This window comes from Jatrophihabitans sp. YIM 134969 (genome assembly GCF_054456675.1).
Map to the genome: position 1 here is coordinate 1 of NZ_JBTJEQ010000043.1, position 41,766 is coordinate 41,766.

The window sequence follows — 41,766 nt, forward strand, 5'->3', positions numbered from 1 at the left end:
AACACCGGCACCCTCACCTGGGACACCGGCTGCGGCTACTGGGGCTTCTACGGCGGCGGCCGCTTCACCAACGCCACCGGCGGCACCTGGACCATCACCGGCACCGGCACCGGCACCAACGGCATCACCGACTTCGGCGGCCCCGGCACCAACGCCGTCGTCAACGCCGGCACCACCACCGTCACCCTCGCCACCACCGGCACCACCGTCACGTTCGGCGTGACGACCACCAACAGTGGGACGCTCACCGTCACGAGGGGTACGGCGTCGCTGCCGATCGTCACCAACCTCGTCACCGGGACCCTGACCGGCGGCACCTGGAACGCCGTGACCGGGTCGATCACGCTGCCCGACACCGTGACCACGAACGCCGCCACGGTCGCGATCGGCGCGAGCGGCCAGGTCACCGCGGCGTCGACCGGCACGGCAGCGTTCATCCCGCTCGCGGTCAACTCCGGCTCGTTCAGCTCGGGCCGGTCCCTGACGTTGACCAGCTCCGGCCTGACCAACTCCGGCACGCTCGCGGTGACCGGCGGGTCCCTGGTCACCGCGTCGCTCACGCAGTCGGGCGGCACCACGACCGTGACCGCCGGCGCGACCCTCAACGCCGGTACCGCGCAGGTGCGGATCAACGGCGGCACGCTCACGGGATCCGGCACCGTGCGCGGTGCGGTGTCGGGTGCGGGAACCGTTGCACCTGACACCGGCGGCACCGGGACGCTGACCGTGACCGGGACGGTGAACACCACGGCGGGCACGACGCTCGCCGTCACCGAGGCCGCCACCACCGGCACGCGGGTGTCGGCGTCCGGCGCGGTGAACGCGGGTGCGCTGAAGCTCGCGGTGACCACCACCGGCGTGCCTGCGATCGGCGACGTGCGCACGGTGCTCTCAGGCAGCAGCCGCACGGGCACGGTCGCATCCGTGACGGGCGTCGACGTGCCCGCGGCCGGCGGGTACTGGGTGGTCGGGTACACGGCCACCGCGGTGACGCTCACGCTGACCGCGTACCCGGCCGTCTCGGTCGCGGGCGGTGCAGTGGTCACGGAGCGCAGCAGCGGTACGACGCCCGCCACGTTCACGGTGACCCTCGCGAGCGCCTCGCCCGTGCAGGCGGTCGTCGACTACGCGACGACGGCAGGCACCGCGACCTCCGGTGTCGACTACGCGGGCCAGACCGGCACGGTGACCTTCCTGCCGGGCGAGACGACCAAGACGGTCCAGGTCTCGGTCGTCGGTGACACCCTGCACGAGAACGACGAGACGTTCGGTCTGGTGCTGTCCAACCCCCGTGGCAGCTCGCTCGGCACCAGCACGGCGACCGCGACGATCGACGACGACGACGCCCCGCCGGCGTTCTCCGTCAACGACGCCGAGGGCGCCACGAGCGCCGCGGGCGGCGGCACGGTCACCTTCACCGTGTCGCTCGACGTGCCGTCGGGCCTGCCGGCGAGTGTGCAGTATGCAACGGTCAACGGAACGGCGGTGGCGGGCACGGACTACACCGCGACGAGCGGCACGCTGACGCTCCCAGCCGGTCAGACCACCGCCACGGTGAACGTGCAGCTCGCCACGGTGAGCACCTACGCCCCGCCGAAGTCGTTCACGCTGGTCCTGTCGAACCCGGTCGAGGCGACCGTGGCCGACGGCAGCGGGACCGGCACCGTGGTCAACGGCAACCCGAACGGACCCACCGTCGCGGGCGTCGTGCCGGGCTCCGGTGCGCAGGGCACCACCGTGCCGGTCACGATCAGCGGCACCGGTTACGCGGCCGGCGCCACCGTGGCCGTGACGGGCGGCAGCGGGGTCACCGTGAACGGGGTGACGGTGGTGGACCCGACCACGATCACCGCCAGCTTCGTGGTGTCCGGCTCGGCGGCCGCCGGGCCGCGCTCGGTGACCATCACGGTGTCCGGTCAGTCGAACACCTGCACCGGGTGCTTCGCGGTCGTGGCCCGCCCGACCGTCACGGGCACCGACCGGCCGAACCTCGCGGTGGGCGCGACCGACGTCATCATGAACCTCAGCGGGACGCAGTTCCAGCCGGGCGCCGACGTGAAGCTCGTGCGCGGCAGCACCGTGGTCGCGGCCACCAGCACGACGGTGTCGTCCACCACCTCGGCCACCGCGCTGGTGACGCTGGCGTCCTCGACGCCGACCGGCGCCTGGAACGTCGTCGTCGTCAACCCCGACGGCGGCAAGGGCACGTGCACGAACTGCGTGACGGTCTGGCCCGCGCCGAAGATCACGTCGATCACGCCGGCGACCCTCGCGCGCGGCACCACCTCGACGGTGACCATCTCCGGCAGCAAGTTCGTGGCGGGTCTCGTGGTCTCGATCCCCGGGGCGCAGCTGAGCGACGTGACGGTGGTGGACGCGACGACCATCACCGTGACGGTGCGGGTGCCCGCCACGGCGACCACGGGGTCGCGCACGGTGAAGGTGTTCAACCCCGCCTCGGTCGGCGGGGGTACCGGCAGCCTGAAGGGCATCTCGTTCACGTGAGCATGACCGTTGCTGGGCGCAACGATTGACCTGACGCGACGGACGACGACGGCCCCGGCCCTCCACGAGGAGGAACCGGGGCCGTCGGGGTGGGTGCGGCGCGGAGCCGCAGCCGGTTCAGTGCGAGTGGCCGTGCCCGCCGTGCGAGTGACCGTGGCCGGCGTCGGCCGCCGGCTCCTCCGGCTTGTCGACGACGGCGCTCTCGACCGTGAGGACGATCGCTGCGACCGAGGCGGCGTTCGCCAGCGCGGCTTTGGTGACCTTGACCGGGTCGACGACACCGTCGGCGGCGAGGTCGCCGAACTCGCCGGTGGCGGCGTTCCAGCCCTGGCCGACCGGCAGGTTCTTCACCTTGTCGACGATGACGAAGCCGTTCGTCCCGGCGTTCTGGGCGATCCAGCGCAGGGGCTCGGACACCGCGCGACGCACGATCTCCACGCCGGTGGCCTCGTCGCCGGTGAGGCCGAGGTCGGTCTCCAGCGCCGCCGCGGCGGCCTGCACGAGGGCCGCGCCGCCACCGATGACGATGCCCTCCTCGACCGCCGCACGGGTGGCCGAGATGGCGTCCTCGACGCGGTGCTTGCGCTCCTTGAGCTCGACCTCGGTGGCCCCGCCGACCTTGATGACGCCGACGCCGCCCGCGAGCTTCGCCAGCCGCTCCTGGAGCTTCTCGCGGTCCCAGTCGGAGTCGGTGGTCTCGATCTCGCCCTTGATCTGCTGGACGCGGCCCGCGATGTCGGCGGTGTCGCCAGTGCCGTGCGTGACGGTGGTGGTGTCCTTGCTGACCGTGACGCGGCCGGCGGTGCCGAGCACGTCGAGCCCGACGGAGTCGAGCGCGAGCCCGACCTCGGGGGCGACGACCTGCGCGCCGGTGACGATCGCGAGGTCCTGCAGGAACGCCTTGCGGCGGTCCCCGAAGTAGGGAGCCTTGACCGCGACGACCGACAGCGTCTTGCGGATCGCGTTGACGACCAGGGTCGACAGCGCCTCGCCGTCGACGTCCTCGGCGATGATCACCAGCGGCTTGCCGGCCTCGACGACCTTCTCCAGCAGCGGGAGCAGGTCGGCGAGCGAGGAGATCTTCTGGGTCGTGATGAGCAGGTACGGGTCGTCGAGGACGGCCTCGAGGGTGTCCTGGTCGGTGACGAAGTTCGGCGAGATGTAGCCCTTGTCGAACTGCATGCCCTCGGTGAACTCGAGCTCGGTCTGCAGACCGTTGCTCTCCTCGACCGTGATGACGCCGTCCTGGCCGACCTTGGTCATGGCCTCGCCGATGAGGGCCCCGATCGTGGCGTCCTGCGCCGAGATCGTGCCGACGTGGGCGATGGACTGCTCGTCGTCGACCGGGGTGGCGGCGTCGTCGAGCGCGGCGTTGACGGCCGCGACGGCCGCGTCGATCCCCTGCTTGAGGGCCATCGGGTTCGCGCCCGCGGCGACGTTGCGCAGACCCTGCGCGACGAGCGCCTGGATGAGGACGGTCGCGGTGGTGGTGCCGTCACCGGCGACGTCGTTGGTCTTGGTGGCGACGGACTTCGCCAGCTGGGCGCCGAGGTTCTCGTACGGGTCCTCGAGGTCGACCTCGCGGGCGATGGTGACGCCGTCGTTGGTGATGGTCGGCGGGCCGAAGCTCTTGTCGAGCACGACGTTGCGACCGCGCGGGCCGAGGGTCACCTTGACGGTGTCGGCGAGCTTGTCGATGCCGCGCTCGAGCGCGCGGCGGGCCTTCTCGTCGAAGACCAGTTGCTTGGCCATGTGGGGTTCTCTCCGAAACGGGTTGGAGCGGGCGTGCAGACCACACCGCCGGGCCCGGGAGACCCGGACCCGGCGGTGGTTCGTGCGGGAGAGGCGCTCCGCGCCTCAGCTGCGGTGCTGGCTCGACTACTTCTCGATGACGGCGAGGACGTCGCGCGCCGAGAGGACGAGGTACTCCTCGCCCGCGTACTTGACCTCGGTGCCGCCGTACTTGCTGTAGAGCACGACGTCGCCGACCGCGACGTCGAGTGGGACGCGGTTGCCCTTGTCGTCGATGCGGCCCGGGCCCACGGCGAGGACAGTGCCCTCCTGGGGCTTCTCCTGCGCGGTGTCGGGGATGACGATGCCGGACGCGGTGGTGGTCTCGGCGTCGTTCGCCTGCACCACGATGCGGTCCTCGAGCGGCTTGATGCTGACCTTGGTAGCGGTCACTGTGGATTCCTTCCAACGGGACTCGGGCGGCCACGCGCGGCGCGGCCGGGAAGTACAGGAGCGGTCTGGTCAGACGTCCGGCCGCCGTCGCGGGGATCGACCGGAGCCGTCTGATTGGCACTCTACCGCTGAGAGTGCCAGCCCCTCAACAGGGTCGTCCCGGGGGTCGGCTGTGCATGTCCCGATGGACGTGCCAGTGGGTGTCAGACCCGACCCGGCAGGGCGAGCCGGCCCCGCTCGACGATCGTCCCGCCCTGCTTCACCCGCCGCGAGACGGGGGCGACGTCGACGGCCGTCACCCCGGCCAGGCCACCGACCGCACCGGTGACCACGCCGTAGAGCTCCTCGGGTGTCCGGCACAGGACGATGACCAGCAGCGGGGCGGTGCCGGTCACCGCGCCCACGAACGCGACCTGCGGCAGCCGGGCGAGCTCCCACCCCAGGGCCTCGACCCGGCCCGGCGCCGCGGTCACCCAGAGGTAGGCGAAGGTCCGGAAGCCGAGCGCGTCGACGGACACGTCCACGTCGACGTCGACGGCGCCCGACCCCAGCAGGTCGGCGACCCGGCGGGCCACGCGCGACTCCGACCAGCCGGTCGCCGCCGCGAGGGCGCGGTGGGTGGCCCGGCCGTCACGCGCGAGCAGGTCCAGCAATGGCCCGTCGTCGGGGCGCAGGGGCAGGTCGGCGTCCGCGGTGACCTCGTTCGGGGTACGTCGCCCGCGGCCCGCGAGCAGCGCCTGCTCGGCCCCCGCCGGCAGGCCGGGGCTGAACGCCGTCCACTCGGACGTGTCGGAGTCGAACTTGCGCACCAGCATCACGGCCTGCATCGCCAGCACCGCGGAGGAACGGGGCAGCCGGTCGAGCAGCACCGCCCCGCCGTCGGCCCCGAGGTCGTCACCGTGCAGCGGCGGCCGGATCGCGCACACCACCTCCGAGCCGCCCGAGGTGATCGCGACCCAGGCCGCGTCGTCGCGGCGGGCCAGGGCCGCCGTGACCGCCTCGAGGCCGTCGGGCCGGCAGCGCAGGCGCACGAACCAGTCGGACTCGCCGGCGGCGACGGTGTTGCGGGCGACGAGGACGCGCGCGACACCCTCGTGCACCAGGCGGGCGTACCGGCGGGCCACGGTCTGCTCGGAGACCTCGAGCACCTCGGCGATCCGGGCGTACGACGCCCGTCCGTCCAGCACCAGGCAGTGGAGGATCTGCCGGTCGAGATCGTCGATCGTCACGGTCACACGTCTTCCGGGCACGGTCATGGAGGAAGTGTGCACGTTCTCCGCGGTGGGCGCCGGAAGTCAGCACCCTCGGGCAGGCTCGTCCCCATGACATCTGTGAACCCGACGTCCCCGAAGCCGACGTGGTGGCCGCTGGTCGCCGTGTGCCTCGGATCCCTGATGCTGCTGGTCGACGTCTCGATCGTGAACGTCGCCCTCCCGGCGATGGCGGTCGACCTCTCCGCGACCTTCTCCGACCTGCAGTGGGTCGTCGACGGCTACGCGCTCGTCCTCGCCGCGACGCTGCTCGCCGCCGGGACGCTCGGGGACCGGCTCGGCCACCGCCGCGTGTACCTCGTGGGCCTGGTGCTGTTCGCCGCCGCCTCGCTGGCGAGCGGTCTCGCCGGCAACGTCGCGGTGCTGGTCGCCGCGCGGGCGGCGCAGGGCATCGGCGGCGCGGCGATGTTCGCGACGACCTTCGCCCTGCTCAACTCCTCCTACCAGGGTCGCGCCCGCGGCACCGCCTACGGCATCTGGGGCGCGGTGGCCGGTGCCGCCACCGCGATCGGGCCGGTGGTCGGCGGCCTGCTCACCGAGCACGCCGGCTGGCGGTGGATCTTCTTCGTCAACCTGCCGGTCACCGTCGTCACCGTCGTGCTGGGCGTCGTGGCCCTCAGCCCGCACGACCACCGGTCGACCTCGCGGCTGGACGTCCCGGGCGTCGTCAGCTTCACGCTGTTCGCGGGTGCCCTGACCTACGGGCTCATCGAGGCGGGCTCGCGTGGCTGGGGGGACGCGCGGCCGCTCGCCAGCTTCGCCGTGGCCCTCGTGGCGCTGGCCGCGTTCGTGGTCCGCGAGCGGACGACGGCCGCCCCGATGTTCGACCTCGCCCTGCTGCGCCACCGGGTGTTCGCCGGCACGCTGCTCGCCGGGAGTGCGTCGAGCCTGGTCGCCTTCTCCTCCCTGGTGTTCGTCTCGATCTGGCTGCAGTCGGTGCTCGGGCTCTCGTCCGTCGAGGCCGGCCTCGCGGGCGGACTGCCCCTCTCGGCCGCCGCGCTGGTCGCGAGCGCGGCGGGCTCGCGGGTCCTGCACGGGCGGCCGCCCGGGCCGGTCATCGCCGGCGGGGTCCTGCTCATCGGGCTCGGGTCGCTGCTGATGGCGCTGCAACTGCGCGGGGCGGCCGACTGGCCGGCGCTGTTCGCCGGGCTGGCGGTCGCCGGTGTGGGGGTCGGGATCACGCTGCCGGTGCTCAACTCCGCCGCGATGTCGACCGTGCCGCTGCACCGCGGCGGCATGGCCGCGGGCGCGGTGAACACGGCCCGCCAACTCGGCCTCGCGCTCGGGCTCGCCGTGCTCGGCACGGTGCTGACCTCGGCGATGACCACCCGGCTGACCGACCTCGGGGTGCCCGGCGCGGACCGCGTCGCCCAGGGGCTCGCCGGTGGTGGCGCGGCCGCCCTGCGTGGCACGCCCGGTGCCGACCGGTTCGACACCGTGTTCGTCGACGGCCTGCGCGAGGTCATGCTCGTCGCCGGTGGGGTCGGGGTCGTCGCGGCCGTCGCGGTCGCGGTGCTGATGCGTCCGGGGCGGACCGCTCCGACCGTGCCCGGCCCGCACGCCGGCGACGCGCCGACCCACGGTGCCGCCACGGGTGTCCAGGCCGCCCGGTCGTCGTAGGGTCGGGCGATGGGCGCGCCCGCGCCGGTCGACGTCGACCGGTTCACCACCGCGGGCCTCCCCGCTGCGACTCGGGTCAGGCGGTGGGAGGCGTGGAACGCGGCCGCCCTCATCAGCCTGCGGGTCGGGAACGACGACCTCGACGCCGCCCAGGTCAACCACCGGCTCGGACCGCTCCGCCTCGCCCGGGTGCGTACGTCGGCCCACGAGGTGGAGAGGTCGGCGGCCGACGTCGCGAGTTCCCCCACGGCGGCGTTGACGTTCGTCCTGCCCCTCGGCGCGACCGGCCGCTTCCGGTCGGGGCCCCGCGAGCTCACCGCGGGGCGCGGCACCCTGCTGGTGTTCGACGCCGACCGGCCGTTCACCCGCACCTTCCCCGCTGGGGTCGACGAGGTCGTGCTGACCGTGCCGCGCGCGTCCGGGGTGGCCTGGCCGGAACCGGTGCACCTCGACGTCGACGGCCGCGTCGACCCGCTCGCCGCCGCCCTCGCCCGCGCCCTCACGGCGACCGACCAACCGTGGCGCCTGCACCCGCTCGCGGGGGCGCTGGTCGCACGGGTGGCGCAGCGGCCGGTCGGCCCGGTCCGTGTCGGTCTGGCCCGGGCGTACGTGGCCTGGCACCTGGCCGACCCGTCGTTGTCGGCGGCGACCATCGCCGCGGCCGTCGGCGTCAGCGAGCGACAACTGTCGCGGGAGTTCGCTGCGGCAGACGGTTCGGTGCCCCGCGAGATCCTCGAGCAGCGCCTGCAGCGGGCGCGCGGCCTGCTCGAGCGTGAGCCCGCCCTCCCGCTCGCCGCGGTGGTGGGGCGGGTGGGGCTGCGCTCGACGTCGTACTTCACGCGCCGCTTCACCGAACGGTTCGGGACGACGCCCGGACGCTGGCGCGCCGGGTGCTCGATTCCGCCAACGCCTTCCGGCTGACGCCATGACGTGCCCACACTGCGGGGGTCCGACAGCGGCGACGACGCCCTGACACCCCGGGAGGCACCGTGCCCACGTTCGACGACGGACTCACCGCGACCGCTCCGCCCGCGGCCGGCGGTGTCGTGACCACCGACGTGCTCATCGTGGGGTCCGGCCCCGCGGGTGCCTCGGCGGCCCTGTTCCTCGCCTCCCTGGGCGTCGAGACGATGGTCATCACCAAGTACCGGTGGACCGCGAACACGCCGCGCGCGCACATCACCAACCAGCGGACGATGGAGATCTTCCGCGACCTGGACGTCGAGGACCAGGTCCTCGCCGACGCCACCCCGCACGAGCTCATGGGCGACACGGTCTTCTGCACCTCGATCGCCGGCGAGGAACTCGGGCGGATCCTCACGTGGGGCACGCACCCCGCGCGGTTCGCCGACTACCGGCTGGCCTCGCCGTCGCTGCCGTGCGACATCCCGCAGACGTTCCTCGAGCCGATCCTCGTCCGCAACGCAGCCGCCCGCGGCGCGCAGGTGCGGTTCTCCGCCGAGTACCTCTCGCACGAGCAGGACGACGACGGCGTCACCGTGCAGGTCCTCGACCGCCTGACGGGCACGCCGTTCGCGGTGCGGGCGAGGTACCTCATCGGCGCCGACGGCGCGCGGTCGAAGGTGGCGGCCGACCTCGACCTGCCGGTGGAGGGGCAGATGGACGTCGCCGGGTCGATGAACATCACCTTCCGCGCCGACCTCGCCGCGCTCGTCGGGCACCGGCCGTCCGTCCTGTACTGGGTCATCCAGCCGGGCGCCGACGTCGGCGGGATCGGCGCCGGATTGGTGCGGATGGTCCGGCCGTGGGACGAGTGGCTGATCGTGTGGGGCTACGACATCAGCCGGCCGCCGCCGCAGGTCGACGACGCCGCCGCCCGCGCCATCGTCCGCAACCTGGTCGGCGACCCCGACCTCGACGTCGAGATCACCGGCTACTCGCTGTGGGGCAACAACGAGCAGTACGCGACGACCCTGCAGCGCGGCCGGGTCTTCTGTGCCGGCGACGCGGTCCACAAGCACCCGCCGAGCAACGGGCTGGGTTCCAACACCTCCATCCAGGACAGCTACAACCTCGCCTGGAAGCTCGCGGCCGTCCTGCGCGGTCAGGCGGGTCCGGCGCTGCTCGAGACGTACACCGCCGAACGCGCGCCCGTCGCCGCCCAGATCGTCACCCGCGCCAACAAGTCCAGCCGCGAGTTCGTCGGGTTGTTCGACGCGCTCGGCGTCGCCCCCGGCCAGACGGAGGCGGAGATGGTCGCGCAGATCGAGGAACGCAAGGCCGCGACGCCCGAGGGCGCCCACAAGCGCGACGCCCTGGCCAAGGCCATGGAACTGAAGAACTACGAGTTCAACGCGCACGGCGTGGAACTCGGGCAGTTCTACACCTCGGCCGCGGTGGTCGGGGACGGGTCGCCACGGCCGGAGCCCGCCCGGGACCCCGAGCTGTACTACCAGCCCTCGACCGTTCCCGGGGCCCGGTTGCCGCACGTGTGGGTCGGCGACGCCCGCCGCCGGGTGTCGACCCACGACCTCGCGCCGTACGGCCGATTCACCCTGCTCACCGGGGTGAACGGCGCCGCGGCGTGGTCGGCCGCCGCGGCGGCGGCGACCGGACGGTTCGGCGTCGAGGTGGCCTGCGTGACGATCGGTCCCGGGCAGGACCACACCGACCTCTACTTCGAGTGGGCGGCCGTCCGTGAGGTCGACGACGACGGCGTGCTGCTCGTGCGGCCGGACACGCACGTGGGCTGGCGCGCCCGGTCGCTGCCGGCCGACCCGACGACGGCCCTGGTCGAGGCGCTCGGCGCCGTGCTCGGGGTCGCGTGATGCGGTTCGTCCACGAGACCCTCGCTCAGCGGGTGCGGTTCGGGTCGGGCGGTGCGGCGGACGCCGTGAGCGCCGAACTCGACGCCCTCGGCTCGACCCGCCCGATGGTGGTCGGCACGCGGGGCGCGGCGGGGCTGGTCACCGGGCGTCCGGACGCCGTGTTCCAGACCGAGGTGACCCAGCACGTGCCGGTCGCCCTCGCCGAGGCCACCCGCGCCCGGGCGAGCGCCGAGGGGGTCGACGCGCTGGTCGCGGTCGGCGGCGGATCGGCGATCGGGCTGGCCAAGGCCGTCGCCCTGACCCACCGGCTGCCGATCGTCGCCGTGCCCACCACCTACGCGGGCAGCGAGGCGACGTCGGTGTGGGGGCTGACCGAGGACGGCGTGAAGCGCACGGGCACCGACCCGGCCGTGCTGCCGGTGGCCGTGGTCTACGACGCCACGCTCACCACGTCGCTGCCGGTGCCGCTGTCGGTGGTGTCGGGGCTCAACGCCGTGGCGCACGTGGTCGACGGCCGGTGGGCACCGCACGCCGACCCGATCAACCGGGCGCTGGGTCTCGAGGCGCTGCGAGCCCTGCGGGCGGGGCTCTCGGCCGTGGTGGCCGACCCGACCGGACTGGCCGGCCGCGAGCTGTGCCAGTACGGCTGCCACCTCGCGGGGGTCGCGTTCACCTCGGCCGGGTCGGGGCTGCACCACAAGATCTGCCACGCCCTCGGCGGCACCTTCGGCCTGCCGCACGCCGAGACCCACGCCGTGGTCATCCGCCACGTCCTGGCCTTCAACGCCCCCGCCGCGCCGGACCAGGCCGCCGCGTTGGCCGGGGCCCTCGGGGTGCCCGACGCCGTCACCGGGCTGGGCGCCTGGTGCGACGACCTCGGGGCTCCGCGCTCGCTGGCCGAGCTCGGGTTCACCGAGGCCGCCATCCCCCGCGCCGTCGAGCTCATCCTCCCGGCGGTGCCGGACTCCAACCCGCGGCCGGTCGACGCCGCCGCGCTCACCCAGTTGCTGCACGACGCCTGGTCCGGAGGACACCCGTGAACGAGCAGGACGACCGCGAACAGGCGCTGACCGACGAGGTGGTCGCGAGCTTCGCCGCGACCCCGGACCCGCGGCTGCGCGAGATCATGACCTCGCTCGTGCGGCACCTGCACGCGGTGGTGCGCGAGACCCGCCTCACCGAGGCCGAGTGGGAGCGGGCGATCGCGTTCCTCACCGCGGCCGGGCACATCACCGACGACCGGCGGCAGGAGTTCATCCTGCTGTCCGACGTGCTCGGGCTCTCGATGCAGACCATCACGGTCAACGACACCGCGGCGGGCGAGGTCACCGAGGCGACGGTCTGGGGACCGTTCTTCGTCGAGAACTCCCCGGCGATCGAGCTCGGCGGTGACATCGCAGCGGGCGCACCGGGCGAGCCGTGCTGGGTGGAGGGGACGGTGCGCTCCTCGAACGGCGAACCGTTGCCCGGTGCACTGATCGAGGTGTGGGAGGCCGACGACGACGGGCAGTACGACGTCCAGTACCCGGACGGCCGCACCTCGGCCCGCGGCCACCTGACCGCGGACGACGACGGCCGCTACCGCTTCTGGGCGCTGACCCCCACCCCGTACCCCATCCCCGACGACGGCCCGGTGGGACAGTTGCTCACTGCAACGAACCGGTCGCCGATGCGGGCGCCCCACCTGCACTTCATGGTCACGGCGCCGGACCACCGCCGGGTGGTGACCCACATCTTCGTGGGCGGCGCGAGCCTGGCGGACAGCGTGTTCGGCGTGCGGGAGTCCCTCGTGAAGGACTTCCGGCGGGAACCGGCCGGCACGCCGACCCCGGACGGCCGGGTCGTGGACGGCCCGTGGTCGCGGGTGCGGTTCGACGTCGTGCTCGCAAGCGGAACGGACGCTTCCTGATCGACGCCTAGCGTGAGCGCCATGACGCATCCCGCCGACGAGCGCGCCGACCTGCTCGACACCCTGGCCTCGCACCGGTACCTGTTCCTGCGGACGGTCGAGGGCCTGACCGACGAGCAGGCCCGCCTCACCCCGATCCCCTCGACCACGCTGTCGCTGGGCGGGCTGGTCAAGCACGTCGCCGCCACCGAGGACGGCTGGGCGCGCTTCGTGGTCGAGGGCACCTCGGCGCAGGAGGTCCCGGAGGGCGGGCCGGACTGGGCCGCCCGGGAGCGGGAGTTCACCCTGCTGCCGGACGAGACCCTCGCCGAGGTCTTGGCGTTCTACCGCGAGGTCGCCGAGCGCACGGACGCCCTGGTGCGCACCGTCGACCTCGACCTCGCGCACCCGCTGCCGGCCGCGCCGTGGTTCCGCCCCGGCGCGACCCGCTCGGCCCGGCGGGTGTTCACCCACGTGGTGGCCGAGACCGCGCAGCACGCCGGGCACGCCGACCTGCTCCGCGAGGCCCTCGACGGGCAGAAGACGATGGGCTGACGACCCGGGCGTGGATCAGGCGGCGAGGTCGCGGCGCATGAGGGAGGCGTCGACCCGGCCGTGCTCGTAGTAGCCGCGGCGGGTGCCGACCCGCTCGTAGCCGCGACCCTCGTAGAGCGCGATGGCCCCGACGTTGTCGACCCGGACCTCGAGGAAGACGGTCGTGACGCCCCGCCCCGCGGCGTGCGACTCCAGCGCGTCGAGCAGCAGGCAGGCGACGCCCTGGCGGCGACGGAACGGCACGACCCCGACGGTGAGGATCTCGGCCTCTTCGCCGAGCAGCATGATCCCGGCCCACCCGACGAGCCGGTCGTCGTCATCGGGGTCGAGCGCGACGACGTACCAGCGGTTGCGGGAGTCGGCGAGCTCCATGCGGTAGCCGTGGGCGGACCACGCCTCGGGGCCGAACAGCTCCCGCTCGAAGACCATCAGCTCGTCGATGTGCCCCGGCAGCATCGGGACGATGGTGACGGTCATCCGCTGCGCTGCACCGTGGACTTCCGGCCGGTGGGCACGACGGCGTCGGGGCGGCGCAGGTACAGCGGTTCGACCGTCTCGGTCGGTGCACCCTGCACCAGTCGGTCGCGTGCACCCTGCACCAGTCCGGCGGCCGTGGGGTGGTCGAGCCCGATGGATGTTCCGAGGACGTCGGCGTAGCGGACCACTCCCCCGCCGGTGACGGCCGCACCGGCCCGGTCGACCTCGGCCGGGACCGACACCTGCGGGCCGGTGCCGCGGCCGTCGGCCTCGTACCGCGCCCAGTAGACCTCGCGGCGACGGGCATCGGTGGCGACGACCAGCGGCCGGTCCTCGACCGAGGCCGCGATCGCGTCGAGGGAGACCACGCCGTACAGGGGAACCCGCAACAGGTCGGCGGTGACGGCCGCACTGACGATGCCGACCCGCAGACCGGTGAACGGCCCCGGTCCGGCCCCGACGACCACCGCGTCGAGGTCGGAGGTCGCGATCCCGGCGTCCTCGACCGCGCCCGCGACCAGGCCCGCGAGCAGTTCGCCGTGCCGCTTGCCGTCGTCGGCGAAGCGTTCGTGGACGGCGACGACCTCCCCCGTGCCGTCGAGGAGCGCGACGGCGGCCAGCGAGCGCTCGGTCGAGGTGTCGATCAGCAGCACGTTCACAGTCGGTCCGCCCAGGTCTCGCCGTGCGGGTGGAGGGTCACGACCCGCACGTCGTCGTCGCGGCGTTCGACGTCGACGAGCAGCCAGTCCGGGGTCAGCTGCTCGGCGACCCCCTCGCCCCACTCGACGACGGTGACCGAGTCCTCGACGTCGACGTCGAGGTCCAGGTCGTCGACCTCGGCCACTCCGCCGAGGCGGTACGCGTCGACGTGGACCATCGGGACCCGGCCGTGCGGGTGGACGCGGGCGATGACGAACGTCGGCGACGTGACGGGTTCGGTGATGCCGAGCCCGGCACCGATCCCCTTGGCCAGCACGGTCTTCCCGGCGCCGAGCGGACCCCGCAGGACCACGACGTCGCCGGGCCGGAGCGTCTCGCCGAGCTGGCGGCCGAACTCCTGGGTGTCGGCGGCGGTCGCCAGCAGCGCCGGCTGACGTCCGCCGAGTCGGGTGGTCAGCGCGGACGCGGTGTCGACCGGCAGCCGCGGCCCGCCCGGGCCGCCCCGGACCCCTCCGGCCATCAGCTCGCGACCTTCGTTGCAGACTGCAACGCTCGCTCGATGAGGCCGCCGATGACGTCGTCGACGATCTCGGGTCGGTCGAGCAACGCCATGTGCCCGGCGTTCTCGACCACCGTCAGGTGCGCGTGCGGCAGTGCCGCGGCGATCGCCTTGCTGTGCGCGAGCGGGAGCAGGACGTCGTGGTCGGCGCCGACGATCTCGACGTCGGTGTCCTCGAGGTGCCGGAGCGCGTCGGCCTTGTCGTGGTTCAGCAGCGCCGGCAGGAAGTCCGCGACGACGTCGACGCGGGTCGCCGAGATCATGTCGTTGACGAACTTGATCGTGGCGGGGTCGACGGACGGGTCGTCGAAGCTCAGGCGCCGGGTGAAGTTCCAGGCGACGTCCTTGCCCAGGCGCCGGCCGCGCTCGACGTTGTCGGTCTGCCAGCGGGCGAGGCGCACACCGACCGCGAGCACGGGCGCCTGCAGCCGGGCGAGGACGCCGGGCAGGCCGAGGGTGTTCTTCGACAGCTGCCCCGAGGACGTCGACACGAACGCGACCCCGCGCACCCGGCCCCCGGCGCCGAACAGCTCGGGATCGTGATCGGCCAGGGCCATGATCGTCATGCCCCCCATGGAGTGACCGACCAGCACGACCGGGCCGTGCGGGACCCGGTCCGCGAGGACGTCGGCGAGGTCGCGGCCCAGCTGGTCGATCGTGCTGTGGGCGGTGGTGGAACGTCCGGACCGGCCGTGGCTGCGCTGGTCGTGGAAGACCATCCGGATCTCGTCACCGAACCGACGCTGCAGGTCGCGGCGCTGGAACCACCACGACGCCATGGTCAGCGTGTAGCCGTGCACGAACACCACGGTGAGCGGGGCGTCGGCCGGGCCGACCTCCTCGTAGTACAGCGGGACGCCGTCGCCGGCCGTCACCGTGCCCGCGCGGTCGGCGGGCAGCGGGCTGAACCGTTCCGGTTCGGCCTCCGCGAGCTCGCGGAGCTTGCCGACCGACCGGCGCTGCTGCGCGGCCGCGGCGACGGCACCGGCGGCTCCGAGCGCGGCGACACCGCCGACCACACCCCCGACGACGCCCTTGCGGCTCACGCGGCACCGCCGACGTGGACGCGGGGCACGCGCGGCCCGATGCGGGTGACGATCTCGTAGTGGATGGTGTCGAGCAGGTCGGCCCACCGGGCGGCGCTCGGACCGCCGTCGCCGAACAGCACGACCTCGTCGTCCTCGTGGACCTCGAGGTCGCCGACGTCGAGCACGAACTGGTCCATGCACACCCGGCCCGCGATGGTGACCTCGTGGCCGCCGACCGTCACGGGCAGCAGGTCGGACCCGGCCCGCGGCACGCCGTCGGCGTACCCGACCGGGACCAGCACGAGGGTCGTCTCCCGGGTCGTCGTGTAGCGGTGGCCGTAACTGACCCCGCTGCCCGGCGGCACCCGCTTGACGTGGGCCACCCGGGCCCGCAGGGTCATCGCGGGCCGCAGTTCGAGGTCGGGGGTGCCACCGACCACCGGGTCGAGGCCGTAGGCCGCGATGCCGACCCGGACCAGGTCGTAGTGGGTCGCGGGCGCCGTGAGCAGCCCGGCCGAGTTCGCGAGGTGCCGGACCTCCGGGCTCAGCCCGGCCGCGGCCGCGACCGCGAGCGCCTGCTCGAACACGCGGGTCTGCTCGGCGGTGGTCGGCTCGTCCGGTTCGTCGGCGCGGGCCAGGTGGCTCCAGATCCCGACGACCTCGACCGTGCCGGCGTCCTGCCGCTCGGCCGCCGCCTCGACCAGCGCGGGCCAGTCGGCCGGGGTCGCGCCGTTGCGCGAGAGGCCGGTGTCGATCTTGAGGTGGACGCGGGCCGTCGTGCTCGACGCCGCGGCGTCGTGGACGGCGTCGAGCTGGGCCGCCGTGCTGACGCCGATGTCGACGCCCGCGGCGATCGCCTCGCGGAGGGCGTCGGTCTCGTCGAGGGTCCAGAGCCAGGCGAGCAGCGGGGCGTCGATGAGGTCGGCTCGGATCGCCAGGGCCTCGTCCAGGGTGGCCACGCCGAGCCAGTGCGCGCCGCCGGCCAACGCGGCCCGGGCCGCCGGGAGCATGCCGTGTCCGTAACCGTCGGCCTTGACCACGACCATCACCGCGGCGTCGGTGCGCGCCGCGAGGGTGCGCACGTTCGCGGCGATGGCGTCGAGGTTGATGCTCGCGACGGCGTGAGGCACGTCGCCAGTATCCCGAACCCCCGCTCCGCCCGGTCGAGTGGCGCGGCCGGGCGTCGAGTGGCGCGGCCGGGCGCGCCACTCGACGGGTCGGTGCGCCACTCGACGTCAACGGGACGGGCCGGCGGCTCTCCCGGTCAGGCGAGGGTGGCGACCGAGCGCCAGGCGGCGCGCAGCCGGGCGAGCACGTCCTCGGCGGCGGGCGGACCGTCGGCCGCGGCGAGTTGACCCGCGACGCCGTGCACGAACGCCCCGGCAGCCGCGGCGTGACCCGGTGCGAGGCCCGCGGCGAGCAGCGACCCGATGAGGCCGGACAGCACGTCGCCGCTGCCGGCGGTGCCGAGCCACGGGGTGCCGGTCGGGTTGACCCAGGCGGTGCCGTCGGGGTCGGCCACGACCGTGGCGTTGCCCTTGAGCAGCACCGTGGCCCCGATCGCCGCGGCGGCGGCGCGGGTCGAGGCGACCCGGTCGTCGTCGAGGTCGAACAGCCGGGTGAACTCGCGGTCGTGCGGGGTGAGCACGGTCGGGTGGGTCCGGGCTCGCAACGCCGCCCGGAGATCGTCGTGCTGCCCGATCAGGGTGATGGCGTCGGCGTCGACGACGACCGGCACCTCGGCCGCGAGCACGTCGGTGAGCGAATTGCGGGCGGCGTCGTCGGTGCCCAGACCCGGGCCCACGACGAAGCTCTGCACCCGCACCTCGTGCGGTGCGGTGTCGGGGTGGACGACGACCTCGGGGTAGCGCTCGACGATGCCCTGCGGGGCGCCGCCGAGGTAGCGGACCATGCCCGCCCCGCCGTGCACCGCCGACCCGGTGGCCAGCGCGCCCGCCCCGGCGTACTGCGCGCTACCGGCGACCACGCCGACGACCCCGCGGGTGTACTTGTCGCCGCTGGCGCCGGGGCTCGGCAGCCAGGCGGCGACGTCCGCGGCGGCGGGGACCGTCAGCTGCGGGTCGGGCAGGTACGGCCCGAGGCCGATGTCGACCAGGCGCACCTCCCCGGCCGCGGCCGCCCCTCCGCCGCTGACCACACCCGGCTTGAGCGCGCCGAACACCACCGTGACGTCGGCCCGGATCGATGCCTCGTGCAACAGTCCGGTGTCGGAGTCGACGCCCGAGGGGATGTCGACCGCCACGACCGGCACCCCGGCCTCACGCACGGCGGCGGCCCAGGCGTCGGCGGGCGGGCGGATCCCGCCGGCGCCGCGGATCCCGAGCAGGCCGTCGACCACGAGGTCGGCGGTGGCGACGACCTCCGGCCCGGCCACCCGTCCGCCCGCGCGGCGCAACGCGTGCAGGCCGTCGGCGTGCGCCTTGTCGGGTGCGGCCAGGACCGCCCGCACCTCTGCACCCCGCCGGGCCAGCCAGGCCCCGGCGAACAGGGCGTCACCGCCGTTGTTGCCCGACCCGACCAGCAGGACGACCCGCGCGCCGTAGACGCGCCGCAGCATCGCCGCGCACTGCACCGCGAGCCCGGTCGCGGCGCGGAGCATGACGTCGCGCTCGGGCACCTGCTCGAACAACCGCGCCTCGGCGGCCCGGACGTCACCCGCGGTGTGGACGGCCTGCACGGCGCGCCTCAGCCGTCGAGGTCGGCGTAGGAGCCGACGACCAGTTCGTCGACGAGCGTCCGGGCCCGCGGCTTCCACCCGAGGGTCTCGCGCGCGTGGTCGCCGGTCGCCTCCTGGTCGAGCACCAGGGCGTCGTACATCGCACCGAGGCGCTCACGGGCCTCGTCCTCGGGCTCGGGCGCGACCCGGCCGTCGAGACCGGCGGCGTGGCTCGCCGCCCGGGCGAGGTCCTGGACCAGCGGGTTGTCGCCACCCACCCCGAGGAAGTAGGAGCCGGCCGCGGCCTTGTCGAACGCCAGCACGTACAGGCGGGCGAGGTCGTCGACGTGGACGGTGGTCCAGTGCTGCTCCTCGCCGACGTACAGCAGCGCGCCGTCCGCCCGCGGGGCGCTCTTCACCATGTTCGGGATGCCGCCGCCGTGGCCGTAGACGATGCCGGGCGCGATGAGGACCGACCGCACACCGTCGGCGGCCGCCGCGCGCACCCGGGCGTCGAGGGGCAGCCGCCAGGTGGTCAGCTCCGGCGGCGCGAGCGGGGACTCCTCGGTGATGTGCTGCCCGTTGCCGTGGATCCACACCCCGCTGGTGTGCAGGTACGGCTTGCCGCTGCCGGCCAGGGCCGGGAGGACGGCGTCGAGCAGGGCGGCGTCGTGGTCGGCGTCGGCCGCGGTGCTGGTGGCGGCGGTGTGGACGAAGCCCTCCGAGGCCGCGGCCTCCCGGGCGAGCAGGTCGGTGTCGGTGATCTCGCCGCGCACCGGTGTACCGCCGGCACGTTCGATGGCGGCGGCGGACTCGTCACTGCGGGCGAGGGCGCGGACCTCACGGCCGCGCTCGACGAGGTGGTTCAGGATGGCGGACCCGATGTAGCCCGAGCCGCCGGTCAGGAAGATGGTCACGGCTCTGGTCCTACCCGCCCGTCGGCCGCGCGCCGTCAGCCGCCGGTCCCGACCTGCGTGATCTGCACCCCCGGCGACCCGTTCACCGCGGTGACGTTCGCGAACCCGCCCTCGTAGCGTGCCGTGCCGGTCGAGGGGACGTCGGCCACCCGGCCGTCCTCGGTGAGCACGCGGATGCCGTTGTCGTAGCCCGCCCCGGCACCGATCTGCGTCGCGCCGGCGACCGGCAGGGGCGTGCGGACGGCCGCCCCGAGCCGGCTCAGCTGCACCACGGTGCCGTCGTCACACAGCTCCCAGACGCCGTTGTAGTCGGCGTGCAGGGCAGTCGCCTTCGCACAGACCCCGGCGTACGGGGTGGGGGTCGGTCGCGCCGCGGCACCAACCGGGGCGCCCCACGACCAGGTGCCACCATCGGCGTCGACGGCGAAGGTCAGCCGGCCGTCACCGGCGATCGCGATCGGCGCGGTGAGCGCGTCGACGCGCGCGGGCACCCACGGCGTGGCCGTCGGGGTGCGGCCGAGCTGCCCGGTGTCGGCCCGGCCCCACGAGTACACCGTGCCGTCGAGACCCACCGCGTAGCCGACGCCCTGCGCCGCGTAGACCGCGGTGGCCACGACGCCGAGCGGGACGAGGGTCGGCCGCAGCGGGTAGGTGATGAAGCCGTTCGGCGCCGTCCCGAGCTCGCCGTGGGCGTTGGACTGGAAGCCGTACACCTGCCCCACCGCGGTGAGGGCGTACACCGCTGCCGTGGTCTGGGCCCCGGCGGTCGCGAGCCGGGTGACGCCGGTCAGCGATCCCACCCGTGTCGGGGGTCGCCAGAGGTCGACCGCACCGGGTTCCGACATCGGGTAGGTGGCCTGGTCGACGGTCGTGTCGGGGGCGATGGCGTAGGCCGCCGTGGGGGTGCGGGCGTTCTGGCCCGCGAACACCCCGCGGGCGAAGTACTCCGGCAGCGCGCCCGGGGCGTCCGCGAGCTGGGTGTCGGTGCGGGCCGGCGTGTCGGTGTAGTCGGGGTAGCGGGTGCTGGACCACAGCCCCGGCGCCGCCGGGGCCGGGGCCGCGCGGAACCACCCCGACAGGTCGGCCACGACCCGGCTCGCGGCCGAGGTGGTGACCAGGACCGTGCCCTCCGGTGACAGCGTCGCCGGGCCGGCGTTGGCGACCGCGCGGTTCGGGACCAGGTCGAGGTCGGATGTCGCGACCGGGCCGCCGCCCGGCCGCGCCGTGAGGTAGCCGCGGCCCGCGGGGTGGTCGCCGACGAGCGTGAGCCAGACCGCGGTGGTCGGCGCGAGGTCGTCGACCGAGGGCGCCAGCACGTTCGGGCCGCCGACGACGCTGTCGACCGTCGGCTCGACGACCGAGGAGGTCCCCGAGCGGTCGAGCACCCGGCCCGCGGCCACCGGCGTGTAGTACGAGCCGGACGGGTCCGGGGACAGGTACCCGACGACGTCGACCACCAGGTTCGTGGTGCCGCCGGCGTTGAAGAACGCGGCGTCGCCGTCGGGGTCGAGCGGGACCAACGCGCGGTTGGCGACGATGTCGCCCCGGCCGGCGTTGACGGTCGAGACACCCGGGCGCGCCTCGGCGCCGGACCAGGCCGTGACGTAGGTCGAGGCGGTGGCGCTCGCGACGGTCACGTTCGCGATCACCGCGGTGGCGTCGGCCGGGACGCCGGACAGCTCGCGCACCGCGAGGGTCTGCGTCGTGGCGCCGACGAACGGGGTGAGACCCGACCCGTTCCGGGAGTCCGCGATGCGCGTGGGCGTGGGCAGCGGGGTGAAGCTCGCGGTGGTGGCCGCGGCCGGGGTGGTGACGTAGCCCTGCACGTCGACCACGATGTCGGCGCGGGCCGACGACGTGACGGGGACCAGTCCGCTCGCCGGCAGCCGCACGAGGGCGAGCGTGGCCGAGGCCCGGTGGGCGACGTAGTTGCCGTTCGAGGTCCGGCTCGTGCTGCTGCCGACCGTCACGTAGCCCGCGCCGGTCGCGTTCACGACCGTCACGTTGAGCAGCACCGCCGCCACGCCCCCACCGGCGGGCAGGGCCGGCCGCGGGTCGACGGTGGTCTGCTGGGTCGGCCCGCCGACACTGCGGGTGTCGAGCACCCGCTGCGGGACGACCGGCACGAACGACCCGCCCGGCGGAAGGGCCGCCTGCACCTCGGGGACCGGATCCGCCGCACCGGGCGCGGCGACCGCGACCAGTCCGCCCAGCACGACGACGACCGCCCCGACCACCGCACCGATCCGCTGCACCATGCGGTCAGTGGAACACGCCCCTGCGACAGTTTCGAGTCCCGGTTCGGGAACGACGTCGGGGAACGATGTCCGCGCCACGCGCGAGGTCAGGACTCGGCGATCACGACAGCCGAGGCGATGCCGCCGTCGTGGGAGAGCGAGACGTGCCAGTGGGCGATCCCCCTGGCGGCCGCGTGCTCGGCGACCGCGCCGCTCACCGTGAGCACCGGGCGTCCGACGTCGTCGGTGTCGACCTGCACGTCGGTCCACTCCCCCACTCCGGGCCGGCCGAGCGCCTTGACCAGCGCCTCCTTGGCGGCGAAGCGGGCCGCGAGCGACTCGGCGCCCCGCGGCTCCCCGTGCGGGGTCGTGCGCTCGGCCTCCGTGAACAGCCGCGTCAGCATCGACGGGGTCCGGTGCAGCGCCAGCGCGAACCGTTCGACCGGGACGACGTCGAGCCCGACGCCGATGACCGCCACGCGGGCGCTACTCGACCGTGACGGACTTGGCGAGGTTGCGGGGCTTGTCGACGTCGAACCCGCGCGCCTGGGCGATCTCAGCGGCGAGCACCTGCAGCGGGATCGAGGTGACCATCGGCGTCAGCAGGGTCGGCACCCGTGGCACCTCGATCAGGTGCGCCGCGTGCGTGGCGGCGGCGGTGTCGCCCCGCTCGGCGATGACCACGGTCTTGGCGCCGCGTGCCCGGACCTCGGCGATGTTCGAGAGCATCTTCTGGTGCAGCAGCGGCCGACCGGTCGGCGACGGCATGATCACCACGACCGGCAGGCCGTCCTCGAGCAGCGCGATCGGCCCGTGCTTGAGCTCGCCCGCCGGGAACCCCTCGGCGTGCATGTAGGCCAGTTCCTTGAGCTTGAGCGCGCCCTCGAGCGCGACCGGGTAGCCGACGTGGCGCCCGATGAACAGCACCGCCTTGCTGCCCGCGATCTCCCGGGCGATCCCGCGGACCTGTTCGTTGGTCTCGAGCACCTCACTGATCGCGAGGGGGACCGCGGCCAGGGCGTCGTACTCACGCTGGATCTCGTCGCCGTACTTGGTGCCGCGGGCCTGCGCGAGCGCGAGGCCGACCAGCAGGGTCGCGGCGATCTGCGAGGTGTAGGTCTTGGTCGCGGCGACCCCGATCTCCGGCCCCGCGTGCGTGTAGAGGACGGCGTCGGACTCGCGCGGGATCTGGGCACCGTTGCGGTTGCAGATCGCGAGCGTGGTGGCGCGCTGGTCGCGGGCGTGACGGACGGCCTCGAGGGTGTCGGCAGTCTCGCCGGACTGGCTGATCGCGACGACGAGAGTCTGCCGGTCGAGCACCGGGTCGCGGTACCGGAACTCCGAGGCCATCTCGACCTCGACCGGGATGCGGGTCCAGTGCTCGATGGCCTGCTTGGCGATCATCCCGGAGTGGTAGGCGGTGCCGCAGGCGACGACGAACACCTTGTCGACGTCGCGCAGCGTCTGGACGTCCAGGCGGGACTCGTCGAGCACGATGTGACCGTCGACCAGGTGACCGCGGAGCGTGTCGGCGACGGCGTCGGGCTGCTCCTCGATCTCCTTGAGCATGAAGTACGGGTAGCCGCCCTTCTCGGCGGCCTCGAGGTCCCAGTCGACGGTGTAGGGACGCCCGTCGACCTCCAGGCCGTCGAACGTGGTCACCCGGTAGCCGCCCGCGGTGAGCTCGACGACCTCGTCCTGCCCGATCGCGACCGCGCGGCGGGTGAACGGGATGAAGGCCGTCTCGTCGCTGCCGAGGAACATCTCGCCGTCGCCGATGCCGAGGATCAGCGGGGAGTTGCGACGGGCCGCGACGATGACGTCGGGCTGGTCGCGGTCGAGCACCACGAGCGTGAACGCACCCTGCAGGCGTCGGCACACCGCCTGCATCGCCTCGACGAGGGTGGCGCCGGCCGCGACCGCGCGGCCCAGCAGCTGGGCGACGACCTCGGTGTCGGTCTCGCTCTCGAACTCGACGCCCGCGGCCTCGCACTCGGCCCGCAGCGGCGCGAAGTTCTCGATGATCCCGTTGTGGATCACCGCGACCCGGCCGGCGGCGTCGAGGTGCGGGTGGGCGTTGCGGTCGTTGGGCGCCCCGTGGGTGGCCCAGCGGGTGTGGCCGATGCCGACGGTCCCGGCGAGGTGCTCGGGGCCGAGTTCGGCGATGAGCTTGTCGAGGTTCTCGATCCGCCCGGCCTTCTTGGCGACCTGGATCGGGCCGCCAGCGGGGAGGCTGCCGTCGAGGTTCCACGGCAGGACCGCGACGCCGGCGGAGTCGTAGCCGCGGTACTCCATGCGGCGCAGGGCGTCGACGATGACGTCCAGCGCCGGCCTCGGTCCCAGGTACCCCACGATGCCGCACACGAGGGTCAAGGGTAGGGCGTGAGCGGGCCCACCCCGGGACGCGCGCTACGCGGTGGGCGGAGGCGGCGGTGGGGTGACGGTGGTGTTGCGGGACTTCGGGCGTCGCATCCGCGGGCGCGGGATCCGCACCGGGCGGTCGTCGATCGCCACCCCGTGCAGCGCCTTGAACGCCGTGTTGCCGACCGCGACCAACGGGACGGCGAGCAGGGCGCCCGCGACACCGTCGAGCTTGGTGCCGGCGAGCACCGCCAGCACCACCGCCAGCGGGTGCACCTCGACCGCCCGGCTCATGATGAGCGGCTGCAGGACGTGACTCTCCAACTGCACCAGCGCCACCACGATCGCCGCGATGATCACGGCGGTGAACAACCCGTGCTCGAGCAGCGTGATGATGGTGGCGAGGCTGCCCGCGATGATCATGCCGATCACCGGGATGAACGAGAAGATGAACACGAGCACGCCGAGCGGCGCCGCGAGCGGGACCCGGAACGCGAACAGCGCGATGGTGATCGTGATCGCGTGGAACAGCGCGATCGTGACCTGCCCGCGGACGTAGCCGCCGAGGGTGTGCCAGCTGCGGCTGCCCGCGAGGTCGACCCGCGGCCGGGCGGCCCGCGGCAGCATCGACAGCAGCCACTTCCAGATCTTCTCGCCGTCCTTGACGAGGAAGAACGACGTGAGGATGACCAGCAGGACGCCCGACAGCGCCTCGGCCACGCTCTTCACGGTGTCGACCAGGCCCGACGCGATCTCGGACTGGTTCTCCTGGATGGCCTTGGTGATCCGGTCGGAGAGGCTGTTGAGGTCGGACTCCTGCAGGTGGAACGGGCCGCTCACCAGCCAGTCGCGGATCTCCTCGACGCTCTGCGAGAGCTGGTCGCCGAGTTCGTTGGCGTTCGAGCTGATCTGATCGGCCACGAAGTACCCGACACCCGAGAGCACCACCAGCGCGAGCAGCACCGAGGTGAGCGCCGCGAGCGCCGGGGGGAAGCGCGCCTTGTGCATGAGGAACTCGTGCACCGGACGCAGCACCGCGGCGATGAGCACCCCGATGAGGAACGAGAACGCGACCAGGTGCACGGCCTGGTAGGCCTTGAGCACGAAGTAGAGCAGCACCCCGACGATCAGGATGCGCACCGCCCACTCGGCCGAGACCCGCAGCGACCAGGCGACCTGCTCGGAGGGCTTGCCACGCGGCGGCGGGGACGAGACCCCGGGCGGAACCGAGCCGTCGGCCGGGAGGTCCGCGCTCTCGGGTGCGACCGGCGCGTCGGCGTTCTCCGGGACCTGCGCGTCGTCGTCGGCACGGTCGCGGTCGGTCACGCAGGAACCGTACCCACCGGGTCCGACCGGAAACGTTGCACCGTCCACCAGAGCCGACCGCGGAGTGCGCTCAGACGCTCGCAACGACCTCGGCGATCGACTCGGCGACCCGGCGGGCCTGGGTGTCGGTGGGCGCCTCGACCATCACCCGGACGACCGGTTCGGTGCCGGACGGGCGGAGCAGGACCCGGCCGTCGTCACCGAGGGCGGCCTCGGCCTCGGCGACGGCCGCGCCGACGGCGGGCGAGCCCGACACCTGCTCGCGGTCGCGGACGCGCACGTTGAGCAGGACCTGCGGCAGCCGCTGCACGATGCCGGCGAGCTCGCCGAGGGGACGCCCGGCACGGGCGACGTGGGCCATGAGCCGCAGGGCGGTGAGCAGGCCGTCGCCGGTGGTGGCGGCGTCGGTGAACACGATGTGCCCGCTCTGCTCGCCACCGAGTTCCAGCCCGCGCTGCTCGAGGACCTCGAGCACGTAGCGGTCACCGACCGCGGTGGTGACGACCTCGATCCCGGCGTCACGCATGGCGTGGTGGAACCCGAGGTTGCTCATCACGGTGGCGACCACGGTGTCGTCGATCAGCCGGCCCTGGTCCTTCAGGGCGACGGCGCACAACGCGAGGATCTGGTCACCGTCGACCACCGAGCCGTCGGCCGCGACGGCGAGGCAGCGGTCGGCGTCGCCGTCGTGGGCGATGCCGAGATCCGCACCCTCGGCGACGACCCGCTGGGCGAGGTGGTCGAGGTGGGTCGAGCCGACGCCGTCGTTGATGACGCCGTCGGGGTCCGCGCCGATGACGACGACGTCCGCGCCGGCCTGGCGGTACGCCGCGGGCGCGAGGACCGATGCCGCGCCGTGCGCGCAGTCGACGACGATCCGCATCCCGGTGAGGTCGGCCCGGCCGACCTCCCGGAGGTGGGCGAGGTAGTGCTCGGCGGCCGCGGCCCGGCCGTCGGTGACGCTGCCGACCTCGGCACCGGTGACCTCGCGGCGCGGCGTGTCGAGCGCGGCCTCGATCGCACGTTCCTGGGCGTCGGTGAGCTTGCGGCCACCGGGCCCGAACAGCTTGATGCCGTTGTCGGGCATCGGGTTGTGGCTGGCCGACAGCATCACCGCGAGGTGCGCGCCGTAGAGCTGGGTGAGGTGCGCGACCGCGGGGGTCGGCAGCACGCCCAGGGTGACCACGCGCGCGCCGGACGACAGCAGTCCCGCGACCGTGGCCGCCTCGAGCATGGGCCCGCTCGGGCGGGTGTCGCGGCCGACGAGGACGAGCGGACGCTCGACCTCGGCCGCGAGGACCTCGACCGCCGCCGCGGCGACGTCGAGCGCCAAGCCGGCCGTGAGCTCACGGCCGGCGACGCCCCGGACGCCGTCGGTGCCGAAGCGCGCGAGGGGGACCCCCGTGGGGGGCACGGTGGGAACCGCCACGCCGCGCGTCAGCGCTTGGAGTACTGCGGAGCCTTGCGGGCCTTCTTCAGGCCGTACTTCTTGCGCTCCTTGACCCGCGGGTCGCGGGTGAGGAAGCCCGCCTTCTTCAGCGCGGGACGGTCGTCGGGCTCGAGGGCGATGAGCGCCCGCGAGATGCCGAGGCGCAGGGCGCCCGCCTGACCGGTGATGCCGCCGCCCTTGAGGGTGGCGATGACGTCGAAGGTGTCAGCCCGCTCGAGGGTCACGAACGGCTCCTTGATGAGCTGCTGGTGCACCTTGTTCGGGAAGTACGACTCGAGGTCGCGGCCGTTGAGCTTGAACTGGCCGGTGCCGGGCACGAGGCGGACGCGGACGACGGCCTCCTTGCGGCGGCCGACGACGGGGGCGGCGAAGCTGGTCACTGTGCTGTTCTCCTGGACTGTCTGGTCTCGGTGGCGGTCGGCGGGCGGCGTCAGCCGACCTGCGACACCGGCTGCTGGGCGATCTGGGTGATCTCGTACGACTGGGGCTGCTGCGCGGCGTGGGGGTGCTCCGGGCCGGCGTAGACCTTGAGCTTCTTCAGCTGGGCGCGACCGAGCGTGTTCTTCGGGAGCATGCCCTTGACCGCGAGCTCGACGAGCTTCTCCGGACGGGTCTCGAGCAGCTCACCGACGGTGCGCTTGGACAGCCCGCCCGGGTAGCCCGAGTGGCGGTAGCGGAACTCGCCGAGCTTGCTCGGGGAGACCGCGACCTTGTCGGCGTTGACGATGACGACGAAGTCACCGGTGTCGACGTGGGGCGCGAAGTACGGCTTGTGCTTGCCGCGCAGCAGGTGGGCCGCGTGGCTGGCCAGCCGGCCCAGCACGATCTCGTTGGCGTCGATCACGAGCCAGTGGCGCGTGATGTCCGCCGGCTTCGGCGTGGTGGTCGTCTTGGTGCTCGGCACAGCGGTGTTCCTCACGGCTTCCGGTGGACGGACTTCGGTCTGCTGACGCGCCCGGCGCGGGCCGACGGCCGTGGAGGCCGGGCAGTGCACGCAGGCTGCAGTGCCCGTCGCCGGGCACCAACGGGCCACTGTACCGGTCGGGCGCCGAGCCCGGCAAAGTCGGCCCCTCCCCGGTCCCTTCTGTCTAGTCTGCCGGACATGTCCGGTCCGCGTCGCGCCGCGTTCCCCGTCCTCGCCGCGCTCACCGTCGCGGTCGTCGCGGCGTGCGACCGGGCCACGTCGGACCCGTCGTCCTCGGCCGCGTCGACCCCACCGTCGGGCACCACACCGTCCGCCGCGACCACCGCGCCACCCCCTCCCTCACCCGCTCCGTCCACGGGGTCGTCGACGCCGGGCTCCCTGCCCGTGACCTCCGGTCCGGCCACACCCCCGGCACCACCGGGGACGTTCGCGATCGCGGTCGCCGGGGCCGGCCAGGTGACGTACCCGGTGACCGACGTGCGCTGCAGCGCCACCACGGTCACCGGGACCGCCACACCGACCGGGGGCGGCGCGCCCGGCACCCTCACGTTGGCGACGGCCACCGGCGTCGTGAGCGTCGACGGCCTGCCCCCGCTCGACGGCAGCGTGCTCGCCGGAGCGGCCGTCCCCACACCGAGAGCCGGAGGGACCGTCTCCTGGACCGGCGCGGGCAACGAATCGGCGGCGTCGTTGTCGGTCACCTGCCCCTGACCGTGCCTGCCCCGCCGGCCCCATCTGCGGTTCCGCCGGGTTGGTACGTCTTGGTCGGGTTAGGGTCGTGTTCGCGCCGTCCACCCCCCGGTTGAGACCCAGCCGTCCTCGACGCCGGTGCCCGAGGTCGTCGTGCTGTCCTCCCCCGCCCGCCGCCGCCTGCCCGCTCGCGCCCTCGTCCTCGCCGCGGCGATGCTCTCCGGGCTGCTCGTCGCGGCCCCGGCCCAGGCCGCGCCCCGCACGACCCTCGCCGCCGGTGAGACCCTGCCGACGGGCGGGTCGCTCACGGCCCCCGCCGGCCTGCACCGACTCACGGTCGGGACGGACGGCAACCTCACCCTCACCGGCCCGGGGCGGATGCTGTGGCAGACCCACACCGCGGGCACGGGCGACGGCAGCCGGCTGGTCCTGCAGCCCGAAGGCAACCTGGTCCTGCGCGACGGCACCGGACGCGCGCGGTGGAGCACGGGCAACGTGGGCGCCCGTCAGCTCGCGGTCGGCGACGACGGCGACCTGGCGTTGCGTGACGCCGCCGGACGGGTGGTCTGGCACACCGCCACGCCGGGCGCGTCCCTCGGCTCGGGCGAGTGGATGCTCGCCGGCGAGCGGTTGGTCTCGACCGACCGGCGGTACACGCTCACGTTCACGACCGCGGGCGACCTCAGCCTGACCGGGCCGGGCCGCACGCTCTGGACCGTCCGTGCCGGGGTGCCGGACGGCCGACTCGTCCAGCAGCCCGACGGCAACCTCGTGCTCCGCGCCGCCGACTCCCGGAGCGTCTGGGCGTCGGGCAGCGCCGGCCGGACCGGTGCGACCGCCCGTGTCGCCGGGGGCCGCCTGGTCGTCCTCGCCCCCGGCGGGTCCACCGTCTGGGGCACGCCGACCCCGCCCGCCGCGCTGCCCGTCGGGACCCGCCTGCTGCCGGGTGAGGCGATCGTGTCGGCCTCGCGGACCTACTCGCTCACGCTGCAGGCCGACGGCAACCTGGTGCTGCGCGGACCGGGAGGCGCCGCCTGGACGTCGGGCACCGCCGGGCGGACGCCCTCGGACCTGCAGGTCCAGACCGACGGCAACCTCGTGCTGCGGACCACCGCCGGCACGGCGAGCTGGACGTCACGCACGCCCGGCCGGACCGGCGGGAGCCTCGCGGTCCAGGACGACGGCCACCTGGTCCTGCGCGACGCGCGGGGTGCGGCCACCTGGTCGGTCTGGGCCCGCTCGGCCGGGCTCACGGCGTCGGTCGCGGCGGCCGCGGCCTTCGGCGCGGCCCAGGGCGAACGGACGGCGGTCGCGGTCCTCGACCGGACCACCGGGCTGCTCTACACCGCGGGCGACGTGAACTCCCCGTACGCCTCGGCCTCGCTGGTCAAGGTGTTCATCGCGGCCCGGCTGCTGTCGTCGGGAGCCCAGGCGGACCCCGCCACCGCGAACCTCATGACCCGCATGGTCACGCTGTCCGACGACAGCGCCGCGACCCAGCTGTGGCCGCGGGCGGGCGGAGCGGGCGTCACCGACTGGGTGCGGTCGCGGTACGGGATCACCGGCCTCGGCCACCCCAGCCAGGCCGGGTGGTGGGGCCTGACCCAGGTCACCGCGACGGCGATGGTGCGGTTCTACGCGGCCGTGAAGGCGGATCCGGCCGTCGGGCCGTGGCTGAGCAACGCGATGGCCCACGCCGCCCAGTACGCCTCCGACGGCTGGAACCAGTGGTTCGGCCTCCCCAGCGCCACGAGCGGCTGGAAGGTCAAGCAGGGCTGGATGTGCTGCCTGGAGTCGCGCAGCCGACTGCACAGCACCGGGTTCCTGCAGGGCGACCGCTACACCGCGGCGATCCTCACCGACGGCGGCACGGGCTTCTACGGCTCCCGCGGGACCGGCGTGGTCACCGGTGCCGCGATCCGCCTGCTGCCCGGCCGCAAGGTCCCCGCCTGACCGGGTGAGCCGGTCGACCCCGACTACACGTCGCCGAACTCCGGCTCGGTCGTCTCGCGCACCGTGCCGTCGCGGTCGAGCAGCAGGAACCGGTCGAACCCCCGCGCGAACCAGCGGTCGTGGGTGACGGCCACGACCGTGCCCTCGAAGCCCGCGAGACCCTCCTCCAGGGCGTCGGCGCTGCCGACGTCGAGGTTGTCGGTCGGCTCGTCGAGCAGCAGCAGGGTGGAACCCGCGAGCTCGAGCAGCAGGACCTGGAAGCGGGCCTGCTGCCCCCCGGACAGGGTCGCGAAGGTCTGGTCGCCCTGGTCGCGCAGGCCGTACCGGTTGAGGACGGCCATGGCCTTGCCCCGGTCGACGCCCCGACGCCCGTCGGCGGCACCGTCGCCGTGCCACAGCAGGTCGACCAGCGTGCGGTCGAACCACTCGGGATGGGCGTGGGTCTGGGCGAACATGCCGGGCACGACCCGCGCACCGAGCGACACCTCACCCTCGTGCGGCACGTCGTCGCCCGCGAGCAGACGGAGGATGTGGCTCTTGCCGGCGCCGTTGCCGCCCAGCAGCGCGACCCGCTCGCCGAAGAACAGCTCGAGGCTGAACGGCCGGACCGGCGGGTCGAGCTGCGGTAGGGCGAGGTTCTCGAAGCGGATCGCCCGCTTGCCGGTGCGACCACCGCGCAGCCGCATCGTCACCTTCTGCCCCTCGGGCGGGGCGGGCGGCGGGCCGGCGGCCTCGTACCGCTCCAACCGGGCCGCCTGGACCCGGTACTTCACCGCGATGACCTCGGAGATCTTGGCCTGCACCTTGAGCGTCTGGACCAGGTCGATGAGCCGCTGGTGCTCCTCCTCCCAGCGGCGCAGCAGCTCGGCCATCCGCTCGTGGCGCGCGGTGCGGGCCGCGGGGTAGCTCGCCCACCCGCCGCCGTGCGTCCAGGCCGTTCCGCCCTCGACCGTGACGACGCGGGTCGCCACCCGCGCCAGCAGCTCGCGGTCGTGGCTGACGAACAGCACGGTCTTGCCCGTCTCGACCAGGCGTTCCTCCAGCCACCGCTTGCCAGGGACGTCGAGGTAGTTGTCGGGCTCGTCGAGCAGAAGCACCTGCTCGGGTCCACGCAGCAGCAGCTCCAGGGCGAGGCGCTTCTGCTCGCCGCCGGACAGCGTGCGGATCTCGCGGTACTTGGCCGTCGTGAACGGCAGCCCGAGTGCGGCGACCGTGACGGTGTCCCACAGCACCTCGAGGTCGTAGCCGTGCGCCTCGCCCCAGGCGGTGATCGCGTGGGCGTACCGGAGCTGGGTGGGCTCGTCGTCGACCTCCATCAGCGCGAGTTCGGACGCCTGCAACTCGTCCCACGCCGCCCGGGCGGCGGGGTCGGCGAGGCTCGCGAGGAACTGCTCGACCGTCGTCTCGTCGCGCACCGACCCGATGAACTGCCGCATCACCGCGGCCCGGCCGTTGCCGCCCGACACGTGCACGCTGCCGGCGTCGGGGGCGTCGTCGCCCGCCATGATCCGCAGCAACGTCGTCTTGCCCGCGCCGTTCGCGCCGACCAACGCCGCCTTCGCGCCCTCGCCGACCCGGAACCGGACGTCGTCGAACAGCACCCGGCCGTCGGGGAGGACTCGTCGTACGCCGTTGACCTCGATGCTGCCGCCCATGGCCACGAGGTTAGGAGAGACGCCTTGCCGATCGCTTGCGTTTTCTTGCCTGTCACCGCCGGCTGGCTGAGACTCGGGGCGTGACGACCACCGCGACACCCACCGACGCCCTCGCGGAACTCCCCGCGGACATCGTGACCACCGAGGCGGCGACGCTCGAGCAGTACCGGTGGGACTGGTCGCACGACCCCGCCTGCGAGACCCCGCTCGCCGTGGTGCGGCCGCGCACGACCGCCGAGGTGTCCGCGGTGATGGCCTGGGCGTCGCGACACCGGGTGCCGGTCGTGCCGCGCGGGGCCGGGACGTCACTGTCCGGCGGCTCGCGGGGCATCGCGGGGGCGATCACGCTGTCGCTGGAGCGGATGACCGCCGTGACCGTCGACCCGGCGCTGCGGATCGCCGTCGCCCAGCCGGGCGCCCTCAACACCGACGTCAAGGCGGCCGCGGCCCACCACGGGCTCTGGTACCCGCCGGACCCGTCCTCGTTCGAGATGTGCTCGATCGGTGGCAACGTCGCCACCAACGCGGGCGGGCTGTGCTGCGTGAAGTACGGCGTCACCCGCGACTTCCTGCTGGCGTTGGAGGTCGTGCTGGTCGACGGCACGGTCGTGCGCCTGGGCGCGCCGTTGGTGAAGAACGTCGCCGGGTTGTCGCTGAAGGACCTGTTCGTCGGCAGCGAGGGCTCGCTGGGGATCGTCACCGAGGTGACGTCGCGGCTGCTGCCCGCGCCGCAGGTGCCGGCGACGCTCGTGGCCTCGTTCCCCACGACGACGGCCGCGGCCGACGCCACCGTCGCGATCATGAGCCGGCTCCGACCCTCGATGCTGGAGATGATGGACAACGTCACCATCAACGCCGTCGAGGACATGACGGCCATGGGCCTCGACCGGTCGGCGGGCGCGCTGCTGATCGCCCGGTCCGACGTCGGTGGAGCCGGTGGCGAGGCCGAGATCGCCCTCATCGCCGCGTGCTGCGAGGACGCCGACGCCGCCGAGGTCTACTCGACGACCGACGAGGTCGAGGGCGAGTCGCTCGTGGCCGCCCGGCGACTCGCGCTGGTGGCGCTGGAACGCCGCGGCGTCAACCTGCTCGAGGACACCGGCGTACCGGTGCCGAAGCTGCCCGACCTGCTGACCGGCATCGCGGCGCTGTCGACCGAGCACGACGTCGAGATCGCGGTGGTCGCGCACGCGGGCGACGGCAACACCCATCCGGTCATCGTCATCGACCGCGGCGACCCGGCGGCGGTCGAGCGCGCCCGCGTCGCCTTCGGCGCGATCATGGACCTCGCCATCTCCCTCGGCGGCACCATCACCGGCGAGCACGGCGTCGGCCACCTCAAGAAGGACTGGTTGGCGGCCCAACTCGGCCCCGAGGTCATGGCGCTGCAGCAGAAGATCAAGACCGCCCTCGACCCCGACGGCCTGCTCAACCCCGGCGTCTCCGGCTTGAGCTGAGACCCCGTCGCGAGTTGATGGCAGGGTTCACACGGCGTCGCGGAGGGCGCGGGTCTGCTCGGCGCGGGCGGCGTACTCCTCGGGCGGCGGGTAGCCGACCTCGAGGAGGGTGAGCCCCTTGGCGGGGGCGACGGTGATGTCGGGGGTGCGTTCACGCAGGTCGAGCAACGACGACGGCCATTCCACCGGACGACGCCCCTCCCCCACCGCGAGCAGCGCGCCGACCAGCGAGCGCACCATCGAGTGGCAGAAGGCGTCGGCGCGTACGTGGACCTCGACCAGGTCGCCGGATCGTTGCACCGTGCACTGCTGCAGGTCGCGGACGGTCGTGGCGCCCTCGCGCGCGCGGCAGAACGCGGCGAAGTCGTGCAGCCCGACCAGGCCGGCGGCCGCGGCGTCCATCGCGGTGTCGTCGAGGGAGCGGGGGTGGTCGGCGGTGTCCAGGCGGCGCAACGGCGAACCGCCGCCGGGGGCGTCGCACAACCGGTACCGGTAGCGCCGCCAGATCGCGCCGAAGCGGGCGTCGAAGTGCGGCGGGGCCGGGGCGACCCCCTGGATCCGCACGTCCGGCGGCAGGACGCCCGCGAGTCGACGCACCGGCGGGGTCGGGCGGGCGGTCAGCGCGGACCACGCGGGGGCCGGCACGTCGACGTGCGCCACCTGACCGGTGGCGTGCACCCCGGTGTCGGTGCGCCCGGCCACCTGCACCCGCGGCGGGGGGTCGAGCCGGAGGACCGTGCCGACCGCGCGGGTCACCTCGTCCTGGACGGTCCGCCGGCCCGGTTGCAGCGCCCAGCCGGAGAAGTTCGTGCCGTCGTAGGACAGATCGAGCCGCAGCCGGAGGTCCCCGGCGTGGGGACCTCCGCGCTGCGGCTCGGTCGGCGTGAGCGCGAAGCTCAGCTGTCAGCCTTCTTCTCGTCGCCCGAGGACAGCTCGCCCTCGTCGTCGGGGGCGTCGACCACGGCGTCGGCGTCGGCCGCGGCGTCGTCGGTGGTGTCGGTCGTCTCGTTGATCTCGACGGCCTCACCGGCGGGCGCGGTCTCCTCGGAGGCGTCCGCGTCGGCGGCGACCGCGGCGGCGGTCGGCGACTCGGCGGCGGCGTCCTCGGCGATCTCGCGCGTGCGGCCGGTGGCGGCCTTGCGCGGCGCGGACTTGGTGCCGCGGGCGCGCTCGGCCTCACGGACGGTCTTGGCGGCGTCGGACAGTTCCTCGACCAGCTCGATGACCGCCATGGGGGCGTTGTCGCCCTTGCGCGGGCCGACCTTGACGATGCGGGTGTAGCCGCCCGGGCGGGCCTCGTACTTCGGGCCGATCTCGGCGAACAGCTTGTGCACGACGTCCTTGTCCCGGATCACCGTCATCACCTGGCGACGCGCGTGCAGATCGCCCTTCTTGGCGAAGGTGATCAGACGCTCGACCAGCGGACGCATCCGCTTGGCCTTGGTCTCGGTGGTGGTGATGCGGTCGTGCGTGAACAGCGAGGTGGCGAGGTTCGCCAGCATCAGCCGCTCGTGCGCGGGGCCACCGCCGAGGCGGGCGCCCTTCGTGGGAGTGGGCATCGGATCAGTCGCTTCCGGTTCGTCGGTCGTGTGTGGGGTGGGTGACCCGCCGGCCCGGCGTGGTGCCGGGCCGGCGGGAGGAGGTCAGAGCTGCTCGGTCTCGGCGTAGTCGGTGCCGTCGTCCTCGGTCGCGGCGAACTCGCCACCCTCGAAGTCCGAGCCGTAGTTGTCGACCGACTGCGACAGCTCGAATCCGGGCGGGCTGTCCTTGAGCGCGAGGCCGAGGCCGGCGAGCTTGACCTTGACCTCGTCGATCGACTTGCTGCCGAAGTTGCGGATGTCGAGCAGGTCCGCCTCGCTGCGTCCGACGAGCTCACCCACGGTGTGGATGCCCTCGCGCTTGAGGCAGTTGTAGGAGCGGACGGTGAGGTCGAGCTCCTCGATCGGCATCGAGAACGCGGCGATGTCGGCGACCTCGGCCGGGCTCGGCCCGACGTCGATGCCCTCGGCCTCGTCGTTGAGCTCGCGGAACAGGCCGAACAGCTCGACCAGCGTGTGGCCGGCCGACGCGACGGCGTCGCGCGGGGTCAGCGAGTTCTTGGTCTCGACGTCGACGACCAGGCGGTCGAAGTCGGTGCGCTGCTCGACACGCGTCGCCTCGACGGCGTACGTGACCTTGAGGACCGGCGAGTAGATCGAGTCGATCGGGATGCGCCCGATCTCCTGACCCGGCTGCCGGTTCTGCGCGGCGGTGACGTAGCCGCGGCCGCGCTCGACGACCAGCTCGATCTCGAGCCGGCCCTTGGTGTTGATGGTCGCGATCGCGAGGTCCGGGTTGTGGATCGTGACGCCCGCGGGCGGCGCGATGTCCGCCGCGGTGACCTCGCCCGGGCCCTGCTTGCGCAGGTACATGACGACGGGCTCGTCGCTCTCGGAGCTCACGACGAGCTCCTTGAGGTTCAGGATGATGTCGGTGACGTCTTCCTTGACGCCCTCGACGGTCGTGAACTCGTGCAGCACGCCGTCGATGCGGATGCTGGTCACGGCCGCGCCGGGGATCGACGAGAGCAGGGTGCGACGCAGGGAGTTGCCGAGCGTGTAGCCGAAGCCGGGCTCGAGCGGCTCGATGACGAACTTGGACCGGTTGTCGGCCAGGACGTCCTCGGACAGGGTGGGGCGCTGGGAGATCAGCACAGGTGGTGCTCCTTCGTGGGTTCGGACGACCGCCATATGACGTCCGGGGTGAGGTGTTCAGTTGTGCGCGCCGCCGCCACGCCGCCTCAGACGAGGACGGCGCGGCGAGCGACGCGGTGGATCACTTGGAGTAGAGCTCGACGATCAGCTGCTCCTGCAGCGGGATCTCGATCTGCGCGCGCTCGGGCAACTGGTGCACGAGGATGCGCAGGCTGTTCGGCACGACCTGCAGCCACGCGGGGACCGGACGGTCACCGTAGGTGGCCTTGGCGAGCTCGAACGGCGTCGTGTCCAGGCTCTTGGGCCGGACGTCGATGACGTCGAACTGGCTCACGCGGTAGCTGGGGATGTCGACCTTCGAGCCGTTGACCAGGAAGTGGCCGTGGCTCACGAGCTGACGCGACGCGCGCCGGGTGCGGGCGAGGCCCGCGCGGTACACGACGTTGTCGAGCCGCGACTCGAGGATCTGCAGCAGGACGTCACCGGTCTTGCCCTGGCGACGCACGGCTTCCTCGTAGTAGCGCGCGAACTGCTTCTCCAGCACGCCGTAGCTGTGCTTGGCCTTCTGCTTCTCCTGCAGCTGCAGGAGGTACTCGCTCTGCTTGATGCGCGAGCGGCCGTGCTGACCGGGCGGGTACGGACGACGCTCGAAGCTCTTGTCGCCCCCCACCAGGTCGACGTTCAGACGACGCGAGACGCGCGTCGCGGGGCCGGTGTACCGGGCCATGACTGTTCCTCTTCCTCAGGTCTCGGGCGTCAGACGCGACGGCGCTTGGGCGGACGGCAGCCGTTGTGCGGCTGGGGCGTGACGTCGGAGATGATCCCGACCTCGAGGCCCGTGGCCTGCAGCGAACGGATGGCGGTCTCCCGGCCGGAGCCCGGACCCTTGACGAAGACGTCGACCTTCTTCATGCCGTGCTCCTGCGCCTTGCGCGCGGCGGACTCGGCGGCCTGCTGCGCGGCGTAGGGGGTCGACTTGCGCGAGCCCTTGAACCCGACGTGTCCGGCCGAGGCCCAGCTGATCACGTTGCCCGCGGGGTCGGTGATCGACACGATGGTGTTGTTGAAGGTGCTCTTGATGTGGGCGTGACCGTGCGCGACGTTCTTCTTCTCGCGGCGGCGGATCTTCTTGGCGCCAGCGGCGCGCTTCTGCGGAGGCATTACTTCTTACCCGCCTTCTTCTTGCCGGCGATGGTCTTCTTGGGGCCCTTGCGGGTGCGGGCGTTGGTCTTGGTGCGCTGACCGTGCACCGGCAGGCCGCGGCGGTGGCGGATGCCCTGGTAGCAGCCGATCTCGATCTTGCGACGGATGTCGGCCGCCACCTCGCGCCGCAGGTCACCCTCGACCTGGAAGTGCGCGTCGATGTACTCGCGGAGAGCGGTCGTGTCGCTCTCCGTCATGTCGCGGACCCGCAGGTCCGGGCTGACGCCCGTGGCCGCGAGGGCCTGGGCCGCGCGGGTGCGCCCCACGCCGTAGATGTAGGTGAGCGCAACTTCCAGCCGCTTGTCGCGGGGGAGGTCGACGCCGGAGAGACGTGCCATGCGTGTCGTTCTCTTCCTGACTGCTGTCGGACTCGGGCTGCCGTTCCACGGGCAGATGCCGTCATCCGCTCGAAGGTGTGGTGCGCACCGCCGTCCCGCTCGTCGAGCGGGCCCGGGCCTTCGATCCCGGGGTGGCTGGCCGGCGTGGTGCCGGCCTGGGTCGGTGCGCGTCGGGGTGTCACGTCCCGCGGGACGTGACGGCTGCGACTCAGCCCTGGCGCTGCTTGTGGCGCAGGTTCTCGCAGATGACCATCACGCGACCGTGCCGGCGGATGACCTTGCACTTGTCACAGATGGGCTTGACGCTGGGCTTGACCTTCACGGTCGAGGCCCTCCTCGTTCTTCTTCGGTGGGTGCTGAGCTGACGGGGATCTACTTGTAGCGGTAGACGATGCGGCCGCGGTTCAGGTCGTACGGCGAGAGCTCCACCACGACGCGGTCCTCCGGCAGGATGCGGATGTAGTGCTGGCGCATCTTGCCGCTGATGTGCGCGAGGACCTTGTGTCCGTTGGTCAGTTCGACGCGGAACATCGCGTTGGGCAACGGTTCGACGACCTTGCCCTCCACCTCGATGGCGCCGTCCTTCTTCGCCATGACTCTCTGACGTGCCTCCGCCCTTGCCTAGGAACTGCACACTGCTACGAGGTCGGCCCGGGGATCCGGACCGGCCGCGGCGCACACCGCCGGACCGCCCACCGGAGTGGACGGTGGCTGCACGCAACCATGGGGTCGGACGCCCGCGAGAGGAAACTCGATCCCCGGTCCCCGCGGCCACAGCGGGGCATGCGAGGACGGCAAGGCCGCAACCCGGAGGCCAGCATACGCGAGCCCCGGCGTGTCGCGCCAACGAGCCCCCGGGGGACGGGGTACCGCCCCGGGTGGCCCGGTGCCTGGGCGACGTCCACCCTCTCCGAGGCTCGACTCCGGCCGGGTGCCTGCCGACCTCGCGGAGGCCGGCGGGCGCCGGGACCGTGCGGGTCAGCCCACGCGACCCGGGAGGGCGACGCGCGGCGCGGCGGACGTCTTGCCCGCACCGGGCGTGGGCTCGGGCAGCGGCTGGCAGGTCTTGTCCGGGCCGGACCCGGCGACGCGGGTGGGCAGCGTGCCGTTCGCGAGGTACTTCGCGATCGCGTTGTCGGTGCACGCGTTGCCGAACAACGTGACCGCGTGCGAGGTGCCCCCCACGACCTTGATCAGACTCGCCTTCGGGAAGCGCTTGCGCACCTCGACGCTGCCGGCGTACGGGGTCGCGGCGTCGTACTGCTCGTCGACCATGAGGATCGGCGGGGCCGCGCTGCCGTCCACCTCGACCGGCGTGTGCGGCGCGGCGGGCCAGGTCAGGCACGGCGCGTTGTACCAGACGTTGCTCCAGGTGAGGAACGGGTTGCGGGCCGAGATCCGGAGCGCGTCGGGCTTCCAGGTGTTGGTGTAACTCGACGGCCACGAGGTGTCGGTGCACTGGGTCGCGAGGTACATCGCGAACCCGTTGTCGTCGTCGGTGGGGCCCTCGATCGAGGCGGTCACACCGGAGAAGTCGTGGTGGACGACCGCCTGCACGAAGATCTGGGCAACGCTGTTCCAGGTCAGCTGGTAGTAGCCGGCCGGGACGAATGCGTCGTTCCACTCGTCGGGTCCGACTCTGCCGCCGTTCTGCGGCTTGCGGCGCAACTGGTCCAGCACCCCGTAGTACAGCGCCTCGACCGCGCTCTCGCTGCTGCCGAGGTGGAAGAAGTCGTCGTGGGCGGCGACCCAGGCGAAGAACGCCTTCGAGGTCGTGGTGAAGGCGACGTCCTGGGAGTTGTTGGCGGCATACCAGACCTGGCGCGGGTCGACGGTGCTGTCCAGGACGGCCCGCCGCATGTGGTGCGGGAACAGGCTCATGTACACCGAGCCGAGGTACGTGCCGTAGCTGAAGCCGTAGTAGTTGATCTGCTTCTGCCCGAGCGCCAGCCGGATGCTCTCCATGTCGAGGGCGCTGTCGCGGGTGGTCACGTGGTTGAGCAGGCGCAGGTCGTTGTTCGTCGCGCACGCCTGCGAGTAGTTCGCCGCCCGGTTCAGCCAGGTGCGTTGCAGGCCGGGGGTGGTGGCGACGTAGTCGGGTCGGTCGTAGCCGAAGTAGCCCGGGTCGCAGTGGATCGACGGCACGCTGGACCCGACGCCGCGCGGGTCGAAGCCGATCCAGTCGTACTGCGAGCCGACGCCGTTCGGCACGTACCGGCCCAGCGTCGACAGCGACAGTCCGGACCCGCCGGGCCCGCCCGGGTTGACGAGCACGACGCCCTGGTAGGCGGCCGTCGTGTGCTTCACCCGCGACACCGCGAGCTTGATGGTCCCGGCCGAGCGGTCGTTGTAGTCCAGCGGCACCGTGACGAAGCCGCACTGCGCCCCCGCCGCTCCGAGGCCACCGGCACACCTCGACCAGCTGATCGCCGGAGGCGTCGGCACCGTGACGGCGGCGGGCGCGGCCGGCGCCACGGGAGCAGCGTCGGCCGCCGGCGTGACGAGCACCGCGCTGAGCAGGCCGGCCACGAGGGCGGTGGTCGCCGCGAGCGCGCTGCGCCTCGCGCGGCGGGACGGGCGGGAGGGGTGCAGGGGCATGCGGCGGGCCACGTCTTCTTCCGGGCGGACAGGTGTGAGCCGGTCGACGACCGGCTGCCGCACCCTCACACGCGCGTCGGTACAGCCGCAAGTACCCGGGATGTTCGGATGCCGTCAGGGCCGCCCGCCGCCGGGCCCACCGCGTGCTGGTCGGACCCGGACGGTGGAACTCCGAGCGAGCAGGTCAGCCGGTGGCGCCCGCCACCGCCTTGAGCGCGTTCACCAACCCGGCTCCGGTGCGCTTGACCGTGCCGTTCGCGATCGACGACGCCGTGCTGCGCAGCAGTGACGCGACCTGGGAGGGGGTGAGGGTCGGGTCGGCGTCGCGGACCAGGGCGGCGACGGCGGCGGCGTGCGGCGACGCGGCCGAGGTGCCGTAGAACCGCCAGGTCGAGCCGACCAGCTGCGCGAAGAAGGTCGTGGCCGCGCCGTCGGTGGCCGCGACGTCGGGCTTCGCGAGCTTCTGCTTGGTGGCCAGCGCCGGCGCGGGCGTCGTGCCCTTCACCGGGCCGTGGTACAGCGTCACCGGGCCCGGCGAGGAGAAGGTCTCGGGCCTCGTGGAGTCGTTGTAGGGCACCGCCGCCATGCTGACGACGTTGGGGCCGCCGTTGTGGCCGAAGATCTGCGGGCCGACGATGTCGTTGCCGGTGGGCTTGCGGTACTCGACGTCGCTGATCCGGGCACCGTTGCCGAACTCGACGGTCTTGAGCCGGGGGTTCGCGGAACCGGCCACCTTGACGATGAAGGCGAACACCGCCGTGTCGACACCGGTGGTGTTGGCCCAGCGGACGAACTCGTACGGCTGCTGGGTGGTGCGGTTGTCGTTCGTCGACGACGCGATGACGTTGCCCTGCGCGTCGGTCAGCAGGATGTCGAGGTCGGTGGTCACGCCGTACCACGGCTGGTCCCACTGCAGGTCGATCGCGACGGCGGACCCGGCCGGCACGGCGTAGCCGTAGCTGTTGTCCACAGCCGTGCCCGCGTTGAAGTCGTGGCAGCCGAGACCCGCCCCGCACGTGGTGCTCGGACGGAAGGCCGGCGCCTCGTAGGACCCGACGTCGAGCCCGTTCACCCGCGTGTTGTTGTTGGCGGCCGAGCTGAAGAAGTTCACGCCCTGGGCCTTCACGGTCGCGATCGCGGCGTCGACCGGCCCCTGCTGGAAGAACGGTTCGTTGAAGTAGGTGACGTCGTCGGAGATCACCTTCGCGCCGATGTTGGCGAGGGCCTTGATGTTGGCGGCGAACGAGGTGAGGCCGTTGAACGCGGTGGCGAACGCCAGCTGCGACCCGGGCGCGAGGTCGTGGACGTGCTGCAGCATGGCCCGGCCCTCGTCGGCACCGCCGCCGCTCGCGCTGTCGTCGAGCACGCGGACGTTCGAGGTCCGGCCGCAGGGGTTCGCCGCACCGGGCAGGTCACCGGAGGCGACGTCCTGCGCGGCCGAGCGGGTGTCGGCGGTGTCGCGGTCGTAGGAGTCCGACAGCACGCCGACCGTCACGCCGGTGCCGTCGACACCGTAGGTGCTGCGGGCGCGGGCGGCCTTGAGCTGGGTGTCGGCTTCGTCGACGACCGGGCTGCAGGCCGCGGCGGCGAGGCTCGTGTCCGTCGCGCCCGGGCCGGTCCCGGCCGGGTCGGTCGCGGTCATCGGGGTGAGCACCTCCGACGCCGACCGCACGCCCGGCGCCGCGGCGAGCGCGCGCAGCGCCGCGGGCGCGATCCAGCCGGTCACGGTGGCGAGCGAGTCGTCGCGGGC

General features: G+C 73.4%; 38 protein-coding genes. 10 read left to right on the top strand and 28 right to left on the bottom strand.

The window, feature by feature from the left end; genetic code table 11:
• Nucleotides 1–2,505, top strand: a 2,505-nt coding sequence (locus ACXR2U_RS18725; RefSeq protein WP_458826594.1) for a beta strand repeat-containing protein, incomplete at its 5' end; no start/stop codon positions are given.
• A gap of 117 nt (nt 2,506–2,622) precedes the next feature.
• Here ACXR2U_RS18725 and groL read toward each other — a convergent pair.
• The 3 genes from groL to ACXR2U_RS18740 form a co-directional block, all read right to left on the bottom strand.
• On the bottom strand, nt 2,623–4,257 hold the full coding sequence (gene groL, locus ACXR2U_RS18730) for a chaperonin GroEL (protein ID WP_458826595.1): 1,635 nt from the start codon (nt 4,255–4,257) through the stop codon (nt 2,623–2,625).
• Nucleotides 4,258–4,383: 126 nt separating this feature from the next.
• Entirely contained in the window at nt 4,384–4,689 is a 306-nt protein-coding gene (gene groES, locus ACXR2U_RS18735; protein WP_458826596.1) for a co-chaperone GroES, read from the bottom strand.
• 203 nt (nt 4,690–4,892) lie between these two features.
• Nucleotides 4,893–5,945: an Lrp/AsnC family transcriptional regulator gene (locus tag ACXR2U_RS18740; RefSeq protein ID WP_458826597.1), complete on the bottom strand. Its 1,053-nt coding sequence runs from the start codon at nt 5,943–5,945 to the stop codon at nt 4,893–4,895.
• A 66-nt stretch (nt 5,946–6,011) separates the two neighbouring features.
• Here ACXR2U_RS18740 and ACXR2U_RS18745 point away from each other — a divergent pair, with 66 nt between their 5' ends.
• The 6 genes from ACXR2U_RS18745 to ACXR2U_RS18770 all read left to right on the top strand — a co-directional run bounded on the left by ACXR2U_RS18745 (nt 6,012) and on the right by ACXR2U_RS18770 (nt 12,812).
• Entirely contained in the window at nt 6,012–7,580 is a 1,569-nt protein-coding gene (locus ACXR2U_RS18745; protein ID WP_458826598.1) for an MFS transporter, read from the top strand.
• A 9-nt stretch (nt 7,581–7,589) separates the two neighbouring features.
• Entirely contained in the window at nt 7,590–8,501 is a 912-nt protein-coding gene (locus ACXR2U_RS18750; RefSeq protein ID WP_458826599.1) for a helix-turn-helix domain-containing protein, read from the top strand.
• A 68-nt stretch (nt 8,502–8,569) separates the two neighbouring features.
• Nucleotides 8,570–10,369, top strand: a complete 1,800-nt coding sequence (locus ACXR2U_RS18755; RefSeq protein WP_458826600.1) for an FAD-dependent oxidoreductase — start codon at nt 8,570–8,572, stop codon at nt 10,367–10,369.
• On the top strand, nt 10,369–11,409 hold the full coding sequence (locus ACXR2U_RS18760; RefSeq protein ID WP_458826601.1) for a maleylacetate reductase: 1,041 nt from the start codon (nt 10,369–10,371) through the stop codon (nt 11,407–11,409). The genes ACXR2U_RS18755 and ACXR2U_RS18760 overlap by 1 nt, the downstream gene beginning before the upstream one ends.
• On the top strand, nt 11,406–12,278 hold the full coding sequence (locus ACXR2U_RS18765; RefSeq protein WP_458826602.1) for a dioxygenase family protein: 873 nt from the start codon (nt 11,406–11,408) through the stop codon (nt 12,276–12,278). Before ACXR2U_RS18760 ends, ACXR2U_RS18765 begins: the two co-directional genes overlap by 4 nt.
• Nucleotides 12,279–12,299: 21 nt before the next feature.
• On the top strand, nt 12,300–12,812 hold the full coding sequence (locus tag ACXR2U_RS18770; protein WP_458826603.1) for a DinB family protein: 513 nt from the start codon (nt 12,300–12,302) through the stop codon (nt 12,810–12,812).
• 15 nt (nt 12,813–12,827) lie between these two features.
• Here the strand turns inward: ACXR2U_RS18770 and rimI are convergent, their stop codons facing one another.
• From rimI to rplM, 14 genes are all read right to left on the bottom strand, one after another.
• Nucleotides 12,828–13,289, bottom strand: a complete 462-nt coding sequence (rimI, locus tag ACXR2U_RS18775) for a ribosomal protein S18-alanine N-acetyltransferase (RefSeq protein ID WP_458826604.1) — start codon at nt 13,287–13,289, stop codon at nt 12,828–12,830.
• Nucleotides 13,286–13,942, bottom strand: coding sequence for a tRNA (adenosine(37)-N6)-threonylcarbamoyltransferase complex dimerization subunit type 1 TsaB (tsaB, locus tag ACXR2U_RS18780; protein ID WP_458826605.1), 657 nt, complete (start codon nt 13,940–13,942; stop codon nt 13,286–13,288). Before tsaB ends, rimI begins: the two co-directional genes overlap by 4 nt.
• A 2-nt stretch (nt 13,943–13,944) precedes the next feature.
• Nucleotides 13,945–14,469: a tRNA (adenosine(37)-N6)-threonylcarbamoyltransferase complex ATPase subunit type 1 TsaE gene (gene tsaE, locus ACXR2U_RS18785; protein ID WP_458826606.1), complete on the bottom strand. Its 525-nt coding sequence runs from the start codon at nt 14,467–14,469 to the stop codon at nt 13,945–13,947.
• On the bottom strand, nt 14,469–15,554 hold the full coding sequence (locus ACXR2U_RS18790; protein ID WP_458826607.1) for an alpha/beta fold hydrolase: 1,086 nt from the start codon (nt 15,552–15,554) through the stop codon (nt 14,469–14,471). Before ACXR2U_RS18790 ends, tsaE begins: the two co-directional genes overlap by 1 nt.
• On the bottom strand, nt 15,551–16,666 hold the full coding sequence (gene alr / locus ACXR2U_RS18795) for an alanine racemase (RefSeq protein ID WP_458826608.1): 1,116 nt from the start codon (nt 16,664–16,666) through the stop codon (nt 15,551–15,553). The genes ACXR2U_RS18790 and alr overlap by 4 nt, the downstream gene beginning before the upstream one ends.
• A 134-nt stretch (nt 16,667–16,800) precedes the next feature.
• Nucleotides 16,801–18,234 carry an NAD(P)H-hydrate dehydratase gene (locus tag ACXR2U_RS18800; RefSeq protein WP_458826609.1) on the bottom strand — a complete coding sequence of 478 codons (1,434 nt, stop codon included), beginning with the start codon at nt 18,232–18,234 and terminating at the stop codon, nt 16,801–16,803.
• A gap of 8 nt (nt 18,235–18,242) precedes the next feature.
• Nucleotides 18,243–19,130, bottom strand: a complete 888-nt coding sequence (locus ACXR2U_RS18805) for an NAD-dependent epimerase/dehydratase family protein (protein WP_458826610.1) — start codon at nt 19,128–19,130, stop codon at nt 18,243–18,245.
• A gap of 35 nt (nt 19,131–19,165) precedes the next feature.
• On the bottom strand, nt 19,166–21,388 hold the full coding sequence (locus ACXR2U_RS18810) for an RCC1 domain-containing protein (protein ID WP_458826611.1): 2,223 nt from the start codon (nt 21,386–21,388) through the stop codon (nt 19,166–19,168).
• A gap of 86 nt (nt 21,389–21,474) precedes the next feature.
• On the bottom strand, nt 21,475–21,846 hold the full coding sequence (locus ACXR2U_RS18815; protein ID WP_458826612.1) for a holo-ACP synthase: 372 nt from the start codon (nt 21,844–21,846) through the stop codon (nt 21,475–21,477).
• 7 nt (nt 21,847–21,853) lie between these two features.
• Nucleotides 21,854–23,731, bottom strand: coding sequence for a glutamine--fructose-6-phosphate transaminase (isomerizing) (glmS, locus tag ACXR2U_RS18820; RefSeq protein WP_458826613.1), 1,878 nt, complete (start codon nt 23,729–23,731; stop codon nt 21,854–21,856).
• Nucleotides 23,732–23,776: 45 nt separating this feature from the next.
• Nucleotides 23,777–25,054: an AI-2E family transporter gene (locus ACXR2U_RS18825; RefSeq protein ID WP_458826614.1), complete on the bottom strand. Its 1,278-nt coding sequence runs from the start codon at nt 25,052–25,054 to the stop codon at nt 23,777–23,779.
• A gap of 70 nt (nt 25,055–25,124) precedes the next feature.
• Nucleotides 25,125–26,468, bottom strand: coding sequence for a phosphoglucosamine mutase (gene glmM, locus ACXR2U_RS18830; RefSeq protein WP_458826615.1), 1,344 nt, complete (start codon nt 26,466–26,468; stop codon nt 25,125–25,127).
• 23 nt (nt 26,469–26,491) lie between these two features.
• Nucleotides 26,492–26,884: a 30S ribosomal protein S9 gene (gene rpsI / locus ACXR2U_RS18835; protein ID WP_458826616.1), complete on the bottom strand. Its 393-nt coding sequence runs from the start codon at nt 26,882–26,884 to the stop codon at nt 26,492–26,494.
• Between the two features lie 50 nt (nt 26,885–26,934).
• Entirely contained in the window at nt 26,935–27,408 is a 474-nt protein-coding gene (gene rplM / locus ACXR2U_RS18840; protein WP_458826617.1) for a 50S ribosomal protein L13, read from the bottom strand.
• Between the two features lie 198 nt (nt 27,409–27,606).
• On the opposite strand from rplM, the gene ACXR2U_RS18845 reads away from it, so the two are divergent.
• Complete coding sequence (locus ACXR2U_RS18845) at nt 27,607–28,140, top strand: hypothetical protein (protein WP_458826618.1); 534 nt, start codon at nt 27,607–27,609, stop codon at nt 28,138–28,140.
• Nucleotides 28,141–28,257: 117 nt separating this feature from the next.
• Nucleotides 28,258–30,072, top strand: coding sequence for a hypothetical protein (locus ACXR2U_RS18850; RefSeq protein WP_458826619.1), 1,815 nt, complete (start codon nt 28,258–28,260; stop codon nt 30,070–30,072).
• A gap of 23 nt (nt 30,073–30,095) precedes the next feature.
• On the opposite strand, the gene ACXR2U_RS18855 is transcribed toward ACXR2U_RS18850, so the two are convergent.
• Nucleotides 30,096–31,727: an ABC-F family ATP-binding cassette domain-containing protein gene (locus ACXR2U_RS18855; protein ID WP_458826620.1), complete on the bottom strand. Its 1,632-nt coding sequence runs from the start codon at nt 31,725–31,727 to the stop codon at nt 30,096–30,098.
• 80 nt (nt 31,728–31,807) lie between these two features.
• Between ACXR2U_RS18855 and ACXR2U_RS18860 the strand changes: the two genes are divergently transcribed.
• The gene (locus ACXR2U_RS18860; RefSeq protein WP_458826621.1) at nt 31,808–33,184 is read left to right on the top strand and encodes an FAD-binding oxidoreductase; all 1,377 of its coding nucleotides are present in this window, start codon (nt 31,808–31,810) and stop codon (nt 33,182–33,184) included.
• A gap of 27 nt (nt 33,185–33,211) precedes the next feature.
• On the opposite strand, the gene truA is transcribed toward ACXR2U_RS18860, so the two are convergent.
• The 10 genes from truA to ACXR2U_RS18910 form a co-directional block, all read right to left on the bottom strand.
• Nucleotides 33,212–34,084: a tRNA pseudouridine(38-40) synthase TruA gene (gene truA / locus ACXR2U_RS18865; protein ID WP_458826630.1), complete on the bottom strand. Its 873-nt coding sequence runs from the start codon at nt 34,082–34,084 to the stop codon at nt 33,212–33,214.
• Nucleotides 34,081–34,743, bottom strand: coding sequence for a 50S ribosomal protein L17 (rplQ, locus tag ACXR2U_RS18870; RefSeq protein ID WP_458826622.1), 663 nt, complete (start codon nt 34,741–34,743; stop codon nt 34,081–34,083). The genes truA and rplQ overlap by 4 nt, the downstream gene beginning before the upstream one ends.
• 84 nt (nt 34,744–34,827) lie before the next feature.
• On the bottom strand, nt 34,828–35,877 hold the full coding sequence (locus tag ACXR2U_RS18875) for a DNA-directed RNA polymerase subunit alpha (RefSeq protein WP_458826623.1): 1,050 nt from the start codon (nt 35,875–35,877) through the stop codon (nt 34,828–34,830).
• A 121-nt stretch (nt 35,878–35,998) separates the two neighbouring features.
• Nucleotides 35,999–36,604, bottom strand: coding sequence for a 30S ribosomal protein S4 (gene rpsD, locus ACXR2U_RS18880; protein ID WP_458826624.1), 606 nt, complete (start codon nt 36,602–36,604; stop codon nt 35,999–36,001).
• A gap of 29 nt (nt 36,605–36,633) precedes the next feature.
• Nucleotides 36,634–37,038 carry a 30S ribosomal protein S11 gene (rpsK, locus tag ACXR2U_RS18885; RefSeq protein ID WP_458826625.1) on the bottom strand — a complete coding sequence of 135 codons (405 nt, stop codon included), beginning with the start codon at nt 37,036–37,038 and terminating at the stop codon, nt 36,634–36,636.
• Entirely contained in the window at nt 37,038–37,418 is a 381-nt protein-coding gene (gene rpsM, locus ACXR2U_RS18890; protein ID WP_458826626.1) for a 30S ribosomal protein S13, read from the bottom strand. The genes rpsK and rpsM overlap by 1 nt, the downstream gene beginning before the upstream one ends.
• Nucleotides 37,419–37,626: 208 nt before the next feature.
• The gene (rpmJ, locus tag ACXR2U_RS18895) at nt 37,627–37,740 is read right to left on the bottom strand and encodes a 50S ribosomal protein L36 (RefSeq protein WP_015883600.1); all 114 of its coding nucleotides are present in this window, start codon (nt 37,738–37,740) and stop codon (nt 37,627–37,629) included.
• 50 nt (nt 37,741–37,790) lie between these two features.
• Complete coding sequence (infA, locus tag ACXR2U_RS18900; protein ID WP_458826627.1) at nt 37,791–38,012, bottom strand: translation initiation factor IF-1; 222 nt, start codon at nt 38,010–38,012, stop codon at nt 37,791–37,793.
• Between the two features lie 384 nt (nt 38,013–38,396).
• Entirely contained in the window at nt 38,397–40,016 is a 1,620-nt protein-coding gene (locus tag ACXR2U_RS18905) for an alpha/beta hydrolase (RefSeq protein ID WP_458826628.1), read from the bottom strand.
• 184 nt (nt 40,017–40,200) lie between these two features.
• A partial coding sequence (locus ACXR2U_RS18910) for a S8 family peptidase (protein WP_458826629.1) occupies nt 40,201–41,766 on the bottom strand: 1,566 nt, incomplete at its 5' end.

What these genes read in the sequence shown, in the direction of transcription:
- rpsM (WP_458826626.1), bottom strand. Translation starts at nt 37,418, where the DNA reads ATGGCACGTCTCTCCGGCGTCGACCTCCCCCGCGACAAGCGGCTGGAA.
- ACXR2U_RS18855 (WP_458826620.1), bottom strand. Translation starts at nt 31,727, where the DNA reads ATGGGCGGCAGCATCGAGGTCAACGGCGTACGACGAGTCCTCCCCGAC.
- tsaE (WP_458826606.1), bottom strand. Translation starts at nt 14,469, where the DNA reads ATGGCCGGAGGGGTCCGGGGCGGCCCGGGCGGGCCGCGGCTGCCGGTC.
- ACXR2U_RS18760 (WP_458826601.1), top strand. Translation starts at nt 10,369, where the DNA reads ATGCGGTTCGTCCACGAGACCCTCGCTCAGCGGGTGCGGTTCGGGTCG.
- ACXR2U_RS18905 (WP_458826628.1), bottom strand. Translation starts at nt 40,016, where the DNA reads ATGCCCCTGCACCCCTCCCGCCCGTCCCGCCGCGCGAGGCGCAGCGCG.
- ACXR2U_RS18740 (WP_458826597.1), bottom strand. Translation starts at nt 5,945, where the DNA reads ATGACCGTGCCCGGAAGACGTGTGACCGTGACGATCGACGATCTCGAC.
- ACXR2U_RS18745 (WP_458826598.1), top strand. Translation starts at nt 6,012, where the DNA reads ATGACATCTGTGAACCCGACGTCCCCGAAGCCGACGTGGTGGCCGCTG.
- rpsK (WP_458826625.1), bottom strand. Translation starts at nt 37,038, where the DNA reads ATGCCTCCGCAGAAGCGCGCCGCTGGCGCCAAGAAGATCCGCCGCCGC.
- ACXR2U_RS18770 (WP_458826603.1), top strand. Translation starts at nt 12,300, where the DNA reads ATGACGCATCCCGCCGACGAGCGCGCCGACCTGCTCGACACCCTGGCC.
- rimI (WP_458826604.1), bottom strand. Translation starts at nt 13,289, where the DNA reads ATGACCGTCACCATCGTCCCGATGCTGCCGGGGCACATCGACGAGCTG.
- infA (WP_458826627.1), bottom strand. Translation starts at nt 38,012, where the DNA reads ATGGCGAAGAAGGACGGCGCCATCGAGGTGGAGGGCAAGGTCGTCGAA.
- ACXR2U_RS18845 (WP_458826618.1), top strand. Translation starts at nt 27,607, where the DNA reads ATGTCCGGTCCGCGTCGCGCCGCGTTCCCCGTCCTCGCCGCGCTCACC.
- groL (WP_458826595.1), bottom strand. Translation starts at nt 4,257, where the DNA reads ATGGCCAAGCAACTGGTCTTCGACGAGAAGGCCCGCCGCGCGCTCGAG.
- rpsD (WP_458826624.1), bottom strand. Translation starts at nt 36,604, where the DNA reads ATGGCCCGGTACACCGGCCCCGCGACGCGCGTCTCGCGTCGTCTGAAC.
- rplQ (WP_458826622.1), bottom strand. Translation starts at nt 34,743, where the DNA reads ATGCCCACTCCCACGAAGGGCGCCCGCCTCGGCGGTGGCCCCGCGCAC.
- ACXR2U_RS18810 (WP_458826611.1), bottom strand. Translation starts at nt 21,388, where the DNA reads ATGGTGCAGCGGATCGGTGCGGTGGTCGGGGCGGTCGTCGTCGTGCTG.
- ACXR2U_RS18750 (WP_458826599.1), top strand. Translation starts at nt 7,590, where the DNA reads ATGGGCGCGCCCGCGCCGGTCGACGTCGACCGGTTCACCACCGCGGGC.